42 protein-coding genes are annotated in these 44,358 nt (G+C 53.7%); 20 read left to right on the top strand and 22 right to left on the bottom strand.

All coding sequences use genetic code 11. The annotated features are described in order from the left end of the window. From dcd to apbC, 3 genes are all read right to left on the bottom strand, one after another. Positions 1-520: dCTP deaminase (dcd, locus tag AC1DUO_RS16420; protein ID WP_477987998.1), on the bottom strand; the 520-nt coding region annotated here is incomplete at its 3' end. Positions 521-557: 37 nt separating this feature from the next. Beyond that, positions 558-1,199: a uridine kinase gene (gene udk / locus AC1DUO_RS16425; protein ID WP_013575064.1), complete on the bottom strand. Its 642-nt coding sequence runs from the start codon at positions 1,197-1,199 to the stop codon at positions 558-560. 146 nt (positions 1,200-1,345) lie between these two features. Continuing rightward, positions 1,346-2,458 carry an iron-sulfur cluster carrier protein ApbC gene (gene apbC / locus AC1DUO_RS16430; protein ID WP_013575063.1) on the bottom strand — a complete coding sequence of 371 codons (1,113 nt, stop codon included), beginning with the start codon at positions 2,456-2,458 and terminating at the stop codon, positions 1,346-1,348. Between apbC and metG the strand changes: the two genes are divergently transcribed. Then, positions 2,452-4,641: a methionine--tRNA ligase gene (gene metG / locus AC1DUO_RS16435; RefSeq protein WP_255611161.1), complete on the top strand. Its 2,190-nt coding sequence runs from the start codon at positions 2,452-2,454 to the stop codon at positions 4,639-4,641. The genes apbC and metG overlap by 7 nt on opposite strands. 191 nt (positions 4,642-4,832) lie before the next feature. Here metG and AC1DUO_RS16440 read toward each other — a convergent pair whose 3' ends face one another. Continuing rightward, positions 4,833-5,105, bottom strand: a complete 273-nt coding sequence (locus tag AC1DUO_RS16440) for a DUF1127 domain-containing protein (protein WP_015689690.1) — start codon at positions 5,103-5,105, stop codon at positions 4,833-4,835. Positions 5,106-5,273: 168 nt separating this feature from the next. Between AC1DUO_RS16440 and AC1DUO_RS16445 the strand changes: the two genes are divergently transcribed. Further along, positions 5,274-6,692: an aminotransferase-like domain-containing protein gene (locus AC1DUO_RS16445; RefSeq protein ID WP_013575060.1), complete on the top strand. Its 1,419-nt coding sequence runs from the start codon at positions 5,274-5,276 to the stop codon at positions 6,690-6,692. A 25-nt stretch (positions 6,693-6,717) separates the two neighbouring features. Beyond that, positions 6,718-7,608 carry a LysR substrate-binding domain-containing protein gene (locus AC1DUO_RS16450; RefSeq protein ID WP_013575059.1) on the top strand — a complete coding sequence of 297 codons (891 nt, stop codon included), beginning with the start codon at positions 6,718-6,720 and terminating at the stop codon, positions 7,606-7,608. Positions 7,609-7,727: 119 nt separating this feature from the next. Here AC1DUO_RS16450 and AC1DUO_RS16455 read toward each other — a convergent pair whose 3' ends face one another. Further along, complete coding sequence (locus AC1DUO_RS16455) at positions 7,728-8,009, bottom strand: CBU_0592 family membrane protein (protein ID WP_013575058.1); 282 nt, start codon at positions 8,007-8,009, stop codon at positions 7,728-7,730. A gap of 219 nt (positions 8,010-8,228) precedes the next feature. Between AC1DUO_RS16455 and AC1DUO_RS16460 the strand changes: the two genes are divergently transcribed. Genes AC1DUO_RS16460 through AC1DUO_RS16480 form a run of 5 tightly spaced genes read left to right on the top strand, consistent with a single transcriptional unit; the run spans position 8,229 to position 15,262 of the window. Next, the gene (locus AC1DUO_RS16460; protein ID WP_153375914.1) at positions 8,229-9,812 is read left to right on the top strand and encodes an ABC transporter substrate-binding protein; all 1,584 of its coding nucleotides are present in this window, start codon (positions 8,229-8,231) and stop codon (positions 9,810-9,812) included. Then, positions 9,812-10,759 carry an ABC transporter permease gene (locus AC1DUO_RS16465; RefSeq protein ID WP_013575056.1) on the top strand — a complete coding sequence of 316 codons (948 nt, stop codon included), beginning with the start codon at positions 9,812-9,814 and terminating at the stop codon, positions 10,757-10,759. The genes AC1DUO_RS16460 and AC1DUO_RS16465 overlap by 1 nt, the downstream gene beginning before the upstream one ends. 11 nt (positions 10,760-10,770) lie before the next feature. Continuing rightward, positions 10,771-11,598: an ABC transporter permease gene (locus AC1DUO_RS16470; RefSeq protein ID WP_013575055.1), complete on the top strand. Its 828-nt coding sequence runs from the start codon at positions 10,771-10,773 to the stop codon at positions 11,596-11,598. Further along, positions 11,595-13,238, top strand: coding sequence for an ABC transporter ATP-binding protein (locus tag AC1DUO_RS16475; protein WP_112198090.1), 1,644 nt, complete (start codon positions 11,595-11,597; stop codon positions 13,236-13,238). The genes AC1DUO_RS16470 and AC1DUO_RS16475 overlap by 4 nt, the downstream gene beginning before the upstream one ends. Beyond that, positions 13,235-15,262, top strand: a complete 2,028-nt coding sequence (locus AC1DUO_RS16480; RefSeq protein ID WP_112198091.1) for a CocE/NonD family hydrolase — start codon at positions 13,235-13,237, stop codon at positions 15,260-15,262. The genes AC1DUO_RS16475 and AC1DUO_RS16480 overlap by 4 nt, the downstream gene beginning before the upstream one ends. Positions 15,263-15,440: 178 nt before the next feature. Here AC1DUO_RS16480 and AC1DUO_RS16485 read toward each other — a convergent pair whose 3' ends face one another. Next, positions 15,441-15,887, bottom strand: a complete 447-nt coding sequence (locus AC1DUO_RS16485) for a winged helix-turn-helix transcriptional regulator (RefSeq protein WP_013575052.1) — start codon at positions 15,885-15,887, stop codon at positions 15,441-15,443. 113 nt (positions 15,888-16,000) lie between these two features. Between AC1DUO_RS16485 and AC1DUO_RS16490 the strand changes: the two genes are divergently transcribed. Together AC1DUO_RS16490 and AC1DUO_RS16495 are read left to right on the top strand one after the other, a co-directional pair. After that, positions 16,001-16,795: an SDR family NAD(P)-dependent oxidoreductase gene (locus tag AC1DUO_RS16490; RefSeq protein ID WP_015689686.1), complete on the top strand. Its 795-nt coding sequence runs from the start codon at positions 16,001-16,003 to the stop codon at positions 16,793-16,795. 92 nt (positions 16,796-16,887) lie between these two features. Next, positions 16,888-17,577, top strand: coding sequence for a fumarylacetoacetate hydrolase family protein (locus tag AC1DUO_RS16495; protein WP_013575050.1), 690 nt, complete (start codon positions 16,888-16,890; stop codon positions 17,575-17,577). A gap of 20 nt (positions 17,578-17,597) precedes the next feature. On the opposite strand, the gene AC1DUO_RS16500 is transcribed toward AC1DUO_RS16495, so the two are convergent. The 7 genes from AC1DUO_RS16500 to AC1DUO_RS16530 all read right to left on the bottom strand — a co-directional run bounded on the left by AC1DUO_RS16500 (position 17,598) and on the right by AC1DUO_RS16530 (position 25,842). Next, entirely contained in the window at positions 17,598-18,404 is an 807-nt protein-coding gene (locus tag AC1DUO_RS16500; RefSeq protein WP_015689685.1) for a hypothetical protein, read from the bottom strand. After that, positions 18,404-18,601, bottom strand: a complete 198-nt coding sequence (locus tag AC1DUO_RS16505; RefSeq protein ID WP_013575048.1) for a hypothetical protein — start codon at positions 18,599-18,601, stop codon at positions 18,404-18,406. Before AC1DUO_RS16505 ends, AC1DUO_RS16500 begins: the two co-directional genes overlap by 1 nt. Positions 18,602-18,735: 134 nt before the next feature. Then, on the bottom strand, positions 18,736-20,217 hold the full coding sequence (gene ansP, locus AC1DUO_RS16510) for an L-asparagine permease (protein ID WP_015689684.1): 1,482 nt from the start codon (positions 20,215-20,217) through the stop codon (positions 18,736-18,738). Positions 20,218-20,447: 230 nt separating this feature from the next. After that, entirely contained in the window at positions 20,448-21,296 is an 849-nt protein-coding gene (gene bglG / locus AC1DUO_RS16515) for a transcriptional antiterminator BglG (protein ID WP_015689683.1), read from the bottom strand. A gap of 173 nt (positions 21,297-21,469) precedes the next feature. Continuing rightward, positions 21,470-22,867 (bottom strand): glycoside hydrolase family 1 protein, encoded by a 1,398-nt coding sequence (locus AC1DUO_RS16520; RefSeq protein ID WP_015689682.1) that lies wholly within the window; start codon positions 22,865-22,867, stop codon positions 21,470-21,472. Between the two features lie 22 nt (positions 22,868-22,889). Continuing rightward, a complete protein-coding gene (bglF, locus tag AC1DUO_RS16525) occupies positions 22,890-24,764 on the bottom strand; it encodes a PTS beta-glucoside transporter subunit IIABC (RefSeq protein ID WP_477988008.1) in 1,875 nt (624 codons plus the stop codon). 304 nt (positions 24,765-25,068) lie between these two features. After that, on the bottom strand, positions 25,069-25,842 hold the full coding sequence (locus AC1DUO_RS16530; RefSeq protein ID WP_015689680.1) for an SDR family NAD(P)-dependent oxidoreductase: 774 nt from the start codon (positions 25,840-25,842) through the stop codon (positions 25,069-25,071). A 118-nt stretch (positions 25,843-25,960) separates the two neighbouring features. Here AC1DUO_RS16530 and AC1DUO_RS16535 point away from each other — a divergent pair, with 118 nt between their 5' ends. From AC1DUO_RS16535 to AC1DUO_RS16545, 3 genes are all read left to right on the top strand, one after another. Continuing rightward, entirely contained in the window at positions 25,961-26,860 is a 900-nt protein-coding gene (locus AC1DUO_RS16535) for a LysR family transcriptional regulator (RefSeq protein WP_223509477.1), read from the top strand. Positions 26,861-27,158: 298 nt separating this feature from the next. After that, positions 27,159-28,571, top strand: a complete 1,413-nt coding sequence (locus tag AC1DUO_RS16540; RefSeq protein WP_443566547.1) for an MFS transporter — start codon at positions 27,159-27,161, stop codon at positions 28,569-28,571. Further along, positions 28,568-30,946, top strand: a complete 2,379-nt coding sequence (locus AC1DUO_RS16545) for a glycoside hydrolase family 3 N-terminal domain-containing protein (RefSeq protein ID WP_477988011.1) — start codon at positions 28,568-28,570, stop codon at positions 30,944-30,946. The genes AC1DUO_RS16540 and AC1DUO_RS16545 overlap by 4 nt, the downstream gene beginning before the upstream one ends. Before the next feature lie 63 nt (positions 30,947-31,009). Here the strand turns inward: AC1DUO_RS16545 and ruvB are convergent, their stop codons facing one another. The 6 genes from ruvB to aspS form a co-directional block, all read right to left on the bottom strand. Beyond that, positions 31,010-32,017 carry a Holliday junction branch migration DNA helicase RuvB gene (ruvB, locus tag AC1DUO_RS16550; RefSeq protein ID WP_037034899.1) on the bottom strand — a complete coding sequence of 336 codons (1,008 nt, stop codon included), beginning with the start codon at positions 32,015-32,017 and terminating at the stop codon, positions 31,010-31,012. Positions 32,018-32,025: 8 nt separating this feature from the next. Further along, complete coding sequence (gene ruvA, locus AC1DUO_RS16555) at positions 32,026-32,640, bottom strand: Holliday junction branch migration protein RuvA (RefSeq protein WP_013575037.1); 615 nt, start codon at positions 32,638-32,640, stop codon at positions 32,026-32,028. 87 nt (positions 32,641-32,727) lie between these two features. Further along, a complete protein-coding gene (gene ruvC / locus AC1DUO_RS16560) occupies positions 32,728-33,249 on the bottom strand; it encodes a crossover junction endodeoxyribonuclease RuvC (protein WP_013575036.1) in 522 nt (173 codons plus the stop codon). Between the two features lie 108 nt (positions 33,250-33,357). Next, positions 33,358-34,101 (bottom strand): YebC/PmpR family DNA-binding transcriptional regulator, encoded by a 744-nt coding sequence (locus tag AC1DUO_RS16565; RefSeq protein WP_013575035.1) that lies wholly within the window; start codon positions 34,099-34,101, stop codon positions 33,358-33,360. A gap of 25 nt (positions 34,102-34,126) precedes the next feature. Then, complete coding sequence (gene nudB / locus AC1DUO_RS16570; RefSeq protein WP_013575034.1) at positions 34,127-34,573, bottom strand: dihydroneopterin triphosphate diphosphatase; 447 nt, start codon at positions 34,571-34,573, stop codon at positions 34,127-34,129. Next, positions 34,573-36,369: an aspartate--tRNA ligase gene (gene aspS / locus AC1DUO_RS16575; protein WP_477988015.1), complete on the bottom strand. Its 1,797-nt coding sequence runs from the start codon at positions 36,367-36,369 to the stop codon at positions 34,573-34,575. Before aspS ends, nudB begins: the two co-directional genes overlap by 1 nt. A 335-nt stretch (positions 36,370-36,704) precedes the next feature. Here aspS and AC1DUO_RS16580 point away from each other — a divergent pair, with 335 nt between their 5' ends. The 6 genes from AC1DUO_RS16580 (at position 36,705) to AC1DUO_RS16605 (ending at position 40,912) form a co-directional block, all read left to right on the top strand. Further along, on the top strand, positions 36,705-37,280 hold the full coding sequence (locus AC1DUO_RS16580) for a hydrolase (protein ID WP_112198650.1): 576 nt from the start codon (positions 36,705-36,707) through the stop codon (positions 37,278-37,280). 83 nt (positions 37,281-37,363) lie between these two features. Next, positions 37,364-38,182: a DUF72 domain-containing protein gene (locus tag AC1DUO_RS16585; RefSeq protein WP_223509479.1), complete on the top strand. Its 819-nt coding sequence runs from the start codon at positions 37,364-37,366 to the stop codon at positions 38,180-38,182. Positions 38,183-38,293: 111 nt separating this feature from the next. After that, complete coding sequence (locus AC1DUO_RS16590; protein ID WP_013575030.1) at positions 38,294-38,689, top strand: MAPEG family protein; 396 nt, start codon at positions 38,294-38,296, stop codon at positions 38,687-38,689. A 136-nt stretch (positions 38,690-38,825) separates the two neighbouring features. Continuing rightward, entirely contained in the window at positions 38,826-39,569 is a 744-nt protein-coding gene (gene cmoA / locus AC1DUO_RS16595) for a carboxy-S-adenosyl-L-methionine synthase CmoA (protein WP_013575029.1), read from the top strand. Next, a complete protein-coding gene (gene cmoB / locus AC1DUO_RS16600; protein WP_013575028.1) occupies positions 39,566-40,537 on the top strand; it encodes a tRNA 5-methoxyuridine(34)/uridine 5-oxyacetic acid(34) synthase CmoB in 972 nt (323 codons plus the stop codon). The genes cmoA and cmoB overlap by 4 nt, the downstream gene beginning before the upstream one ends. Positions 40,538-40,708: 171 nt before the next feature. After that, the gene (locus AC1DUO_RS16605) at positions 40,709-40,912 is read left to right on the top strand and encodes a hypothetical protein (RefSeq protein WP_013575027.1); all 204 of its coding nucleotides are present in this window, start codon (positions 40,709-40,711) and stop codon (positions 40,910-40,912) included. 309 nt (positions 40,913-41,221) lie between these two features. Here the strand turns inward: AC1DUO_RS16605 and AC1DUO_RS16610 are convergent, their stop codons facing one another. Next, positions 41,222-41,725 (bottom strand): lysozyme inhibitor LprI family protein, encoded by a 504-nt coding sequence (locus tag AC1DUO_RS16610; RefSeq protein ID WP_013575025.1) that lies wholly within the window; start codon positions 41,723-41,725, stop codon positions 41,222-41,224. A 168-nt stretch (positions 41,726-41,893) separates the two neighbouring features. Further along, positions 41,894-42,652, bottom strand: a complete 759-nt coding sequence (gene cutC / locus AC1DUO_RS16615) for a copper homeostasis protein CutC (RefSeq protein ID WP_013575024.1) — start codon at positions 42,650-42,652, stop codon at positions 41,894-41,896. Positions 42,653-42,765: 113 nt separating this feature from the next. Here cutC and AC1DUO_RS16620 point away from each other — a divergent pair, with 113 nt between their 5' ends. Continuing rightward, positions 42,766-43,914 carry a MalY/PatB family protein gene (locus AC1DUO_RS16620; protein WP_013575023.1) on the top strand — a complete coding sequence of 383 codons (1,149 nt, stop codon included), beginning with the start codon at positions 42,766-42,768 and terminating at the stop codon, positions 43,912-43,914. On the opposite strand, the gene AC1DUO_RS16625 is transcribed toward AC1DUO_RS16620, so the two are convergent. Beyond that, positions 43,911-44,358, bottom strand: a 448-nt coding sequence (locus AC1DUO_RS16625; RefSeq protein ID WP_477988027.1) for a VOC family protein, incomplete at its 5' end; no start/stop codon positions are given. The two genes, AC1DUO_RS16620 and AC1DUO_RS16625, sit on opposite strands and share 4 nt — an antisense overlap.

Here is a 44,358-nt window from a genome sequence, read left to right on the forward strand (position 1 = left end):
GGCTATTGTATGGCCGTGCAGCAGAACCGGATAACGGTTCAAAACTCAGCGCGCCAATCAACATTCCCGGGCGAAGCGCCAGCGGGAGCTTACCTGAATTATAAAACTCGAGAACAATACGCCCCTGCCAGCCCGGATCAATGCGGTGTGCGGTCACGTGCACCATCAGCCCGAGACGCGCCAGTGAAGAGCGTCCGTCCAGCCAGCCCACCAGATCGTCAGGAATGGTGACAGACTCAAAGGTCACCGCCAGTGCCAGTTCGCCCGGATGCAGGAAGAACGCCTCGCCTTCCGGCAACACAATCTCATCACTCATCACTTTATCGAGTGCAGCGCTGACTTCGTCTTTAGGGCCACTCAGATCGATATAACCCGCATTGTGCCCGAGGAAAACGCGAAATCCGTTACCCAGACGCACATCTACCGTTGCACCATTAATCCGTTCGACCGGAGGACGGGGTGAAATACCTAATTTGCCGCTGTCCAGCCAGGCCTCTATATCTCGGTCGCAAAGTCTCATCGTATCTCCGGTATGGTTTTAACGGATTGTTCCGCGATTAATTGAAGAACTGGCTGATTTTAGCCTTGAGGATATCAATCGCAATCCGGTTTTTGCCGCCGCGCGGCACAATGATGTCTGCGTATTGTTTTGAAGGCTCGATAAATTGCAGGAACATTGGACGAACCGTTTTCTGATACTGCGCCATCACAGAATCCATCGAACGACCACGTTCATTGACGTCACGCTTCATACGGCGCATCAGACAGATATCCAGCGGAGTATCGACGAAAATGGAGAAATTCATTTCGTCACGCAAACGTGCATCGGTCAGGAGCAGGATCCCTTCCAGGATAATCACTTTCTTCGGTTTAAGGGTCACCGTCTCAGGCAGACGGGTATGCTCAATGAAACTGTAGCTTGGCAATTCAATCGCCTGACCAGACTTCATTGCCTGTAAATGCTGGAACAGCAAATTGTGGTCCATCGCACTGGGATGGTCGTAGTTGGTTTTGACCCGCTCTTCCATGGTCATGTGACTTTGGTCTTTATAGTAGCAATCTTCCGGGATCACCCCGATATGCTCATCACCGACCTGATCACGAAGTTCACGGTATAACGTACTGGCGATGAGGCTTTTTCCCGAAGCAGATGCGCCAGCGATACCCACGATGACACACTGATGGAATTTGTCAGACATAAAATTAAAGACCTGATTTGGAAGTTGGAAGGCAAGCACAGATATATGCTTTGAACGCGCCAATTATAAGTACAACACACTGCCCGATGCCAGCGTTAAGGCTGTGTAATCGCTGACATCAGGTAATAATTCACAGAGTTGGGGGATTAAACGGCTCTGAAGGCAATTTCTGTCGGGATGGCATCGCCTTTCCAGAACAGTTGTGACGCAATTTTTGCCGCCAGCTCACGGTAAATTGCCGTGAATTCACTTTCAGGATTGGAAACAACTGTTGGCTCACCACGATCTAAATCTTCACGCAACGAAATATGCAGCGGCAATTGCGCCAGTAAATCACAGCGGTATTTCTCAGCCAGACGTTGTGCGCCACCGGTACCGAAAATCGGTTCGTGATGCCCGCAGTTGCTGCACACATGCATACTCATGTTCTCTACAATCCCCAGAACCGGCACATGCACTTTTTCAAACATCACGATGCCTTTCATTGCATCGAGCAGCGCAATATCCTGCGGCGTCGTGACCACTAAGGCGGCGGTAACCGGGATGTTTTGCGACAGCGTCAGCTGAATATCACCCGTACCCGGCGGCAAATCGATGACCAGATAATCCAGATCAGGCCACAGCGTATCCTGAAGCATCTGCATCAGCGCTTTACTGGCCATCGGCCCGCGCCACACCATGGCATTTTCATCCGTCACCAGATAGCCAATCGAGTTGGTCGCCAGGCCGTGTGCCATAATCGGCGACATGTGCACGCCGTCCGGCGAGGTCGGGCGTTCTTCCTCAGTGCCCAGCATATTCGGTACTGACGGGCCGTAAATATCGGCGTCCAGAATACCGACTTTGGCACCTTCTGCTGCCAGCGCCAGCGCCAGGTTCACCGCCGTGGTCGATTTCCCTACCCCGCCTTTACCCGAACTGACCGCCAGAATATTGCGCACACCTTTGATACCCGGCTGATCGTTTGCCCGTTTGATGGTGGCAATATCGTGGCGCAGATTCCACTGAATGGCCGAAGCACCGGTCACCCGCAACAATTCGCTGCTGGTTTGTTCTTTTAATACATCAAAACCACTGTTCCAGGCGAACGGCAGGGTCAGATCAATATGTAAAACGTCATCCATTAACACGCAGTGATGCAACGCTTTCATCGCGGGCAAATCTTTTTGCAGTGTGGAATGGCGGAAGGTGGCCAGTACGCCGGTCACGAGTGCGCGCAGCCCTGCGGGTGTGGTCTGCTGTGGGGATTGAGATGTCATCCCGGCTCCTTGAAAGGGGGTTATCAGACTATTTATCTATCCATAAGCATAACAGAACACACGTAAGGAGATCCCCCGTTTGTTTACGCGGGGCGGCGCTTTCGGTTAACATCAATGCCCCTGATTTCAACTACAGAAAGCAAGCTCTTACTATGGCTCAAGTCGCGAAAAAAATTTTGGTAACCTGTGCACTTCCGTACGCCAACGGATCCATCCATCTCGGTCACATGCTCGAGCACATCCAGGCTGACGTCTGGGTCCGTTACCAGCGAATGCGCGGCAATGAAGTGCATTTCATCTGTGCGGACGATGCACACGGCACCCCGATCATGCTGAAAGCGCAGCAGCTCGGTATCAGGCCGGAAGAGATGATTGCCGAAATGAGCCAGGAGCATCAGAAAGATTTCGCCGGCTTCGGCATCAGCTACGACAACTATCACTCCACGCACAGCGACGAAAACCGTGAGCTGTCTGCGCTGATTTATGGTCGTCTGAAAGAAAACGGTTTTATCAAAAACCGCACCATTTCGCAGTTGTACGATCCTGAGAAAGGCATGTTCCTGCCAGACCGTTTCGTTAAAGGCACCTGCCCGAAATGTAAATCACCGGATCAGTACGGCGATAACTGTGAAGTGTGTGGCGCAACCTACAGCCCGACGGAACTGATTGACCCGAAATCTGTGGTCTCCGGTGCGACGCCGGTGTTGCGTGATTCCGAGCACTACTTCTTTGACTTACCTGAATTCAGCGCGATGTTGCAGGCGTGGACCCGTTCGGGCGCGTTGCAGGAACAAGTGGCAAACAAAATGCAGGAGTGGTTCGAGCATGGTCTGCAACAGTGGGATATCTCACGCGATGCGCCATACTTCGGCTTTGAAATTCCTGATGCGCCGGGCAAATATTTCTACGTCTGGCTGGACGCGCCAATCGGCTACATGGGTTCATTCAAAAACCTGTGCGACCGCCGCAGTGACCTGAATTTTGACGAGTTCTGGAAAAAAGATTCCACCACCGAGCTGTATCACTTTATCGGTAAAGACATCGTTTATTTCCACAGCCTGTTCTGGCCTGCCATGCTGGAAGGCAGCGGTTTCCGCAAGCCGACCAACCTGTTTGTGCACGGTTATGTCACCGTCAACGGCGCAAAAATGTCCAAGTCGCGTGGCACGTTTATCAAAGCCAGCACTTATCTGAACCATCTGGATGCGGACTGCCTGCGTTATTACTACACCGCGAAACTGTCTTCACGCATCGACGATATCGACCTGAATCTGGAAGATTTCGTGCAGCGCGTTAACGCTGATATCGTGAACAAAGTGGTTAACCTGGCCTCACGTAATGCCGGTTTCATCGCCAAACGTTTTGACGGCAAACTGGCTGACACGCTGGCCGATGAAACGCTGTACAAAACCTTCACCGATGCCGCTGAAAGCATTGCTCAGGCGTATGACAGCCGTGAATCAGGCCGTGCAATCCGCGAAATCATGGCGCTGGCTGACCTGGCAAACCGTTATGTCGATGAACAGGCGCCGTGGGTTGTCGCAAAACAGGAAGGCCGTGATGCCGACCTGCAGGCCATCTGCTCAATGGGCATCAACCTGTTCCGCGTACTGATGACCTATCTGAAGCCGGTTCTGCCTTCACTGTCAGAGCGCACAGAAGCCTTCCTGAATACCACACTGGACTGGGACGCGATTGCCCAACCATTGTTGTCGCATCAGGTAAATCCGTTCAAAGCGCTGTTTAACCGTATCGAACTGGATAAAGTCACCGCGATGGTTGATGCCTCGAAAGAAGACATCGCAGCCGCCAAAGTACCGGCAACCGGTCCGCTGGCCGATGACCCGATTCAGGAAACCATCACGTTTGATGATTTCGCCAAAGTGGATATGCGTATTGCCCTGATCAAGAGCGCTGATTTTGTGGAAGGTTCAGACAAACTGCTTCGTTTGCAACTGGATCTGGGCGGTGAAACCCGTCAGATTTTCTCCGGTATCCGCTCTGCGTATCCTGATCCGAAAGCACTGGAAGGCCGTCTGACCATCATGGTCGCTAACCTCGCACCGCGTAAAATGCGCTTCGGCATCTCTGAAGGGATGGTGATGGCGGCGGGCCCAGGCGGAAAAGACATCTTCCTGCTCAGCCCGGATTCCGGCGCACAGCCGGGTATGCAGGTGAAGTAAGAAAGCTTTGAGTGACGAAAAAGCCCGATAATTTCATCGGGTTTTTTTATACCTGAATAAAGTCAATACCCTATAGCTTACGGGTGCCAGGAAGGCGGCAAGTGAGAAAGTCCCCGGTCACTTACATCAGTAAGTGACCGGGGCGCATGAGCGCAGCCAACGCATCTGGCGCACGAAAGATGACGGGTATTTCATTTAGGCCAGTTCGGCCAAATAGCTTTCGGATACTCTCTGTCGATATCCGATTTCGCCAGCCCGATATCTTTCAATTGATCAGCACTCAGCGAATGCAAAATCTTGCGGCTGACGCGGCGCTCATTCCAGCCATGCACTATAGCAAACAACTGTTTTATCCATCCGCTCTTTTTTTGCGGCATCTGTACTGCCCTATCCGCCCCCAAGATATCAGCACAAACGCGTGTCTCACATCCGGCAAACTGCCGTTCTTCAATGATATTTTTCATATTCTGCTCCCGTTGACGACCTGACATCAGGATCTTACAAACAGTAAAAACATTACAGATTCAGTTTTTTTATATTTCGACCATACAGATCTGGATCTGATGACAGATTCAGCGTTAGATTGTGTCCATCTGTACTGCTTTCTTTGCGCAGGCGTTGAGGAAAAGATAATGAATCGTTACGAAAATCTGGCAAATGTCTTGAGTGACCGTATTGAGCAGGGGCTGTATCCGGCGGGTATCCGGCTGCCTTCGGTGCGGGTGTTAAGCAGTGAACATGGCGTCAGCGTCAGCACGGTTCAGCAGGCCTACCGCGTGCTGGAAGAAAAACAGCTGGTGGAGGCACGACCAAAATCAGGCTACTTTGTCAAAGATGCACGCTTGCAGGCAGCGCTTCCGGCGGTTTGCCGCCCGACACAACGTCCGGTGGATATTTCCCAGTGGGATCAGGTACTCGAACTGATTACTTCCCCGCACCGTCCCGGCGTGGTGCAGCTCGGGCGGGGCTCGCCGGATGTTACGGCTGCCACGCTCAGGCCCCTCAGCCGCCTGATGGGGCGCGCCGGCCAGCATCAGAATCTCAACGCGTTTCATTACGACAGCATTTACGGCTCGGAAGAATTACGCGAACAGATCGCCCGTCTGATGATTGACAGCGGCAGCCATATGGATGCCAGCAATATTCTGATCACCACCGGTTGTCATGAAGCGCTGTCTATCGCCATCCGTTCGGTCTGCGAACACGGCGATATCGTGGCGGTGGATTCGCCGAGTTTTCACGGGGCGATGCAAACCCTGAAAGGTTTTGGCATGAAAGCGCTGGAAATCCCGACCGATCCGGTGACCGGGATCAGTCTGGAAGCGCTGGAAATGGCACTGGAACAGTGGCCGGTCAAAGCCATACAACTGACGCCCAACTGCAATAATCCGCTCGGTTACAACATGCCTGATGACCGTAAGAAAAGCCTGCTGCGTCTGGCGCAACGCTACGATATCGCCATTATCGAAGACGATGTTTATGGTGAACTGGCGTATCAGTATCCGCGCCCTGCCACCATTACCTCTTTCGATGAAGATGGCCGCGTATTGCTGTGCAGTTCGTTTTCCAAAACGCTGGCGCCCGGTTTACGCGTCGGCTGGATCGCGCCGGGTCGCTATCACGACCGTGCGCTGCACATGAAATACATCACCACCGGCGCCTCGGCTACGCTGCCACAAATCGCTATCGCGGATTTCATCAAACAGGGGCATTATCTGCAGCACATGCGCCGGATACGTAACCAGTACCAGCGCAATCTGTGCACCATGACTGACTGGGTGATGAAATATTTTCCGTGCGGCTCCCGGGTTAGCCGCCCTCAGGGCGGTTTTTTGCTGTGGATCGAACTTGATGAACGCGTGGATACGCAGCGGCTGAACCGGCTGCTCGAAGAGCATTTAGTGCAAATTGCCATCGGTTCGATATTCTCTGCTTCTGGCAAATACCGCAATTGCCTGCGCATCAATTATGCACAGCCCCTGACAGCAAAAACTGAACGCGCCATCCAGCAGGTGGGCCTGACGATTTCTCAGATGCTGGAAAACTGCTAAACGTCCATCCGGAGACACTTTTACCGTGCAGATAGAACCGTTACCGCCACTGAACACGCTGGTGGCTTTTGAATGCGTGGCGCGTTATTGCAGTTTTTCCCGGGCAGCCGACGAGCTGAATCTTACCCAAAGCGCCATCAGCCGCCAGATCATTCAACTGGAGGAAATGCTCGGTTGTAAGCTTTTCCAGCGCGCCCAGCGTAAAACGACCCTGACGCCGCGCGGTGAAACCTATGCGCAACAAGTGCGTAAATTACTGGGCGATATTTCGCAATCCACGGCGGAAGTCATGGGCTGGAACGGTTTGCCGCAGGTCACGCTGGCCTGCACCAGCGCCATGAGCGGCCTGTGGCTTTCGTCGCGTCTTTCCTCGTTGCGCCAGTTGCTGCCCGACCTGCAAATCCGCATGAAGATTTCCGACAGCTTTTCAGATCTCAAGTCATCAGAATTTGATCTGGCTATCTTCTATCTGCGCGAGCCACCGCCCGGTTATCACGTACAGGCGCTGTTTGACGAAGTCTGTTATCCGATGTGCTCGCCGTCATTCCTCAGCCGTATGCCACCTGACGCCAGCGCCGCCGATTTACTTGAACAGACATTGCTTATTCAGGATGACCCGCAACGCGAATGGACCGGCTGGCGCGACTGGTTTGCGTCGCAGGACGTCAGCTTCGTCACGCCGCGCAGAACATGGCGGGCCAACAACTATCCGTTTCTGGTGCAGTCGGCGGTGCTGGGAGATGGGATTTTGCTGGGCTGGGAAGGACTGGTGCAGGATTACATCAATAACGGCCAACTGGTCGCCGCACATCCCGGCAAACTGGCTGCCGCCGGAAAATGCTACATGCTGACGCCGCAGGACCGGTTCCTCAAACCTGTGGTGCATAAAGTCATTAACTGGTTAAAACAGCCGTAAAGTGAATGAATTTGCCAGGCCGGATATCCGGTCTGGCAATGAATATTCAGCAGGATTGACGAGATCATGTTCACAGTGATTTATGAAAAATAATAATAATCCGACGTCATAATAAAATATTATGAATTGACATCGGCTGGCGGTATTTTGTTTTTTTCCAGATATCTGCGTTTTCTCGCAGAATTCATACCAATTAATGTGAATAACAGCCAGCATGACTGCGAAATACAGGATGCAAGGTTGAAATCATGACTTAACGAATACAGGCCAAACACGCCGCCGATTATATTAAGATAGGCGTAACTGTTAGCATCAACCGCTAGCCTGCGCATTTGAACCAGCGCATAAGCCAGAAGATAGCAAAACACGCCAATTAAACCGACAACCGTATGCAGTTCCACCGGTCACTTCCCTTTCCAGACGTTGATAGCTGAGAAAAATAAAGCTTTTCAGGGTGTTCTGCCGCGCATTTTTCGCATACCCTCATGATAAATTCTCATGCAAGTTCAACAGGGGGTTTTGATATAAATCATCAAGGCAATCCATTGCGCCAATTTAGAAACACCCGGGGTATTTCGCCTGCACCTATAAAATTCCAGCACGTACTATGGAGATAATTAATGAAAGATAATAATTCCCCTTTGACGAAATTAATGCAGGATGCACAACTTAGCCGTCGCGGCTTTATTACCAGCGTTTCCGCTGTGGGTATTACCAGTGCTATGGGCTTTTCACCGTTCTCTGCTTTTGCTGCTGAGCCGAAAAAAGGCGGCATATTAAAACTGGGTATGTCAGGGGGAAATACCAGTGATACGCTGGACCCAACATTATTCAGCGACTGGGTGCCATTAAATCAGGCATATATGCTGATGAACGGCCTGATTGAAATTGATGAAAATAACAAAGCCACGCCTGAATTGTTCTCCGCCTGGGAAGCCAAACCCGGTGCCACCGAGTGGGTGTTTACCGTTCGTGATGGCGTCACCTTCCATAATGGTAAAAACCTGGATGCAGATGACATTCTTTATTCCATCAACCTGCATCGCGGCGACAAATCCAAAAGCGCCATCAAAACTCAACTGGCCCCGATTACCGGTCTGACCAAACAGGGCGACAACCAGATCCTGATCACGCTTGAAAGTGGCAACGCCGACCTGCCGTATCTGCTGGCGGATTACCATCTGGTGGTGGTACCCAACGGCTTTACCGACTGGTCGCATCCGATCGGTACCGGCGGTTTTATCTTTGATCAGTACGAACCGGGCGTGCGATCGCTGTTCAAACGCAACCCGAACTACTGGAAGCCGGATCGCGCCTTTGTTGATGCCGTGGAAGTGCTGGTCATCAACGACCCGACCGCCCGCACCAATGCCCTGATTTCCGGCCAGGTTCACGCGATTAACCGTGTCGATTTCAAAACCGTCGATTTCCTTAAACGCAGCCCGGCACTGAACATTGTGCGTTCATCCGGCGGTCAGCATTTCACCTTCCTGATGGATTGCAGCGTCGCACCGTACAACAACAACGATGTGCGCATGGCAATTAAACACGGCATCGACCGTCAGAAAATCCTCGATACCGTGCTGCGCGGCTACGGTTCGCTGGGCAACGACCATCCGATCCCGAAGACAGACCGCTTCTTCAATCACAGCCTGGAACAGCGCGTTTACGATCCGGACAAATCGAAGTTCTACCTGAAAAAAGCCGGTCTGACGGATCTCAACATCGAACTGTCCTCCTCTGACGCCGCTTTTGCCGGTGCGCTCGACGCCGCCGCCCTGTTCCAGGGGCAAGCACAAAAAGGCGGCATTCAGGTCAACATCAAACGCCAGCCCGCCGACAGCTACTGGGACGATGTATGGATGAAAGCCCCGTTCAGCATGGGTTACTGGGGCGGACGTCCGACGGCTGACCAGATGTTCTCCACCGCGTATCAGTCGACTGCCAAATGGAACGACACCCACTGGAAAGATGAGAAGTTTGATGCCCTGCTGTTGCAGGCCCGTTCCCTGCTTGATGAAGGCAAACGCGCTGAAATCTATGGTGAACTGCAAAGTATCGTGCGCGACGACGGCGGTGCAATGATCCCGCTGTTTGGCGATTATCTTGATGCAGCCAGCAAAAAAGTCGGCGGTATCAGGCCACATCCGATGTTCAACTTCATGGGTGGTCGTCTGGCCGAGCGCGTCTGGCTGGAGGCATGATGAAAAAACGGATTTTACAGCGGATCCTGTTAGGCATTATCACGCTGTGGCTGGTTTCTGTGCTGATTTTTATCGGCACGGAAATGCTGCCCGGCGACGTCGCGACGGCCATTTTAGGCCAGAGCGCCACGCCTGAAACCGTTGCCGCGTTGCGCCTGCAACTCGGGCTGGATGAACCGTCTGTGCTGCGCTATCTGCACTGGCTGGCGGGTATTATGCACGGCGACTTAGGGCATTCGCTGGCGAACGGTCGCGCCATCAGCGACGAACTGCTGCCACGTCTGGCGAACACGCTGTTCCTCGCCGGATACGCTGCGGTGATCGCTATTCCGCTGGCTGTCGGTTTGGGGATCGCATCAGCCATCTGGCGCGGTTCCGTTTTTGACCGGCTGGCAAATACCCTGACGCTCATCAGCATTTCGGTGCCGGAGTTTTTTGTCGGCTACATTCTGGTGATCGCCTTCGCCATTCGTCTGACCTGGTTCCCGAGTCTGGCAATGGTCGACAGCAGTTCGTCGTTCATCGACCGGCTTTACGTCTGCACCCTGCCGATGCTCACCCTGACGCTGGTGGTGCTGGCACACATGCTGCGCATGACGCGCGCCTCAGTCACTGCGGTGATGGCCAGCCCATATATCGAAAGCGCGGTGCTTAAAGGCATTCCGCGCTGGCGTATCGTGGTCGCGCACGCGCTGCCAAACGCCCTTGCACCGATCATCAACGTGGTGGCATTCAATCTGGCCTATCTGGTGGTCGGTGTGATCCTGGTGGAAGTGGTGTTTGTCTATCCGGGTATCGGGCAATACATGGTGGATGCGGTAACCAAGCGCGACCTGCCGGTGGTTCAGGCCTGTGGCCTGCTGTTTGGCGGCACTTACATTTTCCTCAACACCACCGCCGACTTACTGGCGATCTGGTGCAATCCACGCCTGCGCCATGCGCGCTAAAAGGGGGACACATGAACCGATATTTCATTAACATCCCGCTGTCGGCCTGGATAGGGATTGTGATTATTGCGGTGAACCTGCTGGCGGCTATTTTTGCGCCATGGCTCGCCCCGCACAGCGAAACCGAACAGGTCGGCGACATCTGGCTGCTGCCTTCTGCCGCCACGCCGTTTGGCACTGACAGTCTCGGGCGCGACATGCTTTCCCGCATTCTGTTTGGCGCACGCACCACCATTGCCATCGCGCTGACCATCACTTTCAGTTCTTTTATCATCGGCATTATCACCGGCTTTACGGCGGCAATTTACGGAAAATGGGTGGATGTGGTGCTGTCACGTATCGTCGATACCGTGATGTCGATTCCGGTGCTGATTTTCGCGCTGATCGTATTGTCGGTGATGGGCACGTCCATTCCCGTACTGGTGCTGACCATCGCCCTGCTCGACGCCACCCGCGTGTTCCGTCTGGCACGGCTGGTGGCGCAGGCGATTGTTTGTCAGGAATACGTCGAAGCTGCGCGTCTTCGTGGCGAAGGGTTGCGCTGGGTGCTGTTCAAAGAAATTCTGCCCAACGCCCTGCCGCCGCTGCTGGCGGAATTCGGGATGCGCTTCTGCTTTACCTTCCTGTTTATTGCGGGCTTAAGTTTCTTAGGTCTGGGCATTCAGCCGCCATATGCCGACTGGGGCAGCATGGTGCGCGACAACGCGCAGGCGATTAACTTTGGTCAGTTCGCGCCGTTGTATCCGGCAGCGGCGATTGCCCTGCTGACGATTGGGGTCAATCTGGTGGTCGACTGGCTGCTGGCGCGGAATAGTCTGCCGCACGGAGATGAAGCATGACACGCACAATTTTAGAAATGCGCGGGCTGCGCATCGAAACCCTCGACGGTTCGCCGCTGGTGCAGGATATTTCCCTGAAACTGGCGGCGGGTGAAGTGCTCGGTCTGATTGGTGAATCCGGTGCGGGCAAGTCTACCATCGGGCTGGCAGCGTTAGGCTACGCGCGTCAGGGCTGCCGCATTGCCGGTGGCGAAGTTTTCCTGGATGGCACCGATATCGTTTCGCAGCCTTCCAGCGTAAAGCGCGAATGGCGCGGCAGGCGCGTGGCGTATGTGGCGCAAAGCGCGGCGGCGTCATTTAATCCGGCGCTGACCATCGAAAAACAGGTCTGCGAAGGCCCGATCCGCCACGGTCTGATGAACAAAGAAGAAAGCCGCCAGTGGGCAATTTCACTGTTCCGCTCGCTGGATTTGCCGGATCCGGAAAACATCGGCAAACGCTATCCGCATCAGCTTTCCGGCGGCCAGCTTCAGCGCGCAATGGCTGCGATGGCGATGTCCTGTAAACCTGATTTGCTGATCATGGATGAACCGACCACCGCGCTGGACGTCACCACGCAAATTGAAGTGCTGGTGATGCTGCGCAAACTGGTGCGTGAATTCAACACCGCCGCGCTGTATATCACCCACGATCTGGCCGTTGTCGCACAACTTGCCGACCGCATTATGGTGCTACGCCACGGCAAAGAGGTGGAAACCGGCAGTACGCAAACCATTCTGGAAAACCCGCAGCAGGAATATACGCGGCGTCTGGTGGCAGAGCGTGAACACGCACTAACACCGCTGGCCGATGGTCATGAATCTGCCGGTCAGCCGCTGCTGACCCTGCGAAAACTGAGCACCGGCTACAATGGTAAACGGGTGGTACACGACGTCAGCCTGCAACTGCCGCGTGGCAAAACGCTGGCGATTATTGGCGAATCCGGCAGCGGCAAAAGTACGCTGGCACGGGCGCTGGTCGGATTGCTACCCGACACCGAAGGCACGGTGGATTTCGACGGCATTGCGCTTTCGCATAATTTTCACCAGCGCAATAAAGAAACGCTGCGCCGTATGCAGATGATTTATCAGTTGCCTGACGTGGCGCTGAATCCGCGTCAGACGCTGCTGGATATCATTGGCCGTCCTCTGACCTTCTACTTTGGGATGAACAAAAAACAGGTGCGCGAGCGCGTGGAAGAGTTACTCCGCCTGACTGAACTGCCGCTTAAACTGATCGACCGTCGTCCCGGCGAGCTTTCCGGCGGGCAGAAGCAGCGCGTCTGTATCGCCCGCGCACTGGCCGCACAGCCGGAACTGATTATCTGCGATGAAGCCACGTCGGCGCTCGATCCGCTGGTAGCGGAAGAAGTGTTGAATCTGCTGCGCCGCTTACAGCAACAGCTCGGGCTGTCGTATCTGTTTATCACGCATGATCTGGGCACGGTAAAACGGATCGCCCATCAGGTGGCGGTGATGTATCAGGGTCAGGTGGTCGCCAGCGGCGATACCGACGTGGTCTTCAGCGCGCCAATGCACAGCTACACTGAAAAACTGCTGACCTCCGTACCGGAAATGCGCACCAGCTGGCTGGACGAGGTTCTCGCCCTGCGCGGCACGGCGCTTCCTGCGGCAGCCATTTCTTCGACAGGAGTCTTATGAGCACCAAACGCATCGTGACTGAATTCCCTCACGCCGTCACCGTGACTGAACATCTGTGGATCCCGCTGAGTGACGGCACACGTCTCGCTGCCCGCCTGTGGCTGCCGGATGACGCTGAACACCAGCCGGTTCCGGCCATTCTCGAATACATTCCTTACCGCAAACGCGACGGCACCCGCACCCGCGACGAACCGATGCACGGCTTTTTCGCCGGAAACGGCTACGCAGTCGTACGTGTGGATATGCGCGGCAGCGGCGAATCCGACGGACTGCTGGCGGATGAATATCTGTTGCAGGAACAGGACGATGCGCTGGAAGTCATTGAGTGGATCACCGAACAACGCTGGTGCAGCGGCAACGTCGGCATGATGGGGAAATCCTGGGGCGGCTTTAACAGCCTGCAGGTCGCCGCCCGCCGCCCTGCCGCCCTGAAAGCCATCATCACCGTGTGTTCAACTGACGACCGTTACCGCGACGATATTCACTACAAAGGCGGCTGCCTGCTTAATGACAATCTCTGGTGGGGCGGCATCATGCTGGCGTACCAGAGCCGACCTTCCGACCCCGCACTGGTCGGTGAAAGGTGGTACAAAGACTGGCTGAACCGTCTGGAAAACATGCCATTCTTCCCGGCATTGTGGATGGAACATCCGCTGCGCGACGCATACTGGCAGCATGGTTCGGTGTGCGAAGACTGGTCCGCCATTCAGTGTCCGGTGATGGCCATCGGCGGCTGGGCGGATGCCTACAGCAATGCAGTGTTCCGCCTGATGGACAATCTGAAAGTGCCACGCCGCGCCATTCTCGGTCCGTGGGCGCATATCTATCCGCAGGACGGCACACCGGAACCGGCGATCGGTTTCCTGCAGGAAGCCGTGCGCTGGTGGGATCACTGGCTGAAAGGCGAAGACAACGGCGCGATGGCAGGCCCGATGATCCAGACCTGGTTGCAGGACAGCCAGCCGCCCTCGGCGATGCGTCCGGTCAGCCGTGGTGAATGGGTGGGATTTGATCGCGGCACCGCCAGCAATATCAATCACATCCCGCGCTGGCTCACACGAGGCCAGCTCAATACTCAGCCGGACGTTGACGCAGGCGTTATCAATATCTGTTCACCGCAGAATCACGGTCTGATGGCCGGTGAATGGATGGGGGCCGGTGTGCCCGGCGAAATGCCACCGGATCAGCGTGTCGATGACGGCATGGCAGAAATCTTTGATGGCGAACCGCTGGCCGAGCCGCTGACCATTTTTGGCTTCCCGGAATTTAGCGTCGAACTGAGCAGCGATAAACCGGCTGCGATGTTGTACGTCCGGCTTTCTGACGTTGCACCGGACGGTTCGGTAAACCGTGTCACGCACGGCTGGCTGAATCTGTCGCATCTGCACGGCCATGATCAATCTGTGCCGCTTATCCCCGGTCAGAAAGTCAAAGTTCCGGTACAACTGGATGGTATCGCGCACCGCTTTGCCACCGGTCACCGGATGCGACTCTCGCTGGCGACCACCTTCTGGCCGATGATCTGGCCGATGGCGGAGGTCGCCACGTTGACGCTGGATTTGCACAGTGCGCAGCTCAGCCTGCCGGTGTGCGAACAGCCGGTATCCATCGACGGCCCGATTGCTGAGCCACAAAGCGCGCCTCTGACACCGCAAACTGTGCTATCGCCGGGGCGCGTGGATCGCAACATCACTTACGATTTCCTCACCGACAGCTGGACCAGCGTGACCAACGGCGTGGGTGGCGTTTTCGGTGAAGGCGTTTACCGCTTCGATGATATCGACACGACGGTCGATCACAATCTGCGGCGCGAGCTGACGGTCAGTAACAGTGATCCGTTATCCGCGCGCTATCTGCTGACGCAGACTATGAAGATGGGACGTGAAGGCTGGTGGATGGAAGCAGAAATCACCCTCGAACTACGCAGCGACCTGACGCACTTTATCGTCAGCGGCGATATGGTGGTCAGCCTGAACGGCGAAGAGGAATTCACGAAATACTGGCACGAGAGGATTGCGCGGTAATGTTTTTTTGCTCCCATAAGCCGTGATTTTGCCTTGCTCCTCCCCCTGCGAAGGGGGAGGCCGGGAGGGGGTTTTAAGGGCTGACACCTCGTTTAAGTAAACTTCAACTTATTGATTTAACTTTAATACCCCACCCCAACCCCCCCTTCGCAGGGGAGGGAGTCGACCGAATTCTCGATCAAGATTCAGGAATAATCGCCTTTATATCCCGGCTTTCCAGCACCCGCCCGTCCTGCGCATGGATTTCCAGCTTACGCAGCGGCTGGCGATTTTCGATATCTACCAGTTGCGTGCAGGCTTCGCCGGCTTCAAACAGATATTCACTTCCCCACTGCCCCAGCGCAACCAGCACCGGTTGCAGCGCCAGTCCTTTTTCCGTCAGCACGTAATCCTGATACGCCGAACCATCTGCCGCCGGTTCAATCTTCATAATGCCTTCGGCAACCAGCGCTTTCAGGCGGGAGCTGAGAATGTTCTTCGCCGCCCCCAGACTGCGCTGAAATTCACTGAATCGTGAGAGGCCGTACATCGCATCGCGGACAATCAGCAACGTCCACCAGTCACCGATGAGATCCAGCGCGCGGCCAGCCGGACAAGGCGTGTTTTCCAGACGGGTTCGTTTCATGGCACTTCCTGCTCAATGCGGTTTAAAAAATCTGGTTGCATTATAAAACCACCAGTGCTAAAAATCACCTGGTTTTATTATTAAACCACCCTATCCAACACCGAGGTTCTACTATGTCAGATACAATTCGCACTCAGTCCGTGGCCTTAATCACCGGCGCATCAAGCGGCATCGGGGCCACTTACGCCGACCGTCTGGCGAAACGCGGTTATGATTTAGTGCTGGTTGCCCGTGATGCAACGCGCCTGAAAGCACTGGCTGAACGCCTGCAGGATGAAACCGGCGTAAAAATCACCGTGTTACCCGCAGACTTAACCCGCAGCGAAGATCTGGCACGCGTTGAGGATTTTATCCGTGCAACACCGCAGATTTCCCTGCTGATCAATAACGCCGGGGCTTCGCTGAAAGCCGGTTTTGAAAACAGCGATGCCGACGCCATCGGGAATCTGATCACCCTGAACGTCACCTCGGTGGCGCGTCTTTCACGCGTCGCTTTCGACGGTCTGATCAAGCATAAAGACGGGGCGATTATTAATATCGCGTCCGTGATGGCGCTGACGCCAGAGTTGCAATCTGCGGTGTATTCCGCCACCAAAGCCTTTGTGCTGACTTTCAGCCAGACGCTGCAATTTGAAATGGCCGAGCGCGGTCTGTACGTTCAGGCCGTATTACCTGCCGCAACGCGTACAGAAATCTGGGAACGTTCGGGCAAAAATATCGATGAAGTGCCGGGTGTAATGGAAGTGGGTGAACTGGTGGATGCCGCCTTGCTGGGCTTTGACCGCAAAGAAAAAATCACCATTCCGCCATTGCAGGACGAAAAACAGTGGGATGAATTTGATGCCCTGCGCAGTGCAATGGTACCGAACTTCCTGCAGGCTCACGCCGCACCGCGTTACAAGGCCTGACAGTGACACATTGACCAGTAACATAAATTTACTGGTCAATGTTGATTCGCTTTGCAAATATGTTAATTCGATAACTTTGTGAAGTGAATACGATGACTGAATATGTAATTGCTGCACCCGAAGTTCCGTCTCTCGCCGTCGAAGGCCAGAGCGCCCGCTTTCCGTTGCGCCGCGTGTATTGTGTTGGCCGTAACTATTCCGAGCACGCCCGTGAGATGGGTCATGATCCTGACCGCGAACCGCCTTTCTTTTTTGGCAAACCGGCTGATGCCGTGGTTCCCGCCAGCGGCAATGTGCCGTACCCGACGCTGACCGACGATCTGCATTATGAAGTAGAACTGGTCGTTGCGATTGCCAGAGGCGGTAAAGATATTGCCGCTGAAGACGCACTGTCACACGTCTGGGGTTATACCGTGGGCGTAGATTTAACCCGTCGTGATATTCAGGCGCAGGCCAAGAAACTGGGACGTCCGTGGGATTTCGCCAAAGGGTTTGATGATTCCGCACCGGCGAATCCGCTGCAACCCGTGAGTCAGACAGGTCATCCGGCTGCCGGTAAAATCTGGCTCGATGTGAACGGTGAAAAACGTCAGCGCGGTGATTTGAGCGACCAGATCTGGCAGGTAGCGGACGTCATCAGCTATCTCTCTCAGGCGGTTGAACTCAAGCCCGGTGATCTGATCTATACCGGTACGCCAGCAGGTGTGGGTCCGGTAGTGCGCGGTGATGTGATCACCGGCGGCATCGAAGGTCTGAGTGATTTCAGCTTCACTATCGTGTAATGCATGCAGGACGCCTTATTTCAGGCGTCCTTCTCACCAATTTTCCGGGCCATTTCTTCTTCAACCAGCGGAATAAGCTTCTCAAACGCACAGGCACTTGACGGGTCAAACAGCGACAGCGTTTCTATCTGGCTCAGTAAAATCACCTTACGAAACTTCAGCGCGCTCACCGGATCTGACACCGGCGTGATGCCATGTTCCTGATAATAGCGGGCATAATTATGCTCAACGCGCAGCTCCAGTGTGTCTTTATCGCGATAACCGCTGACCATCGGGATCACGACCACATTGTCCGACGAACTTGTTTCACACCTTGCGGTATGCACCATGCCGATATAAACACGCCGCGACTGCAGGGTGATGAATACCATATCGCCCTCTTCCATACACTGATACAACAGTCCTTCCACGCCGTTGGCGCGGGTAAGTTGTTTGTACAACTCTCTGCGTCCGGCAGTATTAAGGCGTAAGCCCGGTGACCAGGTAGTGCGGACCAGACACAGCATCACGGAGACGGCAAGCATAATCACCACCGGTGCCTGAATGCCTAAGAAACTCCAGTTGATGAAATCACGCTGGTAGTGCACATCCTGATGTAAATGCGGCAAGGCGGGCAGCCAGTTGATGACACCGGAAATCCCCCACAGCGCCAGATATAGCAGTGCTATGACCAGTACACCCTGCAGGACAAAAATACAGCCATACAGCGCCACCAGAAAATAGACGTCCCAGCCAAAGGTGCGTTTAAGTTTGAAGCGCGATGAAATGTCGCGGGTGGTATACCAGTAGCCGCAGACCATTAACACCATGAAAACGGCTGTCGCCATTACAGCACGCTCATGCGTTTGACGTGGCGGGCAAAGTCTTGCTGCATCTCCTGATTAGCCGGATTGACTGATGCCGTCCCGTTTTCATCAATCAGAATACGCTCGCCCTCTTCCAGCGTATTTTCCATGTCTGCGGCGCTGAACAGTCCGAGGAACTTTTCCGGGCTGGAAAATATTTGTAAAACAATCTTCAACATAGGTTTGCCTCTCCTCATAAAAGAATAAGCCTAGTCAAAGGAAAGAGACATTGTGGCTGTTTCAGATTTTTTACGGGCAGGAATGAAAAAGGGCCGCCATGACGGCAGCCCTTTGCTGGAATCTGCGAAACGAATTACTTCGCTTCAATACTTTCCTGATGTGCTTCTTCCTGCGCAGCCTGTTCGGCATGCACTTCAGCAGCACGTTTGCGCAGACCCATCCAGCCCAGTACCAGCAGAATGATCAGCACCGGAATGGTCGCCACCGTGTAGGTGCCGTTCGGGTAGTCAAACGCCATCAGGATCAGAACGCCCGCCAGGAAGGCCAGCGTCAGCCACGAGGTCACCGGTGCCCACGGCATTTTGAAGGAAACGTCTTTCGCACGACCTTCTTTGATCGCAGTACGCAGTTTCATCTGACAGACAATGATGAAAGCCCATGAACTGAGGATGCCGAGTGAGGCGACGTTCAGGACAATCTCAAACACCTGCGAAGGCACGTAATAGTTGAGCACTACACCGATCACATAAATGCCGACAGTGACCAGAATACCGGCGTACGGCACCTGCTGCGCACTCATCTTCGACATGAATTTCGGTGCTGAACCGCCCATCGACAGGGAACGCAGAATACGACCGGTGGAATACAAGCCGGAGTTGAGGCTCGACAGCGCTGCGGTCAGAACCACGATATTCATGATGGTACCGATGTAAGGCACGCCCAGCTTGCTGAAGAAGGTGACAAACGGACTTTGGCCCGCCTGATAGGCATTCCACGGCAGCAACAGCACCAGTAACACCACGGAGCCGACGTAGAACAAAGCGATACGCCAGATAACGCTGTTAATGGCTTTCGGCAGCACTTTCTCAGGATCTTTGGTTTCGCCCGCCGCCGTACCGACCAGCTCAATGGCCGCAAAGGCAAAGACCACGCCCTGCACCAGAACCAGCGCCGGTAACAAACCGTGCGGGAAAATACCGCCGTTGTCGGTGATCAGATGCAGACCGGTGGTGTTACCGTCCAGTTGTTTGCCGGTGCCGAGGAACACCACGCCAACCACCAGGAAGATAGCAATCGCCGCCACTTTGATCAGCGCAAACCAGAATTCCATCTCAGCGAACCACTTCACGCCGATCATGTTCATGGTTGCCACTATCGCCAGTGCGCCCAACGCAAACATCCATTGCGGAACATCACCGAAGGTTCCCCAGTAGTGCATGTACAGAGCCACTGCGGTGATATCGACAATGCCGGTCATCGCCCAGTTCAGGAAGTACATCCAGCCTGCTACGTAAGACGCTTTTTCACCCAGGAATTCACGGGCATAGGATACGAAGCTGCCACTGGTCGGACGGTGTAAAACCAGTTCGCCCAGTGCACGCAGGATAAAGAATGAGAAAATACCACACACCGCATACACGATAGCCAGCGCCGGACCCGCCATCTGTAAACGCGCACCCGCGCCGAGAAACAGACCGGTACCGATAGAACCACCAATGGCAATCATCTGAACCTGACGGTTGCCCATACTCTTGTGATAACCATGATCGTGAGAGTCCAGCCAGCGCCGTTTAGCCGCGTGCTTCGCCTCTGCCGTTTTTTTATGAGACTTCATTATGAGTTGTTCTCCAAAATAACCTTCACCTGACGCCGGGTGCTGCAAGCAAACGATTGCAAGCCTCGCCGTTTATGGGGTTTACCCACTGTAGTTTTTTTAGCCGGAACTGTTTTGGTGCAATAACGGCGAAGGATGCTACCTGTTCTCACTAACCGTGGCAAAAAAAACCGTCATTAAAAATTGTGAACAGTCATATTTCGCGCAGCAAATTTTGCGCTTGCGTGCGCTCAGGACGATTCTTTCGGCAGACACTCTTTTCTCACCCGTTCGATATTAATGGAGAGATACATAATTTCTTCCGTGGTCAGTTCGCGCTGATATTGCGCGGCCAGATAATCGCCGATTTTTTCCGCGCACAGCCACGCCTGTGGGTAATTTTCTTTTACCGCCACGTGCAGGGTCATGTCATCGTCGGCCACCACCGTGCGGCTGAGCATCCGCTGGGCGAAGAATTTAAGATGGGTGACGAAGCGCTGGTAGCTCAGCGACTCCTCGTCGTATTCAATACGCAGCTGGTATTTCACCAGATTGAGGATTTCCTGCATCACGCGGGTAATCTGCGCCACTTCCGGCATTTCGCCGTTAAGCTGCGCATTGACCAGATGCAGGGCAATAAAACCGGCTTCATCCACCGGCAATCGCACGCCGAGGCGCGAATCGATGATCTCCAGCGCTTCCAGCCCGAGGGCATATTCCTTCGGGTACAGACGGCGGGTTTCCCACAGCAAGGCATTGCTGACCGGCACGCCCTTCTTCTGCCGTTCGATGGCAAAATTGCAGTGATCGGTGAGTGCGATATACAGGTTTTCCTGCAATTTCCCCAGCCGTCCCCGCGCCAGCGAAATAATCTGATCACAGGTGGTCATCACTTCCATCGGAATATGCGACAGCAACTCCGTCAGATGCGCGACCAGTTCGTCATTCTGCAGGGCAAAAATTTTCTCGATTTTGCTTTCATCCAGCTCATCCCCGGCTTTCTTCATAAACGCCAGCCCGCGTCCCATCACCACCTGTTCGCGTTGCTGCCCGCTGACGACAACCACCACATTATTATTGAGTATTTTGGCGATTTTCATTGTAACTCCCTGAAAAGAAAAACCTGATCGTCCGTATGGATGATCAGGTTTTGTCTGCCGCAGTCTTGGGATCTGCCTGATGACTTTACCAGATCCGATCCTCAGTCAGACGTAAATTTTGCCCTCAAAACGTGACGATGGCCTTAAGTCCCTTCAGACCAGATCAGATCAGATCAGGATGTTAATGACGCACCGTTTGAATTAATCACTTCCTGATACCAGAAGAAACTTTTCTTACGGCGGCGCTCCAGCGTGCCATTGCCCTGATCGTCGCGGTCTACATAGATATAACCATAACGCTTGGAGAATTCCGCTTTCGAGGCGCTGACCAGATCAATCGGTCCCCAGCTGGTGTAACCCATCACTTCCACGCCGTCTTCAATGGCTTCACGCACCTGAACCAGATGGTCATTGATGTACTGAATGCGGTAATCATCATTAATGCTGCCGTCAGCTTCGACTTTATCGCGCGCGCCTAAACCGTTCTCCACAATAAATAGCGGTTTCTGATAACGGTCATAAAGCTCATTCATTAAGAAGCGCAACCCTTCCGGGTCAATCTGCCATCCCCATTCGGAACTTTGCAGATGCGGGTTCGGCACCATATTTAATATATTGGCGCGCGCTTTAATATTTTGTTCTTCATCCGTGGTGACACAACCGGTCATGTAATAACTGAATGAGATAAAGTCGACGGTTTCTTTCAACGCGGCTTTATCTTCAGAAGTAATATTAATTTCCATGCCGCGGTCTTTAAAGAAACGCGGCATATAAGCCGGATACGCGCCACGCACCTGAACATCGCCGAAGAATAACCAGTCGCGGTTCTGCTGCAAGGTTTCCATCATATCGGCCGGTTTGCAGGTCAGCGGATACAGCATTCCGCCAAGCAGCATATTGCCGATTTTGCCGTCAGGAATGATCTCGTGACAGGCTTTTACCGCTTTGGCACTGGCAACCAGTTGATGGTGAATGGCCTGATAGATGTCCTGTTTGCTGCTGTCTTCCGGCAATCCGACGCCGGTAAACGGCGCATGCAGCGACATATTGATTTCGTTAAAGGTCAGCCAGTGTTTGACTTTATCTTTATAACGGGTGAACACCGTGCGGGCGTAATTCTCGAAGAAACCGATGGTGTCACGACTGCCCCAGCCACCGTGTTTTTTTACGATGCCGTACGGCATTTCGTAGTGAGAAAGCGTCACCAGCGGTGTAATACCGTATTTTGCCATCTCATCAAACAGGCGATCGTAGAATGCCAGCCCCGCTTCGTTCGGCTGCGATTCATCCCCCTGAGGGAAGATACGCGTCCAGGCGATTGAGGTGCGCAATACGGTAAAACCCATTTCAGCGAACAATTTCATATCTTGCGGATAACGGTGGTAGAAATCGATGGCGACATCTTTCACGCCGAAATCCCCTTCCGTGCGTTCCTGCACCGGGCCGAAAACACCCTGCGGTTGCAGATCCGATGTGGATAAGCCTTTACCGTCGGTCAGGTAAGCCCCTTCAACCTGATTAGCGGCAACGGCTCCGCCCCATAAAAATCCGTTTGGAAATGGCTTGTTCATATGAACCTCCTGGCTCTGTTCGTTAGCGTAATAAAGTCAGTAAAAGGGTTTGTTCGCTGGCGTCCTGTCCGACACAGGCCGGAATGACGTCGAGATAATCGTCGCTGTTGGTGACCAGCACCGGCGTTGTCAGGTCGTAACCGGCATCAGTGATCCCCTGCACGTCGAATTCCAGCAACAAATCGCCCTGCTTCACCACCGCATCGACGTCAACGTGTGGCGTAAAGAATTTGCCGTCGAGCTTCACCGTATCGATGCCGACGTGGATCAGAATTTCTGCGCCGTCTGCCGATTCAATTCCGATGGCGTGATGGGTTTTGAACAGTGAAACCACCGTGCCGTCTACCGGTGAGACCACCCTTCCGGCGACAGGCACAATGGCCACACCTTTACCCAGCAGGCCGCTGGCGAATGTCGGATCTTTCACTGTGTCGAGTGCGATACACGGTCCGCTCATCGGGCTGGCGATCAGCATTTTGCCGCGCGGCGCCTGTAACGCATCGGCCTGGGCCTTCTCGCTGACTTCCGGCGCGACCGCTTCTTGTTTTACACCGAAGAAATAAGTCGCCAGTGCGGCAAACAACAGCGCAATCAGGGTGCCGGCAATCCCGGCGGTCACTGTTTTATCAAAACCAGTGGGCGGAATAATCTGGGTAAACGTGAAGACACTGGGGAAACCGAAGGAATACGCCGTGGTCTGGAAGTAACCGAGCACCGCAGCGCCGAGCGCACCGCCGACGCAGCCGAAAATAAAAGGACGCCGATGCGGCAGGGTGATGCCATACACCGCCGGTTCCGTGATACCGAAAATCCCGGCGCTGATCGCCGACCCTGACAATGCTCGGGTACGGACATCTTTGGTCCGCAGCATCACACCCGCGACCGCACCAACCTGTCCCATCACCGCAGGCAGTAACAGCGGCAGCATGGTGTCATGGCCGAGCACGCTGAAGTTGTTGATCATCAACGGCACCAGCCCCCAGTGCAGACCGAAGATCACACAGACCTGCCACAGTGCGCCCATAAAGGCACCGGCGACCATCGGGCTGACGTGATAAACAAACTGGTAGCCATGGGCCAGTTGCTGACTGGCCCAGGTCGCGACCGGCCCGATAACCAGGAATGTCAGCGGCACAATCACCATCAGGCAGATCAGCGGTGTGATGAAGTTACGCAGCGCGCCGGGTAAAATTTTCATCGACTGCTTTTCCAGCCAGCTTGATGCCCACGCGGCCAGAATCACCGGAATGACCGAAGAGGTATAATTGATAAAGACCAGCGGGATGCCTAAGAAATGCTCGCTGTGCGCGCCGGACTGCTGCACATCAAATGCGGCGATCATCAGCGGGTGCACCATCGCGCCGCCAATCATCATGGTCACAAACGGATTACCGCCGAATTTTTTACCGGCGGTATAACCGATCACCAGCGGGAAGAAATAAAACATAGCGTCGCTGGCGGCGAACCAGACTTTATAGGTACCGCTTTCCGGCACCATCCAGCCACAGGCCAGCGCCAGTGCCAGAAAACCTTTGAGGATCCCCGATGCCGCCATAATGCCGATAAACGGCGTGAATATGCCGGAAATGACATCAATGGCACGGGCAAACACACTGCCGTTATCACCCCTGTCGTCATCGCTGCCGTCTGAAAGCGCGCTGCCTTTCACCAGCGCTTCATAGACGGCACCGACGTGATTGCCAATCACTACCTGAAACTGACCACCGCTCTCGACCACCATGATCACGCCCGGATTTTCTTTCAGCCCGGCAGCATCGGCTTTGCTTGTATCTTTTAGCTTGAAGCGTAAACGGGTGGCACAATGCACCACACTGTTGACGTTTTCCTTTCCGCCCACTCCGCGGAGAATTTCGTCGGCTAATGTTCTGTATTCCATAGTGTCATCTCATCAGAGTAAGGGCGTCGTGCACGACATTGCCGTTGCGTTGCAAAGGGGCGGCCGGCCCCTGAATTCAGGCCAAAAAAAAACCTAAACGTCCGGTCTCTTCGTCATACACGAAGAAACGAGAAGTTTAGGTTTTGCCTGTCAGACAGTAACAATCCTGCTTTCTGAAACGGATTCTCGGGCGAATCGGAAACAGAAACAAGTCGTAATATTCGCCGGATGATGAAACTGTGATCGGCTTCAGACTTTGTGCAGACTGACGCCCGTCCCTGAGCCTCGGTCTTTTTTGTCCTGACTAACGCAGCCCCGCCACCGTAAATCCGCCATCGACCAGCAGATTCTGACCGGTCACAAATCGCGCTTCATCACTGCACAACCACGCCACAACATCCGCGACATCTGCCGGTTCGCCCACACGCCCTGCGGGTGTCAGGCGCACAAAAGGGATCAGCGTTTCTTCATTTGCGCCCATCCGCCGCGCCATCGGGGTATCGATAATGCCGGGATTAACGTTATTGATGCGGATATTCTGCGCACCGGTTTCCAGCGCTATAGCGCGGATCATCGCGTCAAGCCCGCCTTTGCTGGCGGAATACGCAGCAGAGCCAATACTGGCTCCGTGCGCCAGCCAGGAAGAGGTATTCACAATCGCACCGCCACGCCCTGCGGCGGTCATGGCTTCCAGCTGATATTTCACTGACAGCCAGACGCCTTTCAGATTGGTGGCAATCACCCGGTCAAATTCCGCTTCTGTCATGTCACTGACTGGCGCAAAACCTTCCACACCCGCATTATTAAACGCGGCGTCCAGTCGCCCGTAATGCGCCAGCGTCGCGGCAATAAGATGCCGGACCTGTGCGCTGTCTGACACATCGGCCGGCACCGCCAGGGCATCACCGCCCCGTTCACGGATCATCATCACCGTTTCCTGGAGCGCCGTTTCCCGTCTTCCTGCCACCACGACTTTCGCACCATCGCGTGAAAACGCCAGTGCGGCTGCCCGCCCGATGCCTGAGCCACCGCCCGTGACCAGCGCAACCCGCCCCTGTAACCGTAATGTTTGCGACATATTTTTCTCCGTTGATGAATTTTCCAAACCGAGGCCTGACTATAAGCGCATTGATTATTGTGAATAAGCCATGTTATATCGCATGCTTTACTGGCTTTTATTCATCAATAGGAAACTGATGCGCACCCACGAATTCGGAGAACTGAGAGCATTTGTCGCCGTAGCGGAAGAGAAGAGTTTCCGCAAAGCCGCGGCGCGGCTAAATTTAACCGCTTCAACGCTGAGCCATTCCTTACGTTCGCTGGAAGAGCGTCTGGGCGTCAGATTGCTGAACCGCACAACGCGGCAGGTATCGCCCACCGAAGCGGGTTACGCATTGCTGGCGGAAGTGGTGCCGGCATTATCAGTCATCTCTGATGCGATGGAGAAAGTGAACGCTTTGAGGGGGATACCCAAAGGCACGGTGCGTATTAATACGCCACGCATCGCTGCTGACATGGTTTTCCTGCCGCAGTTGCCCAAATTTTGTCAGACGTTCCCGGATATCACGCTGGAACTTGCCACCAATGACGGTTTCGTGGACATCATCAGTGAGGGGTTTGATGCAGGCGTACGCATCCGGGGCGATGTTCAGCAGGACATGAGTGCGGTACGCCTGACCGCCGATTTTCACTCTGCGGTGTACGGTTCGCCGGATTATTTCGCCCGCTGCCCGCAACCACAAACGCCTGCCGATTTGAAAAACCATGCCTGCATTGGGCGTCGGGAAATTGCCAGCGGTTCGCTGTACCGCTGGGAGTTCGAAAAAAATGGGCGACAGATTACCGTGCCCGTCAGCGGGCCGCTGGTGGTCGACAGCGTCAGCATGATGACCCGCATTGCGCTCGATGGAATCGGGCTGGTGTACAGCGCGCAGAGTGCTGAACATGATGCGCTGGTGGCGGAAGGTAAGCTGATCCGGGTGCTTGAAGACTGGTCGGTCACCTTTCCCGGATTCTTTCTCTATTACCCCGGCCACCGCCAGTTACCCGCCGCATTAAAAGCGGTGACCGGTTATTTCCGCTGGCGGGAAGAGTGATAAAAACCCTGTCTCAGCCCATTCACCGGAGATGGCATCCCGCTCAACGCGGGCCTTTGCCAGTCCGGATCCACGCGCCGATGAAGCAAACACCGCCGTCAGTTTGATCCCGTTCACAAATAAAAAACAAAATCAAAAAACGTAAATTGCATATTCATTTCCTCAATTGTTTACCTGAGTTCTATTCACAATACTTTTGGCACCATTTTACTTCCCAGGCTGTTTATCTTTTTTTCCGTTAAAGACATGAATTATTTTCCGTCGGTTATCTCTCCTTACAGAAAGCAGGTAACAAATAATGGTGATCACTCCGGTTCTTTCAGTAAAAGATAAGATTGGCTACGGACTCGGCGATATGGCCAGTGCGCTGGTCTGGCAAACTGCGACTTTATTTCTCGCTTATTTCTACACGGATGTTTTTGGTTTACCCGCCGCGATCATGGGCACACTATTTTTAGTGGTACGCGCCGTGGATGCCTGCGTAGATCCCTGCATCGGTGCGCTGGTTGATCGCACCACAACACGCTACGGGAAATTCCGTCCGTGGCTGCTGTGGTTTGCAATACCGTTTGGGGTCTGTTGCCTGATCACATTTTATGTACCAGACATATCACCGACCGGTAAAATTATTTATGCAGCAATCACTTATACGTTACTCAGTCTGGTATATTCCGCCATCAATGTGCCGTATTGTGCCATGCCGGGGGCGTTAACACTCGACCCGCGCGAACGCCATTCGCTGCAGTCGTGGCGCTTCGGACTGTCATTTATCGGGGGGCTGGTGGTAACAGTGATCGCCCTGCCGCTGGTGGCAAAACTCGGCGCAGGTAACCCGCAGAAAGGCTATTTCTATGCCATGAGCCTGATGGGATTACTCGGTATCGTATTATTTTTCTGTTGTTTCGCACTGACGCGTGAGCGTTATCAACCGCGCAATGACACCTCCGGTTCAATGCTGAGCGACCTGAAATTACTGTGGAATAACTCACAATGGCGCATTGTTTTTATTTTTAATATCTTACTATTATGTGCCGTCGTTATCCGTGGTTCCGCCACCATGTATTATGTGAAATATGTGCTAGGCCGCCCGGATCTGATTTTTAATTTTATTGTTTTTGGCATGATCGCCTCGTTATTTGGTGCACTATTGTCTGAGAAAATACTGGGTAAATTCGACCGGATTAAATCCTATCAATGGACAATTCTGACTTTTGTGGTGTGTAATGCAGCGATTTTCTTTATTCCCTCCCCTTCCGTCAGTCTTATTTTTGCCCTCAATCTTGTGTTCAGTTTTATCCAAAACCTGACCACCCCGCTGCAATGGACGATGTTCTCCGACGTTGTGGATCACGAAGAATCCCGCACCGGCCGCCGGCTTGACGGGCTGGTATTCTCCACTGCGCTGTTTGCCATCAAATTCGGGCTGGCACTGGGCGGTGCCATCGTCGGCTGGGTGCTTGGTATGGTCGGTTACCTGCCGAACGGCGCCACGCAAAGTGCTTCGGTGATGCTGACCATCAATTCACTGTTCACACTGGTGCCCTGTGCGTTATTCCTGCTGATGGCCGCGCTGCTTTTTACCTACAAACTCAACAGCCGCACCATGCAAACTATCGCCTCATCCCTCGCAACGCGACGTTCTTTCGGGGGCGACGATGACCCCGTGCTCAGCGGTTCACGCCCTTTGATTAATCAAGGAGATGTAAGATGACTTATCTTTATCAGGATGCTTCACAGCCCGTTGCCCGCCGCGTCGCCGATCTTCTGGCACGCATGACGCCGGAGGAAAAATTCGCGCAGATGCATGCGTTCTGGCTGATCCTCGACAGCAACGGCAATCACAAAGAACGTACCGATCTGAGCGATGATTTTTCCGGTCACAAACAGAGTCAGGCGCTGGAACAGCAACTGGCATCTGGCGCAGGGCAAATCACCCGTCCGCTCGGCACGCACGTGGTCAGCCCGGCAGAAGGCGTACAGGCGCTGAACCGGCTGCAAAAAACGCTGGTAGAAGACACCCGGCTGGGTATTCCGGCGATGTTCCACGAAGAATGTCTGGTCGGCTTATTGTGCAAAGACGCCACACTGTTTCCCTCGTCCCTGAGCTACGCCTCAACGTGGGATCCGCAACTGATGGAGCAAATTGCAGGTGCTATCCGTCAGGAAGCACAAAGCGTTGGTTGTCATCAGGGGCTGGCACCGGTTCTGGATGTGTCGCGCGATGTGCGCTGGGGACGTACCGAGGAAACCTTTGGTGAAGACCCGTATCTGGTCGGCGTGATGGCGACCGCTTACGTGCGCGGATTACAGGGCGAAGCGCGGGACCTGCTGGCCACGCTGAAACATTATGTCGGGCACTCTTTCAGCGAAGGGGCGCGCAACCATGCGCCGGTTCATCTTGGTTTTCGCGAGCTGAATGACACTTTCCTGCTGCCGTTTGAGATGGCGGTGAAGCTGGCGAATGCCGGTTCTGTGATGCCGGCATATCACGACATTGATGGTCAGCCTTGCCACAGCGATCACTTCCTGCTGACGGAAATCTTGCGTGAACAATGGGGGTTCGACGGTCTGATTGTTGCCGATTACGGTGGTGTCAGCCTGCTGCATCAGCATCACGGTGTCAGCCACGACGATGCCGAATCCGSCGCGCTGTCGTTCAATGCGGGTCTGGATATTGAATTACCGAAAGGTGACTGCGCACAACATCTGGCGGATGCCGTTTCGCGTGGCCTGATTGATATGGCGAAAATTGACGAAATTGTCGCACGCGTGCTGACTGAAAAATTTCGCCTTGGCCTGTTTGAACAGCCTTACGCCATTGAGCCTGAGCCGCAGCTTCAGCAACCTGCCACGCGGGAACTGGCCTGGAAAGCCGCGGTCCGCTCAATCACTCTGCTGGAAAATAATGGCATTCTGCCGCTGAAACCCACATCCGGCCAAAAAATCGCGGTGATCGGCCCGACGGCAGATGATCCTCTGGCGTTGCTCAGCGGTTACAGTTTTCCGGTGCATCTGATCATCAGCGAAATGCAGGCGCAGACAGAACAGATCATTACGCCATTACAGGCATTACGCGAGGCCTATGGTGAGCAAAATATCCGTTATACCAAAGGTTGCCATATTCTCGAAAAACGCACAGCGGGCGCGCCGGTCTTCCCCGGCGATGCCGCAACACCCATGCAAAACTCGCCGGTATCACGAAGTACCGCGCTGATCCCGCAGGCCGTAAAACTGGCGCAGGAAAGTGACGTCGCACTGGTGTTTGTCGGCGATCTGGCCGGTTTATTCCAGAGCGGTACTGTCGGCGAAGGCTCTGATACAGACAGCCTGCAACTGCCGGGCGTTCAGCAGCAGTTGCTGGAAGCCGTGATCGCAACCGGCAAACCGACCATTGTGATAATGACCGGCGGTCGTCCGTATTCCCTTGGCGGGCTGGAAGAAAAAGTCGCCGGATACCTGATGGCATTTGCCCCCGGACAGGAAGGGGGACGCGCCATCAGCGACATTATCAGTGGCAAACAGGCTCCGTCCGGGCGGCTGGTGGTTTCCGTACCGAAAAGCGCCGGTGCGATGCCGTATTACTACAATCACAAACTGAAAAGTGGCGGCACGCCAATTGCGTTTCACTTCGGTGCAAAATACCCGTTTGGCTACGGGCTGAGCGGCACCACGTTCCGCTATCATGATTTACAACTGAATCAGCAACCGGTCGCCATCGAAAATGGCGATATTGCAGTACAAATCAAAGTCACCAATACCGGAAATCAGGCGGGCAGCGAGGTGGTGCAGGTTTATCTGCGTGACTGTGTGGCATCACTGGTGCGCCCGATGCAGGAACTCAAGGCTTTTGAGCGCGTAGCGCTGGACGCCGGACAAACCGCAACGCTGAGTTTCAGTATCCCGACCGACATGCTGAATTTCACCAGTCACGCCGGTAAGCGCATCGTCGAACCGGGTTCTGTTGAAGTTCAGGTGGGCTCTTCAAGCGCCGATATTCATGCAACAGGAAAGGTGATTCTGGCGGGTGAAGTACGCGAGTTGCCACGTAACTGGCGGATGGTCAGCCGCTGTGAAGTCAGTCGTTAATACCTGATGACGGAAAGCAAAACGGACGCTCAGGGCGTCCGTTTATTATGCTCAGGAGATCTGTTACTCAGATTCTCTGGCAATACCGAAATGCTTATACGCATGATTGGTCGCCATACGCCCGCGCGGTGTGCGCTGAATAAATCCCTGCTGGATCAGGAAGGGTTCGATGACGTCTTCAATCGTCTCGCGCTCTTCGCCAATCGCCGCGGCTAAGTTATCCAGCCCGACCGGCCCGCCGCTGAACTTATCGATAATGGCCAGCAACAGTTTGCGGTCCATGTAATCGAAACCTTCGGCATCAACATCCAGCATATCCAGCGCGCCGTTAGCCACATCACCATTAATGGTACCGTCGCCTTTCACTTCCGCGAAGTCACGCACACGGCGTAATAAGCGGTTAGCGATACGCGGCGTTCCGCGTGAACGGCGGGCTATCTGATGCGCGCCCTCTTCCGACAACTCCAGCCCGAGGCAGGAGGCGCTACGCCCGACGATGTGCTGCAAATCAGCCACCTGATAGAACTCCAGACGCTGTACGATACCGAAACGGTCACGTAACGGTGACGTCAGGGAACCGGCGCGGGTCGTCGCACCAATCAGGGTAAACGGCGGTAAATCGAGTTTGATGGAGCGTGCCGCAGGACCTTCACCAATCATGATATCCAGCTGATAGTCTTCCATCGCCGGATAGAGAATTTCTTCGACGACCGGTGAGAGACGGTGGATTTCATCAATAAAAAGCACATCATGCGGCTCGAGGTTGGTCAGCATCGCGGCCAGATCACCGGCTTTTTCCAGCACCGGCCCCGACGTGGTACGTAAATTCACGCCCATCTCGTTCGCCACGATGTTGGCCAGCGTGGTTTTACCCAGTCCCGGCGGTCCGAAAATCAACAGGTGATCGAGCGCATCTTTGCGTTGCTTAGCCGCCTGAATAAAGATTTCCATTTGCGAACGCACATGCGGCTGTCCAACGTATTCGCTGAGCAACTTCGGGCGGATCGCACGGTCAATGACCTCTTCTTCACTGAAAACTTCGGAAGAAATCAGGCGGTCAGCTTCAATCATCGTTTACCTCACAGCGCTGCGCGCAGCGCTTCTCTAATCAACGTTTCAGATTCTGCGCCCGGTTTGGCCACCTTGCTGATCATGCGGCTGGCTTCCGGTGGTTTATATCCGAGGGATATCAGCGCTGCAACGGCTTCGCCTTCGGCGTCAGATTCTTTAGCTTTCGACGCCGATGCAGGTAGCGTGATATCAGTATGATTGTTAAATAGATCACCGTTTAATCCTTTAAACCGGTCTTTCATTTCGACGACCAGGCGTTCTGCGGTTTTCTTACCGACGCCAGGTAACTTAATTAATGCGGTGATTTCTTCCTTTTCTACCGCACTGACAAACTGCTGCGCCGACATGCCTGACAGAATCGCCAGCGCCAGCTTCGGCCCAACGCCGTTGACTTTAATCAGCTCGCGAAACAGCGCGCGCTCTTGTTTATCGTTAAATCCGTAGAGCAACTGGGCATCTTCACGGACGATAAATTGCGTGAAGATGATAGCTTCCTGACCCAGTTCCGGCAATTCATAAAAACAGGTCATCGGCATATGCACTTCATAGCCCACGCCGTTGGTTTCAAGCAGCACCAAAGGGGGCTGTTTTTCCAGAATAATGCCTCGTAGTCTGCCTATCACGTTCATTTTCCTTATCAGGTCAAAAGCAGCGATGTTTATATCATAAAAAAGGCTGGATGGATATCCAGCCTAATGGACTTGCGGCGTCTATCGCATCCGTCCGCGCGCCATCTGTAATTTGTCACTGCTGAGCCGGATAGCATTCTGACTCATATGACAATGCGTTATGGCAATTGCCAGCGCATCGGCGGCATCGGCCTGCGGGTTAGCCGGTAATTTCAGGATTGACCGCACCATATGCTGAACCTGCGCTTTTTCTGCCGCACCGGTACCGACCACGGTCTGTTTGACCTGCCTCGCCGCATACTCAAACACCGGCAGATCCTGATTGACAGCAGCGACAATTGCCGCACCGCGTGCCTGCCCGAGCTTTAACGCGGAGTCGGCGTTCTTCGCCATAAACACGGATTCGATGGCAAAAAAATCAGGCTGAAATTGCGTAATGATTTCCGACACACCGGCGTAAATCAGTTTCAGACGTCCCGGCATATCGTCCACCACGGTGCGGATACAGCCGCTGCCGAGATAGCTGAGCTGACGCCCTGTCTGGCGGATAATGCCATAGCCGGTAATACGCGAACCGGGGTCGATCCCCAGAATAATAGCCATAGCCAGTCAACGCCTTGTGTTGTCGTTTTTTTGGAAAGTTGGGGAGAGTATAAACTGCTGAGGGACAACAGGATAGCCAGCCGGTGGTAGCCACCGGCGGCACTGAGATTACAGGGTTTCTGCGATCTCGTCGGAGATTTCACCGTTGTGGTAAACCTCCTGCACATCGTCACAATCTTCCAGCATGTCGATCAGGCGCAACAGTTTAGGTGCAGTTTCTGCATCCATGTCGGCTTTGGTCGATGGGATCATCGTGACTTCAGCGGAATCGGCTTTGTAACCGGCGGCTTCCAGCGCGTCTTTCACTTCGCCCAGATTTTCCCAGGCAGTAAAGACATCAATAGCGCCATCATCGTAAGAAATGATGTCTTCAGCACCCGCTTCCAGCGCGGCTTCCATCAGCACATCTTCGTCCAGGCCAGGAGCGAAAGTGATCACGCCTTTTTTGGAGAACAGATAAGCCACGGAACCGTCGGTACCCAGATTGCCACCGGTTTTGGTGAAGGCATGACGCACTTCTGCCACGGTACGGTTGCGGTTATCACTCAGACATTCAACCATGATGGCTGAACCGCCAGGACCGTAACCTTCATAAATGATGGTTTCCATGTTGGTGTCTTCGTCACCGCCCACGCCACGTGCGATAGCCCGGTTGAGGGTATCGCGGGTCATGTTGTTGGACAGCGCTTTATCGATAGCCGCACGCAGACGTGGGTTTGAACCCGCATCGCCGCCACCCAGACGCGCAGCGGTAACCAGCTCACGAATGATTTTGGTAAAAATTTTGCCGCGTTTAGAATCTTGCGCCGCTTTGCGGTGCTTGGTATTGGCCCACTTACTGTGACCTGCCATAAATATCTCCAAAAAGTCTAAAGTCTTAACAGACCGAATAGTTTACAAATTCTTCAATCGCCTGCTGGTTGCTCGGGGAGACTGTCAGCGCTGCCGCTGCCAGTTTATCGAGCCACCGGTACGCATGATGTTCGGTGAGAACCACATCACGCTCGTCGGGTAACGCCAGACAGAACCAATGTTCTTTATTGCGGGTCACACCGGGAGCATAGCGATGGCGCAAATGCGCAAATATTTCAAAGTCCTCGCAGCGATGGCAGTCCTGCAGAGTCAGGTTTTCACCTGCAATGTCGATACCGACCTCTTCCATGACTTCACGCTGCGTGGTTTGATTTGGGGATTCCCCGTCTTCCAGACTGCCGGTCACCGACTGCCAGAAATTCGGGTCATCCTTTCGTTGAAGCATCAGCACCCTGCCGGTGTTTCTGGCGTAGATGACGCACAGTATCGACTCAGGACGCTTATAGCTCATTAGTTATTCTCTGTATTTGTGTCTGGTGTCACTTCTTTTTTCGCCACAACCGCAATGCCCAGTTCCAGCAGCGACGCAGGGTTGGCAAAACTTGGCGCTTCGGTCATCAGACACGCCGCAGCGGTAGTTTTAGGGAAGGCGATCWCGTCACGGATGTTATCCGTGCCGGTCAGCAACATCACCAGACGATCGAGACCAAATGCCAGACCGGCGTGCGGAGGCGTACCGTATTTCAGGGCGTCGAGCAGGAAGCCGAATTTCTCGCGCTGTTCGTGCTCGTTAATACCCAGAATGCTGAACACGGTCTGCTGCATTTCGCTGCGGTGAATACGCACAGAACCGCCGCCCACTTCGTAGCCGTTGATCACCATGTCGTAGGCGTTAGCGATAGCAGAAACCGGGTTCGCTGCCAGTTCTTCTGCGCTCATGTCTTTTGGTGCAGTGAACGGGTGGTGCATAGCGCTCAGGCCGCCTTCGTCAGTGTCTTCAAACATCGGGAAGTCGATCACCCACAGCGGAGCCCACATGTCTTCTTTAGTGATTTTCAGGTCACGGCCGACTTTAAGGCGCAGTGCGCCAATCGCGTCAGTCACAATCTTCGCGCTGGCTGCGCCGAAGAAAATCATGTCGCCATCCTGTGCACCAGTGCGTGCGATCAGGGCAGCCAGCAGTTCTTCATTCAGGAATTTAGCCACCGGGCTCTGGATACCTTCCAGGCCTTTCGCCACTTCATTCACTTTGATATAAGCCAGGCCTTTCGCACCGTAGATTTCGATAAATTTGGCGTATTCGTCAATTTGTTTACGGCTCAGGGAGGCACCGCCCGGAACGCGCAATGCAGCCACGCGGCCTTTCGGATCGTTGGCCGGATCAGCAAACACTTTGAACTCGATGTTTTTCATCAGGTCCGCAACATCCACCATTTCCATCGGGTTGCGCAGGTCCGGTTTATCAGAACCGTAGCGACGCATGGCCTCTGCGAAGGTCATGATCGGGAAGTCGCCCAGATCCACGCCTTTCACTTCCTGCCACAGTTCGCGGGCCAGTTTCTCCATCACTTCGCGCACTTGTTCGGCGCTCATGAAAGAGGTTTCCACATCGATCTGGGTGAATTCAGGCTGACGGTCAGCACGTAAATCTTCGTCACGGAAGCATTTTACGATCTGATAATAACGATCAAAACCAGACATCATCAGCAGTTGTTTGAACAGCTGAGGAGACTGCGGCAAGGCGTAGAACTTACCTTTGTGCACACGGCTTGGCACCAGATAGTCACGCGCGCCTTCCGGTGTAGCTTTGGTCAGCATCGGAGTTTCGATGTCGAGGAAGTCATGGCTGTCCATGAAACGGCGTACGAAGCTGGTGATTTTTGCACGCGCTTTCAGGCGGTTAGCCATTTCAGGGCGACGCAAATCCAGATAGCGGTATTTCAGACGCGCTTCTTCAGTGTTGACGTGGTTGGAGTCCAGCGGCAGCGATTCTGAACGGTTGATAATGTTCAGATTACTGGCGAACACTTCCACTTCACCGGTCGCCATGTCTTTATTGAACTGGCTTTCCGGGCGTGCGCGCACGGTGCCGGTTAACTGGATGCAGAACTCGTTACGCAGTTCAGACGCCAGCTTGTAGGCTTCTGCCTGATCGGGGTCGAAGAAAACCTGAACGATGCCTTCGCGGTCACGCATATCGATGAAAATCAAACCACCCAAATCGCGGCGACGGTTAACCCAGCCACACAATGTTACTTCCTGGCCCACATTGGACGCATTCAGTTTTCCACAATATACAGTACGCATAACGGTATCCTTTTGATCCCACTACCCGGCCTCATGGCTCACAGGCACAGAAACGGTTATTGACTCTGGTCGCCCGCCGCAAAACTCAGCAGCGCACGGAATGGGTTTTATTCAGGTCGAAAAAAGGCGGCTATTATAAAGGAATTTCCGGCGAAGGATAAGTGCGAACACGTCAACGCTGGCGCGGAAATTCACTCGTGTTGCTGGCTACACATAATTTAACAAAATTATATCTTTTTGCTCCCCGCGCTAGCATAGACTCACGCAATCCCCTTTGTACACGCACTAAATGATTCCTTTCTCTCATTACCCATTTTGAAAACCGGGAGCTAAACATGAAACTTGATCCAAAAAACACCGCGCTGGTACTGATTGACTTACAGAAAGGAATTTTACCGTTCGCAGGCGGCCCGCACACCGCACAGCAGGTGCTGGATAATGCCACTGAACTGGCAACCCGTTTCCGTAAACTGGGTGCGCCGGTCGTCATGGTGCGCGTGGGCTGGTCTGACTCTTTTGACGAAGCGCTGAAACAACCGGTTGATGTCCCTGCGGCTGCGCCGGAAGGCGGTTTACCGGCAAGCTGGTGGGAATTCCCGGAACAACTGGGCGTAACCGACAGCGATCTGCTGGTGATCAAACGTCAGTGGGGCGCGTTTTACGGCACCGATCTGGATTTACAACTGCGCCGCCGCGGCATTAAAAGCATCGTGCTTGCCGGTATTTCCACCAACATCGGCGTGGAATCTACGGCCCGTAATGCCTGGGAACATGGCTATGAACTGGTGATCGCAGAAGATGCGTGCAGCGCACACAACAATGACCATCATCAGTCCAGCATGCAGTTTATTTTCCCGCGTATCAGCCGTGTCCGTTCCACTGCCGAAGTGCTTGCCGCGTTGCCAGAGTAACGTTACCCTGATTTTCATGCCTGAACGCCGCCCGCTGAGGCGGCGTTTTATTTGGGATTTGGCCCGGAAAAGGGAGCATCGATATGTATATTGGTTTACCGCAATGGCATCACAGCGCCTGGACACAGGTGGGTTTGCGTGATCTGGCCGATTACGCGCGGTACTTCAATTGCGTCGAAGGCAATACCACGTTTTACGCCCTGCCCAAACAGGAAGTGGTGATGCGCTGGCGTGATATGACGCCTGAGTCTTTCCGTTTTTGTTTTAAATTTCCTTCCATCATCAGCCATAAAGCCGCACTGGCGAATTGTCAGGAAGACGTCGATATGTTTTACCGCACGCTCGAACCGCTCGGTGAACGCATCGGCCAGCTCTGGCTGCAACTTCCTGCCGCATTTGCGCCCGTACATCTTGATCGCCTGTGGCAATTTCTTGATGCCCTGCCCGCCGGTTTCGATTACGGCGTTGAAGTGCGCCATGCGGATTTCTTCAATAAAGGTGAGGAAGAACGGGCGCTGAATCAGGGATTACATCTGCGCGGCATTAATCGTGCGATCCTTGACAGTCGCCCGGTTCACAGCTCAACCTCCACCACCGAAGCGGTGCTCGAAGCCAAACGCAAAAAACCGATACTGCCGCTGCACGCGCTGGCGACATCCTCCCGCCCGATTGTCCGCTTTATCGGCGGCGACAGTCTTGAGGCAAACCGTCCACTTTTCGGCCAGTGGATTGCAAAACTCAGCGACTGGCAATCACAGGGATTGTCACCGTATCTGTTTATTCATACGCCCGATTGTTCCGACGCGCCCCAGCAGGCACGCTACCTGTGGCAGGATCTGCGTCAGCACATTCCTTCGGTCCAGCCCGCGCCGGACTGGCCGGAGCAGGATGCGTTGTTCTAAGAATATTCAGGTTTTTCTGACGACAGTTTTATGCCTTCCCGTTATCATGGCTACGCAGCGGAAAATCAGTGCTGTTCCGCCGGGATACAGGGAATAACCAAGGAAGTCATCATGATTAGCGCGTTATATGTCGTGCTTGCCGCCATACTTTTGATCAAACTCTCTTTCGATGTTGTCCGTCTGCGGATGCAATACCGTATCGCCACCGGCGACGGCGGATCCTACGAATTACAAACCGCCATACGTGTACACGGCAACGCTGTAGAATATCTGCCGATTGGCTGTTTATTATTGTTGTATATGGAAATGAACGGCGCGGCGATATGGACTGTACACGCCTGCGGCCTGTTACTGATCCTCGGCCGGTTATTCCATTATTACGGGCTGAAAAACCGCGAATTTGCCTGGCGCCGTAATGGCATGGCTGCCACCTATATTTCTCTGGTGCTGATGGTCGTGATCAATATTATCTATCTGCCGTGGTCGCAATTCCTCAACTTTGACTGAGCACGGAACATTTGCCAGACAGATTTGATGCCCTTTTGAAACAACTCCCAGGCGCGCAGGTATCTGCCTGCGCCAGTATCTGCTAAAATCTGCCCTCAACTTTTTACCCACATTCTTTTTGGCCTGACTCACCGCTATGGCAAACCACGATACGCTGTTTTCTGCACCTATAGATAAGCTTGGCGACTGGACGTTCGATGAACGCGTCGCGGAAGTTTTCCCTGACATGATCCAACGCTCTGTTCCGGGCTATTCCAACATTATTTCGATGATTGGCATGCTCGCCGAGCGCTTCGTTCAGCCCGACTCCAACGTCTATGATCTGGGCTGTTCGCTGGGTGCTGCCACGCTGTCGATGCGTCGTAACATTAAGGTGCCGGGCTGCGAAATTATTGCTGTCGATAACTCTCCCGCCATGGTGGAACGCTGCCGTCGTCACATTGATGCTTTCCGCGCGGATACACCGGTCAGCGTGATCGAATCCGATATTCTCGATATCGAGCTGAAAAATGCCTCGATGGTAGTGCTCAACTTTACCCTGCAATTCCTCGAACCGGCTGACCGCCAGCGTTTGCTGAATCAGGTGTATCAGGGCATGCGTCCGGGCGCGGCGCTGGTGCTGTCAGAAAAATTCAGCTTCGAAGACAAAGACGTCGGCGAACTGTTGTTCAATATGCATCACGACTTCAAACGTGCGAACGGCTACAGCGAGCTGGAAATCAGCCAGAAACGCAGCATGCTCGAAAACGTTATGCTGACCGATTCCGTCGAAACGCATAAAGCCCGCCTGCATCAGGCCGGTTTCCAGCACACGGAAGTCTGGTTCCAGTGTTTTAACTTCGGCTCACTGATTGCGCTGAAAGCCGGAGAAGCACAATGATTGATTTCGGTGATTTTTATCGCGTTATCGCCAAAGGGCCGTTAAGTCCGTGGCTCAATACTTTGCCTTCGCAACTGACCGCGTGGCAGAAAGAATCTCTGCACGGCAAATTCAAACTGTGGTTTAACTCAGTGGATCGTTTGCCGCTGTTGCAGCCGGAACGTCTGGATTTGTTGCACAGCGTCAGCGCCAATATGGAAGTCCCTTTGCCTGCCGGTCAGCGCGAAGGGATTGAAAACCTGCTGCGTAATATGATGCCATGGCGCAAAGGACCATTCTCGCTGTACGACGTTGAAATCAATACTGAATGGCGCTCTGACTGGAAATGGGATCGCGTTTTGCCGCACATTTCTTCCCTTGCTGGCCGCACGATTTTAGATGTCGGCTGCGGCAGCGGTTATCACATGTGGCGCATGATTGGTGCAGGCGCACATCTGGCGGTGGGTATCGATCCGATGCAGTTGTTCCTGTGTCAGTTCGAGGCCGTGCGTAAATTACTGGGGGGCGATCAGCGCGCACATTTGCTGCCGCTGGGCATCGAACAATTACCCGAGCTGAACGCTTTCGACACCGTTTTTTCTATGGGCGTGCTGTATCACCGCCGTTCGCCATTAGATCATCTTCTGCAACTGAAAAATCAGCTGGTCAGCGAAGGGGAACTGGTGCTCGAAACGTTGGTTGTCGAAGGTAACAGCGAGCAGGTCCTGGTGCCGGGTGACCGTTACGCGCAGATGGGGAATATTTATTTCATCCCTTCTGCTGAAGCCCTGAAAAACTGGCTGATCAAATGCGGCTTTGTGGATGTGCGTATTGCGGATGTCAGCGTCACGACACTTGAAGAACAGCGCCGTACCGACTGGATGACCAGCGAATCACTGGCTGAATTCCTCGACCCGAATGATCCGACCAAAACTATCGAAGGTTATCCGGCTCCTCGCCGCGCCTTGCTCATCGCCCGCAAACCATAACGACCTTCCTCCTCCGCCAGACATCTTCCTGTCTGGCGGAAGTCATTGCTCACACTTTATCCTCACTTTCAGTCACGTCACTCTGTACATCACGCTGTAAAAAGGTCTAACCTTTCAGAAGGCTATCGGTTTGTTATGACGGAGATCGTCGTTCGCATTACGGGAGGAAGTATGAAGTTCCCTAAAGGCAGCATCGTTAAACACAGATCTGGCGATATCAAAGGTACCGTGATGAATACTTTTGAATCAGAGCACGACATCGTGTCGTATTACGTTTCCTGGGAAGATGGCAGCAGCAGTCTGCACAAGGAAAACGAATTGCACTGGGCAAATATTGACGTCGCTATCAGAATAAAAAATTTTTACGAGAAGTAATTGTTTCCGCGTCAGCCACAGCCCTTTGTAAAGCTCCACGTTTTGACGCTATATCATTGGATTGATTCATAGCATTTCGTGTATAAATTCGGCCAACCAATTTATCCGTACGCAAGTATTTCTTGGAGAAATTAATGCGCAGAAGAATTCGATTCCTCATGGATCGGGCTGTTATTGTTCTAGGCCTTTTCGTGATGTGCCTGGTGGTGAAAGCAGGAATGTTCGGTGTGGCGCTGCTGACCTGGGGCTGAGTGTTGCCCGTCATAAAAAGCGCCGCCCGGGGCGCTTTTTCAGGCCAAGAAAACCGGATTAATGGTCATCTTTAAATTTTGGTTCGGGTAATACCGCTGGCGTTGAATCCTGATATTGCAGCCAGTTGCTCCAGATATCTTTAACACGCAACTCGATGAGTTCCATTTTCCGCGACAGCGACATCACGCCTCTGATCGTCCCGCCCTGATAGTCAGTGTACGTCGCAAAAGTGGCTTTCTCTTCAAACGCATCCCACGCCTGAGTTTCCTCATCAAACGCTTTCAGCACAGCTGCTGCGTCAGGATCCGGGTTCGGACCTGTAGCCGTTTGCTCAATACGTTTTCTGGCCGCCACAAGGTACGTCTGTTTCACCCAATTCAGCTTGTCGATTTTTTCCGCATAACAATCGTTCATATCCAGCGTCGTTTGCTGAGGGTTGCCTGCACAGTCAATGGCAAATGTCTCAGCACCATTATCCAGAACACTGCTGGGTTGTTTATCAGCGGCAAATAATGAGTGCGTAAATCCCAACAGCGCGAGAGTAATCACTAACTTTTTCATGTCCCTGTCCGGCGGTAACAATTTGATGAGCAGACAGATTATCCGAATCAATTACGCAACGACAGCAGAATCAGGAGCACAAAAAAAGCCCCGCCAACATGACGGGGCCTGGTACTTGCGCAGGGCGACGCAATAAGGGTCGTGTGACCCGGTTAAATCTTTGAGTTATTACGCCGTGCGGGATATTTCATCGTCAAACTGCAATGTGCTTTTCATTGCGGCAACAATATCGCCATCCACGCAATAACGACTGAATTCATCAAAGTCAGTATCAGAACTCATAGTGACACCGGCTTTCCGGTAGCGCATGGCGGATTTCACCTGACGCCCTGCTGAACTGTGTAACTCCGTCAGCCCGATATCCACAAACTTCTGCAAATTCGTCAGACGCACACCCGCGCCAGCCATAATAATTGGACCACGCGTCAGCTGATTGAGTTCCCGAAGCATCGGTAAACCGACTTCAGCATTTTGTTGTTGCCCGGAGGTCAGAATGCGCGCCACCCCTAACTGAGTCAACTGTTCCAGTGCAATCTTCGGGTTAAGGCACATGTCGAATGCGCGATGGAATGTTACGGCCATATCGCCGCACAGCGCCATCACCTCCCACATTCTCGCCATATCAATATGCCCTTCCGCATCCAGCATGCCGACCACCAGACCCGGATAGCCGAGATCGCGAATACAAGCGATGTCGCTTTTCAACACCTCAAATTCACTCTGGCTGTAGCAAAAGTCACCCCCCCTTGGACGGACAATCGGATGTACAGGGATGGTCACTTTTTCCCTTGCCAGTTTGAGGGTACCGTAACTCGGCGTAATGCCCCCGTCAGCCTGACTGGCGCACAATTCAACACGATCGGCCCCGGCTTGTTCTGCTGTCAATGCACAGTCCACGCTGTAACAACACACTTCTAATTTAGTCATGTGATCTCTCCTGATTACGGCATTATGCTACAACACTTGTCTGCAGCCGGCCATGTCGCGTAGGCTTTGAGATGAGCATCCCCACCCAATCTGTTTGCTTAGGAAAGCTAACTATGACACTCAATTTTGATTTATGGGTAGACCGCAGTCACAGTGATAGCGTTAAGTGGAATAAATACAATAATCAGGATGTGATACCGCTTTGGGTTGCCGATACCGACTTCACTTCTCCGCCTCAGGTTATCAAAGAGTTGCAGCAACGGGTCGCAGAAGGCGTATTTGGGTATGGTTTCACACCGCCGGAACTCATTGATTTAGTGGTAAAACGTCTGGCGGATCGTTACGAATGGGCTATTAAGCCCGAATGGATCGTCTGGTTACCAGGCCTGGTGTGCGGATTAAACGTCGCCGTCCGCGCCACTGTTGCACCACAAAACTCCAGTCTGATGCCCATGCCCATTTATCCGCCGTTTATGCAGGCGGCTCAGGCTGAAGGGCGTCAGTTTAAATCCATTAATGTAACTGAGCAGCAACAGCGCTGGGTGGCCGATTTTTCCACGGCCGACAATCTACTGGATGGCAGCGAAAAGCTGCTGATGCTCTGCAACCCGTATAACCCCGGTGGCACGGTGTATCGTCGCGAGGAATTACTCGAACAGCAGGCCTTCGCGCAACGTCACGATCTTGTGGTGTGTTCGGATGAAATCCACTGTGACCTGATCCTCGAACCGGGCCTGAAACACATCCCGTTCGCCTCACTCAATGCCGATGCCGAACAGCGTTCGATCACGCTGATGTCGCCGTCCAAAACCTTCAACCTTGCCGGTCTGGGCGCGTCGATGGCGATTATTCCTGACCCGGAACTACGCCGGAAATTCCTTGAGGCCAGTCACGGCATTGTGCCGCACGTCAATATTTTGGCGTATGTCGCCGCGACCGCCGCTTATCGCGATGGCGAGGAATGGCTTAACGCACAGCTCGAATACCTGCGAGGTAACCGCGAACGGGTGACAGCCAGAATCAACGCTATGCCAGGATTGCGCATGCTGGCGCCGGAAGGCACATACCTTGGCTGGATTGATGCCAGCGCACTGCCGGTGCAGGACCCTTACCATTTCTTTGTGGACGCCGGGGTCGGTTTCTCAGGTGGCGCTGATTTTGGCGCACCGGCTTATGTGCGTATCAATCTGGGTTGCCAGCGCGCGTTACTGGAAAAAGCGCTGGATCGCATGGAAGCGGCGTTACTGACGCTGCAACGTTAACCGTCTTCCCTTTCGCTGGCGACAATCGCCCGCAGGCTGTGCGGGTGAAATTTGATGGTCACAGAGCCGTCAGTGATCGCCAGCGTCGGGTTAGGCAAACGCTCGTTCTCCCCTTTCGGCGCACTTTGTTTCAGCTTAATACCGGGCGTCATTAGCGCTTCATCAGCAATCAGCGCCAGCGCCCGTGTATATAATTCGTCTTCAGCACCGGGCAGGACAATCTCAATATGTTCCCAGCCTTCGTGCGGGTAACGTTTATCGCCGGGATATGGTAACTCGACCAGATCAATACTCAGCGGCCCGACCTGCAAAGGTTTGTTGAGCGAAAACAGACAAATTGGCCGGCCGTTAATCAGGGTCTCATTCAACAGGCTGCCGCACTTTTCCAGGCCGGTTTTCCAGCGATCCGCCGTCGTGTTCTGATGACAACGCACTGAAATATGA

This window comes from Rahnella sp. P4_A8 (assembly GCF_056402435.1).

Bases quoted from the DNA above. Each gene is read 5' to 3' on its own strand.
- AC1DUO_RS16590 (WP_013575030.1), top strand. From the start codon at position 38,294: ATGATTAGCGCGTTATATGTCGTGCTTGCCGCCATACTTTTGATCAAA.
- nudB (WP_013575034.1), bottom strand. From the start codon at position 34,573: ATGAGCTATAAGCGTCCTGAGTCGATACTGTGCGTCATCTACGCCAGA.
- ruvC (WP_013575036.1), bottom strand. From the start codon at position 33,249: ATGGCTATTATTCTGGGGATCGACCCCGGTTCGCGTATTACCGGCTAT.
- cmoB (WP_013575028.1), top strand. From the start codon at position 39,566: ATGATTGATTTCGGTGATTTTTATCGCGTTATCGCCAAAGGGCCGTTA.
- AC1DUO_RS16620 (WP_013575023.1), top strand. From the start codon at position 42,766: ATGACACTCAATTTTGATTTATGGGTAGACCGCAGTCACAGTGATAGC.
- AC1DUO_RS16530 (WP_015689680.1), bottom strand. From the start codon at position 25,842: ATGTCGCAAACATTACGGTTACAGGGGCGGGTTGCGCTGGTCACGGGC.
- AC1DUO_RS16610 (WP_013575025.1), bottom strand. From the start codon at position 41,725: ATGAAAAAGTTAGTGATTACTCTCGCGCTGTTGGGATTTACGCACTCA.
- udk (WP_013575064.1), bottom strand. From the start codon at position 1,199: ATGTCTGACAAATTCCATCAGTGTGTCATCGTGGGTATCGCTGGCGCA.
- AC1DUO_RS16485 (WP_013575052.1), bottom strand. From the start codon at position 15,887: ATGAAACGAACCCGTCTGGAAAACACGCCTTGTCCGGCTGGCCGCGCG.
- AC1DUO_RS16565 (WP_013575035.1), bottom strand. From the start codon at position 34,101: ATGGCAGGTCACAGTAAGTGGGCCAATACCAAGCACCGCAAAGCGGCG.
- ansP (WP_015689684.1), bottom strand. From the start codon at position 20,217: ATGAAGTCTCATAAAAAAACGGCAGAGGCGAAGCACGCGGCTAAACGG.
- bglF (WP_477988008.1), bottom strand. From the start codon at position 24,764: ATGGAATACAGAACATTAGCCGACGAAATTCTCCGCGGAGTGGGCGGA.
- AC1DUO_RS16470 (WP_013575055.1), top strand. From the start codon at position 10,771: ATGAACCGATATTTCATTAACATCCCGCTGTCGGCCTGGATAGGGATT.
- AC1DUO_RS16445 (WP_013575060.1), top strand. From the start codon at position 5,274: ATGAATCGTTACGAAAATCTGGCAAATGTCTTGAGTGACCGTATTGAG.
- AC1DUO_RS16495 (WP_013575050.1), top strand. From the start codon at position 16,888: ATGACTGAATATGTAATTGCTGCACCCGAAGTTCCGTCTCTCGCCGTC.
- apbC (WP_013575063.1), bottom strand. From the start codon at position 2,458: ATGACATCTCAATCCCCACAGCAGACCACACCCGCAGGGCTGCGCGCA.
- AC1DUO_RS16475 (WP_112198090.1), top strand. From the start codon at position 11,595: ATGACACGCACAATTTTAGAAATGCGCGGGCTGCGCATCGAAACCCTC.
- ruvB (WP_037034899.1), bottom strand. From the start codon at position 32,017: ATGATTGAAGCTGACCGCCTGATTTCTTCCGAAGTTTTCAGTGAAGAA.
- AC1DUO_RS16605 (WP_013575027.1), top strand. From the start codon at position 40,709: ATGAAGTTCCCTAAAGGCAGCATCGTTAAACACAGATCTGGCGATATC.
- bglG (WP_015689683.1), bottom strand. From the start codon at position 21,296: ATGAAAATCGCCAAAATACTCAATAATAATGTGGTGGTTGTCGTCAGC.
- AC1DUO_RS16585 (WP_223509479.1), top strand. From the start codon at position 37,364: ATGTATATTGGTTTACCGCAATGGCATCACAGCGCCTGGACACAGGTG.
- AC1DUO_RS16490 (WP_015689686.1), top strand. From the start codon at position 16,001: ATGTCAGATACAATTCGCACTCAGTCCGTGGCCTTAATCACCGGCGCA.
- cutC (WP_013575024.1), bottom strand. From the start codon at position 42,652: ATGACTAAATTAGAAGTGTGTTGTTACAGCGTGGACTGTGCATTGACA.
- AC1DUO_RS16465 (WP_013575056.1), top strand. From the start codon at position 9,812: ATGAAAAAACGGATTTTACAGCGGATCCTGTTAGGCATTATCACGCTG.
- AC1DUO_RS16480 (WP_112198091.1), top strand. From the start codon at position 13,235: ATGAGCACCAAACGCATCGTGACTGAATTCCCTCACGCCGTCACCGTG.
- cmoA (WP_013575029.1), top strand. From the start codon at position 38,826: ATGGCAAACCACGATACGCTGTTTTCTGCACCTATAGATAAGCTTGGC.
- AC1DUO_RS16500 (WP_015689685.1), bottom strand. From the start codon at position 18,404: ATGGCGACAGCCGTTTTCATGGTGTTAATGGTCTGCGGCTACTGGTAT.
- AC1DUO_RS16520 (WP_015689682.1), bottom strand. From the start codon at position 22,867: ATGAACAAGCCATTTCCAAACGGATTTTTATGGGGCGGAGCCGTTGCC.
- AC1DUO_RS16580 (WP_112198650.1), top strand. From the start codon at position 36,705: ATGAAACTTGATCCAAAAAACACCGCGCTGGTACTGATTGACTTACAG.
- AC1DUO_RS16535 (WP_223509477.1), top strand. From the start codon at position 25,961: ATGCGCACCCACGAATTCGGAGAACTGAGAGCATTTGTCGCCGTAGCG.
- AC1DUO_RS16460 (WP_153375914.1), top strand. From the start codon at position 8,229: ATGAAAGATAATAATTCCCCTTTGACGAAATTAATGCAGGATGCACAA.
- AC1DUO_RS16505 (WP_013575048.1), bottom strand. From the start codon at position 18,601: ATGTTGAAGATTGTTTTACAAATATTTTCCAGCCCGGAAAAGTTCCTC.
- AC1DUO_RS16440 (WP_015689690.1), bottom strand. From the start codon at position 5,105: ATGAAAAATATCATTGAAGAACGGCAGTTTGCCGGATGTGAGACACGC.
- metG (WP_255611161.1), top strand. From the start codon at position 2,452: ATGTCATCCCGGCTCCTTGAAAGGGGGTTATCAGACTATTTATCTATC.
- AC1DUO_RS16540 (WP_443566547.1), top strand. From the start codon at position 27,159: ATGGTGATCACTCCGGTTCTTTCAGTAAAAGATAAGATTGGCTACGGA.